The following is a 56115-nucleotide window of genomic DNA, read 5'->3' as shown; positions in this document are numbered from 1 at the left end:
TGCCGCCATTGATCACGGTCGGGTCCACCCCGCCGGCATCGAGCAGTGCCGCGACCATCGAGGTCGTGGTGGTCTTGCCATGCGTACCCGCCACCGCGACGGTGGACTTCAGCCGCATCAGCTCGGCGAGCATCTCGGCCCGGCGCACCACGGGGATACGGCGCTGATAGGCAGCTTCCACCTCGGGATTGGTCCGCACGATCGCAGTGGAGACCACCACCACCGCGGCGTCGCCCAGATTCTCGGCATTGTGCCCGATCGTCACCGGGATGCCGCGGCTGCGCAGCCCCTGCACGACATAGCCCTCGGCCACGTCCGAACCCTGCACCGAATAGCCGAGATTGTGCATCACCTCGGCAATGCCCGACATGCCGATGCCGCCGATACCGACGAAATGGATGGTACCGATGTCCTTTGCGACACCCTTCATGCGAACGCTGGCCTTCCCTGCATGGAGATGCGCTGGCCCTTGATCGGGGCCTCCGGCGCATCGATGGATTCTACGAGATCGGCGAGATCGCGCGTAGCGTTGGGACGGCCCACGCTGCGCGCCCGCGCCGCTGCATTCTCAAGCCCGACCGTGTCGAGCCCGAGCTTCTGGATCTGCTTGGCGAGTTCCGCCGCGGTGAAGCCCTTTTGCGAGATCGTCCTCGCGCCGCCAGCAGCGGTGATCTCGCGGGCATTGGCGGTCTGGTGATCGTCGGTCGCGCTGGGCAGCGGCACCAGGATCGCCGGACGCCCCGCAGCGGTCAGCTCGGCAATGGTCGAGGCACCCGCCCGCGCGATCACGATATGCGCCCAGGCCAGCGCTTCGGGCATGTCGGTGATATAGGTCGAGACATCCGCCGGGATGCCGTGGTTCTGGTACTTGGCGCGCACCGTCTCGATATCCTCGACGCGTGCCTGGTGCGTCACCTGCAGGCGGCGGCGGAAATGGACGGGCAGCAGCGCAAGCCCATCGGGCACCACCTGGCTCAGCACGGTCGCACCCTGGCTGCCGCCGGTCACGAGCACGCGGAAGATGCCGTCCTCCTCGAGCAGCGGGTACGGACGGTTGCGCAGGTTGAGTACCGCCTCGCGCACCGGGTTGCCGACGAGATGCGCCTTGGCCTGCCAGCCCGGCTTCATCCGATCGACCTGCTCGTACGACGTCGCAATCGCATCGACGCGTCCCGCAACGAAACGGTTCACCCGGCCGAGCACCGCATTCTGCTCATGGATGATCGTCGGCACGCCGGCCCGGAACGCCGCGAGCAGCGAGGGCAGCGCGGGATAGCCGCCGAACCCGATCACCGCCGAAGGCTGGATTTCCTTGTAGAGCCGCAGCGCCATCGAGCGCCCGGCCATGATCTTGCCCGCCGCGCGGATATAGCCGAGCGGCCCGCCGCCCAGCCGTCCGGCCGGCAGCACATGTGTCTCGACGCCGTCGAACAGGCCCGGGAAGCGCACGCCACGGTCGTCGCTCACCAGCGCCACATGATGGCCCCGCTCGGCCAGTTCCGCTGCCAGGGCGGCAGCGGGCACCATATGCCCACCGGTGCCGCCGGCTGCGAGGACATAGCTTCGGGACTGACTCATGCGTTGGTGCTCCAGCGGCCGGTATAGGGCGAGCGCTTCAGATACGGGTTTCGCCGCGTGAAGGCGAGAAGCAACCCATAGCCGATCGCCAGCGCGATCATCGACGATCCGCCATAGGAAATGAAGGGCAGCGTCATGCCCTTGGACGGGGCGATGCCGGTGTTCACCGCCATGTTGATCAGCGATTGCACGCCGAACTGGGCCGCCAGCCCCGCCGCGGCGAGCAGGCGGAAGGCGTCTTCCTCGTCGAGCAGCTTCATCAGCACGCGGATCACGATAGCGAGATACAGCAGCGCGATCACGATGCAGGCGATCAGCCCGAACTCCTCGCCGATCACCGAGAAGATATAGTCGGTATGCCCTTCCGGCAGCTTGAACTTCATGATGCCGTTGCCGGGCCCGCGCCCGAGCAGCCCGCCGGCGGTCAGCGTGTCATGCGCCATCTCCACCTGGTAGCGCTCGGCAAGGGCGGCGTCCTTGGTGGGAAACAGGAAGTTGTCGATGCGGGTGCGCGCCGTGCCGTAGAACAGATAGGCCGCGATCACGCCGGCGACGGCGGTGCCGAACAGCCCGGCAATCGCCGCCGGGGAAATGCCCGAGATCATCAGCAGGATGATCCACACGCTGGCGAACACGATCGTCTGGCCGAAGTCCGGTTGCAGCATCAGCAGCACGCCGATCAGCGCGGTCAGCCCGCCGGTGACGAACAGCACCGGCAGCTGCGGATCCTTGGCGCGGAAGCTCAGCATCCAGGCGGTCGCAACGATGAACAGCGGCTTGAGGAACTCGGAAGGCTGGAATTCGGAGATGCCGACGCCGATCCAGCGCTTGGCGCCGTTCACCTCGTGCCCGATGATCGGCACCAGCGCGAGGCAGGCGAGGAATATCGCCGCCCCGATCAGCGCAAGCCGCCTGGCAAGCGTGACCGGCAGCATCGACACGGTGACGAGCACCGGCACGCAGATGCACACCCACACCAGCTGTCGCCAGAAATAATACATCGGCGCCATCACATGGCTGGCGTCCGAATAGCGGCGCGCGGTCGCGGGCGAGGCCGCGGCAACCGCGACCAGACCGATCGCGATCAGCAGCAGCGCCAGCGTGAGCAGCACGCGGTCGACTTCCCAGAACCACATGCCGGCGCGCGTCTTGCTCGCGCGGCCGAGTTGTGGCGAGCCGCGGCGGCGGGCCTCGGGCTCCGCTTCCTGCGGCATCGTGTCGTTCATCCCAGTGCCTCCACCGCGTCGCGGAAGGCCTGGCCCCGGGCTTCATAGTCCTTGAACTGGTCGAACGACGCGCAGGCGGGCGACAGCAGCACCACTTCGCCCGGCTGGGCATTGGCGGCGGCGGCCTTCACCGCGACATCGAGCGTGCCCGATCGCTCGACCGGCATCTCGCCTTCGAGCAGCTTCGCGAACATCTCGCCCGCATCGCCGATCGTGTACGCCTTCACTACATGGCTGAAGCCCGGCCGGCAGGCATCGAGATCGTCGGTCTTCGCCTTGCCGCCCAGGATCCAGTGGATCTTCGGATAGGCCGAGAGCGCCGGCGCGGTGGAATCCGCGTTGGTCGCCTTGCTGTCGTTGACGAACAGCACGCCGTTCACGGTCTTCACCCGCTCCATGCGGTGCGGCAGGCCGGGGAAGCTCTCCAGCCCCTTGTCGATCGCGGCCTGCTCGATGCCGAGCGCCTGGCAGGCGGCGATGGCGGCGAGCGCGTTCTGGGCGTTGTGCGGGCCCTGCAGGGCCGGCCAGCGCGACTGGTCCATGCAGATGCCCGGCGCGATCCGGGTCAGGTCCTCGCTGCGGCCCGCGGCGGCAACCTGCTGCGCAATGGCCGCCGAGGGCTCGTCACCGATGCCGATGATCGCGGCATGCCCCTTGGCCTGCATCGCGAACAGCCGCGCCTTCGATGCCGCATAGGCCAGAAACCCGTCATAGCGGTCGAGATGGTCGGGGGTGATATTGAGCAGCACCGCGACGTCGCAGTCGAGGCTGTGGGTCAGGTCGATCTGGTAGCTCGAAAGCTCCAGCACATAGACGCCGCCTTCGGGAAGCGGGTCCTGCCCCAGGATCGGCAGCCCGATATTGCCGCCCATCCGCGTCGGGATGCCGGCGGTCTCGATGATATGGTGGATCAGCGCCGTGGTGGTCGACTTGCCGTTGGTCCCGGTGATCCCGACCACGCGGTGCGCGGGCATCTCGGCACGGGCTTCGGCGAACAGCTCGATGTCGCCGATGATGGGGACGCCGGCTTCCGCCGCCTTCGCCGCGATCGGATGCGTATTCAGCGGCACGCCCGGAGAAACGGCGACGCCGGCAAAGCCCGCGAGATCGATCTCCAGCGGATCAGCAATCTCAAGCCCCTCCCCTTCAGGGGAGGGGTTGGGGTGGGGCAGCGTCTCACCGAGACCGGAAGCCAATTTGGCCCGCGCCGCCTCATTGCTGTCCCAGGCCACAACTTCCGCCCCGCTCGCCAGCAGGGCATGCACCGTCGCCGCGCCCGAGCGCGCAAGCCCGAGCACCGCATAGCGTTTGCCGCGCCAGGACGTGCTGGTGATCACCGCAGCTTAAGCGTCGCGAGGCCCGCCAGCGCCAGCACGAAGGCGATGATCCAGAAGCGGATCACGACCGTCGGCTCCGACCAGCCGAGCTGCTCGAAATGGTGGTGGATCGGCGCCATCCGGAAGATGCGCTTGCCGGTGCGCTTGTAGAAGAACACCTGGATGATGACGCTGAGCGCCTCCATCACGAACAGGCCGCCGATGATGCCGAGCACCAGCTCGTGGTGCGTGGTCACGGCGATCGTGCCGAGCGCGCCGCCGAGCGCGAGGCTGCCGGTATCGCCCATGAACACCGCCGCCGGGGGCGCGTTGAACCACAGGAAGGCGAGCCCTGCGCCGACCATCGCGCCGCAGAAGATCGCCAGGTCGCCGGCGCCGGGCACGTGCGGGATGCCGAGATAGACGGCGTAGATCTTGTTGCCCGCCAGGTAGGCGATCAGCATGAACGCCATGCTGGCGATCACCACCGGCATCGTCGCCAGGCCGTCGAGCCCGTCGGTCAGGTTCACCGCATTGCCGAACGCGACGATCACGAAGGCGGCGAAGGCGATGTAGAAATAGCTGATGTCGGGGTGGAAGCTGCTGAAGAAGGGCACGTAGAGCTGGGTGCCGTTCTGCGAGCAGATGATCGCCGCGGCGATGCCCGCGATCGCGAACTCGCCGATCAGCCGCACCTTGCCCGATACGCCCGCGGTCTTCTGCTTCCGCACCTTGTCATAGTCGTCGAGGAAGCCGATCATGCCGAAGCCGAAGGTGACGAACATGCAGGCCCAGACATAGGGGTTCTTCAGGTCCATCCACAGCAGCAGCGACAGCATCAGGCTGGTCAGGATCATCAGGCCGCCCATGGTCGGCGTGCCGCGCTTGGCGAGGTGGCTCTGCGGGCCGTCGTCGCGGATCGGCTGCCCCTTGCCCTGGCGGACGCGCAGCCAGCCGATGAACTTCGGGCCGATGACAAGGCCGATCAGCAGCGCCGTCGCCACCGCGCCGCCGGTGCGGAACGACAAATAACGGAACAGGTTGAACACGCCGGGGAAGCCGAGCAGCTCTGCGATCCAGTACAACATCAGGCAGGTGCCCTTTCCGCCAACGCCGCAACGACCGACCCGAGCCGCACGCCGTTAGAGCCTTTTATGAGAACGGCGTCCCCGGCCTGGAGCATGTCATCGAGCCTGCCCAGCGCGGTCGCCGCGTCGGGCACATGGACGAAATCGACCGCGCCCTCAAGCGCCTGTGCGAGCGGCGCCATCGCTTCACCGACCAGAATGACGGTTTCGACGCCCGCCGCCTCGATCGGGCCCGACAATTCGGCGTGGAAGGCATCCGAATGCTCGCCCAGCTCGCGCATCTCGCCGAGCACCGCCAGCTTGCGGCCCGGCTCCTGCGCCAGCACCGCCAGCGTCGCGCGCATCGAGGCGGGATTGGCGTTGTAGCTCTCGTCGATCACCAGCGCGGTGCCGCCGCGCACCGGCACATTGAGCCGCGCCCCGCGCCCGGCCAGCCCGCCCAGCTCGGCAAGCGCGAGGCCCGCCAGCTCGAGGTCCGCGCCCACCGCATCGACCGCGGCGAGGATCGCCATCGCATTGGAGACCCAGTGCGCCCCCGGCTGCGACAAAGTGAAGCTCAGCTCGCGCTGCCCGAAGCGCGCGGTGACGAAGGTGCCCCCCGTCCGCGTCCGCATCGTCTCGACCGCGCGGTAATCCGCGCCCTCGCCCAGCCCGAAGGTGACGATCTTCGCCGCGTAGGGCCTGGCAGCCTCGATCAGCCGCTCGCGGTGCGGGCTGTCGAACGGCACGATCGCGGTGCCGCCCGGCTCCAGCCCCTGGAAGATCTCGCCCTTGGCGTCGGCGATCGCTTCCTCGCTGGCGAAGAAGCCCATATGCGCCGGCGCGATCGTGGTGACGATGGCGACATGCGGCCGCACCAGCCGGGTCAGCGCCGCCAGCTCGCCCGCGTGGTTCATCCCCATCTCGAACACGCCATAGCGCGTGTTCCGCGGCATCCGCGCCAGGCTCAGCGGCACGCCGGTATGGTTGTTGTAGCTCTTGACCGAGCGATGCGCCTCGCCCGGGGCATTGCGCTCGAGCGCCGCGAACAGCGCCTCCTTGGTCCCGGTCTTGCCGACCGAGCCGGTGACCCCGATCACCTTGCCCTGCATCCGCGCCCGCGACGCCACGCCCAGCGCGTCGAGCGCCGCGACCGTGTCCGCCACCAGCACGTGCGGGAACGCAGTCGCCTGCGACACCACCGCGCCCGCCGCCCCCTGGGCAAAGGTCTGGTCGAGGAATTTGTGCCCGTCGGTGGTCTCGCCCTTGAGCGCGAGGAACAGATCCCCCTGCCCCACTTCGCGCGAGTCAAAGGCAACGCCCGAGACTTCGAAGTCCGCCGAAGCCGTGCCGCCGGTCGCCCCGGCGATCTCGTCTGCGGTCCACAGCCTCACGCCGCGCTCTCCCGCGCCACGCTGACATCGTCGAACGGCAGCACCATGTCGCCGACGATCTGGCCCTGCTCATGTCCCTTGCCGGCGACCAGCACGATGTCCTCGCTGCCCGCCATGTCGATCGCCGCCTTGATCGCTTCGCGGCGCCCGCCGATCTCGATCGCCCCCGGCGCCCCTTCGAGCACCTGGGCGCGGATCGCCGCCGGATCCTCGGAGCGCGGATTGTCGTCGGTGACGATCACCACGTCCGCGCCGGCCGTCGCCGCCTGCCCCATCGGCGCGCGCTTGCCGGTATCGCGGTCGCCGCCCGCGCCGAACACGATGATCAGCCTGCCCCTGGTATGCGGCTTGAGCGCCGCGATCGCCGCCTCCAGCGCATCCGGGGTATGCGCGTAATCGACATAGACCGGCGCGCCGACCTTGGTGATCACCGCGCGCTCGAGCCGTCCGCGCACCGGCTGCAGCCGGCTGAGATCGCTCAGCGTCTGCGCCACGTCCCCGCCAGTCGCCACCACCAGCCCGGCCGCGACCAGCGCATTGGCCGCCTGGTACGCGCCGATCAGCGGCAAATTCACCTTGTAGGTCTGGCCCTCGGCCTCGATCGTCAGTCCCTGGCCGAGCAGGGTCGGCTCGCGGCCCACCAGCCGCAGCGTCGAGCCATGCTCGCCCACCGTGACCAGCCTGTTGCCCCGCTGCCGCGCCAGATCCTCGATCCGCGGCGCATTGGGATCGTCCGCCCACACCACCGCGGTGCCGCCGTCCAGGTCGAGCACATCGGCGAACAGCCGCATCTTGGCGTGGAAATAGGTTTCCATGTCGCCGTGATAGTCGAGGTGGTCGCGGCTGAGGTTGGTGAACGCCGCCGCCTTCACCGGCAGCCCCTCGGTCCGGTATTGCGAGAGCCCGTGCGACGAAGCCTCGAACGCGACATGGCTCACGCCCTCGCGCGCCAGCCCGGCGACGTTGGAGAGGAAGGTCACGATATCCGGCGTGGTCAGGCCCGTCGAAACCGTGTCATCCGCCGTGGTCACCCCCAGCGTGCCGATCGAGGCGGCATGGAAGCCGCGCATCCGCCACAGCTGCCGGGTCATCTCGACGGTCGAGGTCTTGCCGTTGGTCCCGGTCACCGCCACCGCGGTCCCCGGGAACGGCGCGAAGAACGCCGCCGCCAGCCGGGCGAACTTCTCGCGCGGATTGTCGTCGGCGATATGCAACACGCCTTCCACCTTCGCACCCGGCCGGGCGACGATGGCGACGGCACCGGCCTTCACGGCATCGGCGATGAAGTCCTCGCCGTTGAAGCGCGCCCCTTCGAACGCGCCGAATATGGTTCCGGGGGCGACCTTGCGATGGTCGATGGCAAATCCGGTGACGACGGCGTCTTCCCCGCCTCCCGTCAGCGCGCCCAGTTTCATTCGGGATCCTTCTTGTCGGCGTCCGGCCCCGCCCAGATCAGCGGCAACAGCTCGCGCTCGTCAATATCGCGGTTCGCATCCGGCACCACGCCCAGCAGCGAGCCGGTGCGCCCCACCACCCGCGCGACGACGGGCGCCACGGTCCAGGCGGCGGTCGTGCGGTACACGCCGATCGAGGGGTTGGACTTGGGCGAATCGAGCATTGCGATCATGACATAGCGCGGCGCGTCGATCGGGAAAGCCGCCGCAAACGTCGAAACGTTGCGACTCTTGTCATAACCACCGCCGGCGGCCGCCTCCGCCGTGCCGGTCTTGCCGCCGATGCGGAAGCCCGGGGCCTCGCCCTTGCGGCCGGTGCCCTTGAGCACGATCAGCCGCAGCAGCTGGCGCATCCGGTCGCTGGTCTCCTGCTTGAGCACGCGCTTGCCCTGGGGCGGATGCGCCGCATCCACCTTGCGCAGCGTCGCCGGATACAGGATCCCGCCATTCACCATCGCCGCATAGGCCGTGGCGAGATGCAGCGGCGTCACCGCGATGCCGTGGCCATAGGCGGTGGTCATCACCGTGATCCGCCCCCAGCTCGCCGGCCAGAGCGGCTTGGCGCTCGCGTCGAGCTCGATCTTCGGCCGCTGGTCGAATTCGAAGCGGCGGAAGATCTCCTGCATCTTCGCCGCGCCCAGCTCGTCGGCGATGCGCGCGGTGGCGATGTTCGACGAATAGATCAGCGTCTCGGGGATGTTGAGCCAGCGGAACTGCTCGTCGCCCGGATCGTCATGGATCTTGAAGCGGCCCACCTGCAGCGGCACCGTCGCATCGAAGCGGCGCGCCATCGAGGTGATCGTGCCGGTGTCGATCGCGGCCGCCACGGCGATCGGCTTGAAGGTCGATCCCAGCTCATAGACGCTCTGCGTCACATTGTTGCGCGGCGGCGGCCCGTCGATCGCATTGGGATTGAAGGCCGGCAGCGAAGTCATTGCAATCACTTCGCCGGTCTGCACGTCCAGGATCACGCCGGCGGCGCCGCGCGCCTGCAGCTGCGTCATCGCCGTGCCGAGTTCATTCTCCAGCGCCGCCTGCACGCGCAGGTCGAGCGAGAGCGCCACCGGCTGGCCGCGCCGCGCCGGATCGCTCAGCTGCGCATCGAGCACCCGCTCCATGCCGTAGCGGCCATGGCCGGTGCTATCGATATAGCCGAGCACGTGCGCCGCCAGGGTCGATTGCGGATAGAGCCGGTCGTTCTCGCGCTGGAACTCGATCGCCGGCTGGCCCAGCTCGTTCACCTGGGCAACCAGCTCGGGCATCGCCCGGCGCTTCAGGAACGCGAAGCTGCTGCCCGATTTGAGGATCGCGAAATACTTCTCGGCGCTCTGCTCGGGGATCAGCTCGGCCAGCTTCTTGGCAAGCTCGGCCTTGTCGCCGATCACCTGGTTCGGGTGGATCGCGATCGTCCAGCTGTCGATCGAGCGGGCCAGCGGCGCGCCCCTGCGGTCGGTGATGTCGCCGCGCGGCGGCACCAGGCTGGTCGCGATCTCGCGCGCCGTCGCCGGCTCGGCCCATACCGCCAGGAAGGCCAGCTTGCCGATCACCACCAGCATGCCGAAGCCGAACAGGATCGACAGGATCATCAACCGCACCTGGGCGGTGGCGACAAGCGCCTGACGGGCATCGCCCGTACGGCCCTTGCGGGCCGGCGGGGCGACGACGACGATCAACGGAGTGCCAGCTTCTCGCGCTGCGCAAGCTTCTTCAGGTCGTCGATGGTAGAGGTGCTGAGCACGCCCTTGTCCACCATCGCCACTGCGCGCTTGTCAGCCTTCTTCATGAGGTCGTGAAGTTCCCGGTCCTGCTGCGCCACGCTCTTGCCCGAAACGGCCTGGGCCGGCGCAGGCGTCGCCTGCACCGGAGCCGCCGCTGCCGTCGCCACTGCTGCGGCAGGCTGAGCCGAAGGCGCGCCGGTCGGAACGATCAGCGCGGCGTTCTGCATCTGGGCGGGCTGGTCGAGACTGGCCAGCGCCGTCTCGCTCGCCAGATACTGGCCGGACGTCGGCGCGGCAAGCGCCAGCACGTCGCCGTTCCAGCGCTCGATCTGGGCCAGGTTGGCCCGCGTCTGGAACTCGGTTTCCAGCCCGCGAATGTCCTTCTGCGCCTGCAGGATCGCGATCTTCATCGCGTTGAGCCGGGCCTGCTCGGCCGCACCGTGCGAATTGACCATGTAGCACGCCGGCGCCACCACAACGGCGCAGAGGAGCCACCCCAGTCCCTTGAAGCTCTGAACGGCCATCTTACGCTACTCCTTCACTGGACCACGGTGCCGCGGCGGTCCGCCGCGCCACGCGCAGCGTCGCCGAACGGGCACGCGGATTACGGGCAACCTCCTCGTCGCTCGGGCGCACGGCCTTGGCGGGAGGTTCGAAACTGGGCGCGGCCACCGGGGCCATTGCCGGGCGATGGCGCGAGCCGGCGGGCTCGCTGCCGCTGCGCTCGCGCAGGAACCGCTTCACCACCCGGTCTTCCAGGCTGTGGAAGGTCACCACCGCCAGCCGGCCGCCGGGCTTGAGCACGCGCTCGGCCGCGGCCAGGCCTTCCGCCAGCTCGTCGAGCTCGCGGTTGATGAAGATGCGCACCGCCTGGAAGGTCCGGGTCGACGGGTCCTTCTTGTCGTGCGGCTTGTGGCCCAGCGCCTTGCGGACGACATTGGCCAGCTCGGTCGTTGTGGTCAGCGGGCGCGCGCGGACGATCGCGCTGGCGACGCGGCGCGAGCGCGGCTCCTCGCCATATTGATAGATCACGTCGGCGATCTCGCCCTCGTCGGCCGAGTTCAGCCATTCCGCCGCGGTCATCCCCTCGCCGGCCATGCGCATGTCGAGCGGCCCTTCCTGCTGGAAGGAGAAGCCGCGCTCGGCCTGGTCGAGCTGCATCGACGATACGCCGATATCCATGGTCACGCCGTCGACGGGCACCAGCCCGCGCCGCTCCAGCTCGCCCTCGAGCTGGCTGAACGGCGCCTCGATCAGCACCAGCCGCCCGCCCGACGCCGCGACGAGGGTTTGGCCGCCTTCGATCGCACGGGGGTCGCGATCGAAGGCGGCCACCTCGGCACCCCGCTCGAGGATGGCGTTGGTGTAGCCGCCTGCGCCGAAGGTGCAGTCGACATGGCGCTCGCCGGGCACGGGGGCGAGGCCGTCGACCACTTCGGTCATCAGCACGGGAATGTGGGGCTCGGTCGGGGAGCTCACAGCGTCACTCCCTTGGCCTGGCACAGATATTCGCAGATCTCGCGCAGCGTGGGGTCCGCGTCGGGATCGTTCATCAGGCGCTCGGGCGCCCAGATGTCGAAGGTTTCGCCGCTGCCGTAGAACAGCGCCCATTTCTGGATGCCGGCCTTCATCTTGAAGAAGGGCGGGATCACGAAGCGGCCGGAATCGTCGAACGGGGCCTTTTCGACCTGGCCGAAGGCGCGGCGCTTGGCGCGCGGGTCGGCGTCCTCGCCACGATCGGCTGCCTGCTGCTCCTTGCGGTCGAGGCGATCATACTTCTCCTTGGACCAGGAGAGGTCATGCGCCGACAGGCACGGATCGTAAGGATGCAGGCCGACGACGATCTGGCGGATGTCGGAATTGCGCTCGGCGGCGGCGCGCAGGTCTGCGGGGATGGCGACGCGACCCTTCTGGTCGACCGCCTGGAGCGCAAATCCCTCGAAGAGCTCCCTGTCCGCCACGCCATTACCCCAATGGGCACGACTTTCCCGCCTCCGGAATCAACCCCCACGGCCGCTCCGGCGCTTTTGAACTGACGGAAAAAGGGCGTGCCCCCTCTTAAGCATTCTTTTTAGCAGAAATGCTCGGGGATTCAACGGGAGAATTGGGGATTGAGCGGGAATTTGCCCCACTCAGCGCCAATTTCAAGCCATGTTTTGCTTAGAATCGTCTTTTGTTCGCTTCTGTTCCGGTAGGTCGCTACGCATAATCCACATCCGCTAGGGGATATTACTGAAAGTGGGGCCCAATCCCGCCGGATCCCGGGAAAACCGCCCAAGTGGCGCGATTTCCCCGTTTTTCCCGCATCCGCCTGGCATGGGGCTCCCCAGGAGCGGCCGGGCGCACATCTTCCGGAAACCGCAGAAATCCTGCGAGTCGCCACGAAAACCTGCGCCGCTTAACCAGTTTCGGCAGGATTCAAGGCGTTTTGCGCGGACGAGGCAAGGAAATTGTGGATAGCGGACGCGCGCCCGTCTCCACTCCACCAGTTCCCCGGCGAAGGCCGGGGCCCAATCTCGGCGCATCAGGTCAGGCGCGAGAACCTCTCGAACCGCCAAGGGGCAAAGCCCTTGCAATGTAGGATTCCGCCTGCTTGCCTCACACCGCCGGGGCGACACCCCGCCGCACCTTTAAACCGTCGAGAGGGAAACACGCGCGGGAACCGCCAAAACCGGTTCCGCGAAAGCGGGATTGCGCACGCCGTCGCCGGGAAGTTCGAATCCCTCCCCCTGCGCGCGCCGTGTCGTGAAATGCAAAAACGCTAGCGCGACTCGCCATTCTGCTGCGGCGCAGCCTCGGCCGGGTCGGTCTTCTCGGTCGTGGTGGTGCTGGGAGCGGCACCCAGTTCGGCGAGCGGCTCGTCCTTGATCTTCTCGCCGAGCGAGTTGCCGACGGCGGTCATGTTGGCCACGACGCTCACATTGGCGCCGCCGATCGCGGAAACAGCCGTGTCCCGCGTGCGCCAGTTACCGATCGCGCTGGCGAGCGCAATCATCACCGCCACAATGGCGAGCCCCGTAAGACCAACGCGCACGCGCTGGATCGTATGGGCGGTATCAGGCGAACCCACGCTCATATCTGTTGCATAAATGTAACGCCGAACTGCCCCGTTGCCAAGACAGGTCGTTCACGCCTCGGCGAGCCACTCCGGCACCGGCAATCCCTTGGCGGTTAACCATTCGGCGTTGTACAGCGTTGAAAGGTAACGGAATCCGGTATCGCACAGGATCGTCGCGATCCGCTTGCCCGGGCCAAGCTCCCTGGCCAGCCGGACGGCGCCGGCCACGTTGATGCCCGAGGACAGGCCAAGGCACAGCCCCTCCTCCTTGAGCAACCGCTCGACCCATTCCAGGCCTTCCTCGTCGGAAATGCGGAACTGCGCATCGATCGGCGCGCCTTCCAGGTTGCCGGTGATCCGCCCCTGGCCGATGCCCTCGGCGACCGAACTGCCCTCGGCCCGAAGCTCGCCGCATTGGTAGTAGTTGTACAGCGCGGCGCCATGCGGGTCGCTCAACGCGATGCACACCTTCTCGTCCTTCGCCTTGAGGCCCAGGCCCACGCCGGCGATCGTGCCGCCGGTACCTGCCGAGCAGGTGAAACCGTCGATCCGGCCATCCATCTGAGCCCAGATCTCCTCGGCGGTGCCGTGGATATGGGCCTTGCGATTGGCGGTGTTGTCGAACTGGTTGGCCCAGATCGCGTTGGCCGTCTCCTCGGCGATGCGCCGCGAGGTGTGGACGAAATGGCCGGGGTTCGAATAGGGCGCCGCCGGCACCAGGACGAGCTCGGCACCGAGCGCGCGCAGCGTGTCCATCTTCTCGCGGCTCTGCGTCTCGGGCATCACGATGATCGTGCGATAGCCCTTGGCATTGGCGACCAGCGCCAGCCCGATGCCGGTGTTGCCGGCCGTACCCTCGACGATGCACCCGCCCGGCTGGATCAGCCCGCGCTCCTCGGCATCGTTGACGATGAACAGCGCAGCGCGATCCTTCACCGAGGCGCCGGGATTGGCGAATTCGCACTTGCCGTAGATGTCGCAGCCAGTGGCCTCGCTCGGCCCCTTCAGGCGCACCAGCGGCGTGTTGCCGATGAGCGCCAGCGTGTCGGATGTCGCATGCATGGCGGCTAGATGGAGGGGATTGGCCGATACCGCAAGCAAGCGCTGGCACATCGCCGCCAAGTCCCGCTTTTACGCCTTTACGAAACGCTTATGCGCCCACGCGAAATTCGTCTCGAAGCTTAACGCACCCCCACCCTATCTCGCGCTCCGTTCACTTGAGGAGTGCATATGGTTTCGCGTTCCGAACATGTCCTGCGCGTCGGCCAGGATACCGAAGGCCACTGGGTCGTGCAGGAGGAGGAAGGCCAGCTCGAAGGGCTGTTCCGCTCCCGCGACGCGGCGATCCGCTTCGCCCTGTCAGAGTGCCGCGCCTTTCCCGGCGCCCGCATGGTGCTCGCCACCACCCCGCTTCACTCGATCCTGTCGCACTGATGCATGACCGCCTTGCTCGCGCTCGCCTGCGCGCTGCTCGTCCGGCTTCCGGTGAACGACACGCCCCATCCCACCGCCGGATTCAGGGATCCCTGTCGCTGAGGACCCCCATGAATTCCCAGGAGAAGAAACAATGACTGCCACCCAATTCTCGCTCGGCGGGCTGCTGCGCCGCGCCGGCCTGTCGACCGAACCTGGAGGATCGCGACACGGCCCCTGCGACGCGCGGATCGCGAAAGCGCTGCTCGAATTCCGCAACCATGGCCACCGCTCGGTCCGCATGCTCGACCTCGACTGCGCCGATGGCGGCCGCCTCCTTCGCGCCGCTACCAAGGCGCGCGAACTGGGTTTCGTCTCGATCGAAGGCCGCGGCGTGTCGCTCTGGACCGCCGGCATTCGCCACGCCCGCTGGCAGGCCGAGACCGACGCCCACCCCTCCACCGAGCTGCATTTCGAGATCGCCGAGCCCATCGCCGCGCTCGCCTCCGAGCATGACGGCGCCGCCGACCTGATCTTCCTGTCCGAACCGATGCCCTATCCGTGCAGCCCGCTGGGCGGTGCGCTGGCGCGTCTTGGCGGCAGGGTGCTGGCGGAGGGCTAGGCCGTCGCCACGCCCGCCCGGGCGAGATGCGCGTCGAGCCGGCCGCCGAACCACAGGAAGAACATCCAATAGTCCGAGACCAGCGACCAGAGCGGATAGGTGAAGGTCGCCGGCCGGTTCTTCTCGACGCCGAAATGTGCCGCCCAGGCAAAGCCATAGCCCGCCAGCGGGATCGCCAGCCACCACCACCAGCCCGCGCCGCCCAGCGCGAGCAGCAGGAACCACAGGGTCAGGATCGTGCCGACATAGTGCATGCCCCGCGTCCACGGCTTCCCATGCTCGCGCAGATAGAAGGGCCAGAATTCGCGATAGGTGGTGATGGTGCCTGCCATGACGTCAGGCTAACGCGGCTTGATGGATCCGCGCAAGCACAGCTTCCCGCCCATGGTCGACGCCTGCACCCGCCTGCTCGTCCTCGGCTCGCTCCCCGGGGAGCGCTCGCTGGCCGAACAGCGTTATTATGCCCATCCGCAGAACCAGTTCTGGCGCCTGATCTCCCCCGCGGCGGGGCGCGACCTGGCTGCGCTGGACTATCCCGACCGCCTCACCGCGCTGCTCGACGCGCATATCGGCCTGTGGGACGTGGTTGCCAGCGCGCGGCGCACCGGCAGCACCGATGCCGCACTGCGCGATGTCGAAGGGCATGACATCGCCGCCCTCGCCGCCACCCTGCCCGATCTGCGCGCCATCGCGTTCAACGGCGGGACCGCATTCCGCACCGGATCGAAGCAGCTTGGCGCCGTGGCCGCACGCTACACGATCGTCGCCCTGCCCTCGTCGAGCCCGCTCCACACGATCGGCTTCGAAAAGAAGCTCCCGCATTGGGAGGCGCTGAAGCCGCTGCTCGCCTGATGGGTCGCTCAAAGGCTCAGTGCGCATTCCCCGCATCGTCCGCGGCCTTGTCCGCCGACGCGTTCCCGGCATCGGATGCCGAATTCAGCCCGTCCACCGGCCGCACGCCCGCGCAGCCGTGGAAGACCTTGTCGGCGATCTTCAGCTCCGCGGTCAGCGGGCGCTCGATCACCGGCTCCCCACCTTCGGTGCAGCGCGCATTGGTGAAGGTGATCGTTACCGGCTGGCCGAGCGTATCCTTGGTCTGCCATACGGCCTTGTCATCGCGCACCTGTGGCGAGACCGGATAGAATTGCGAGACATCGCCTTCGCTCCCGCGCCCGGCAAAGCGCGTGAGGGTGATCGATCCCGGGGCGACTTCCAGCGACCAGGTCAGGGCATTGTCGGTCGCGCGCAGCGGCTTGTTGAGGAACACATCGCCAAGATGCGCCCCCCTTGGGCTCGGCGCAGCCTTGGGCTCCTCCGCCTTTTCCGTCGATCCGCAGGCCGCCAGCATGAGCAGCGCGGCAATGGCGAGTGCGCGCATTGATCATTCTCCCTCGCCGCGACCCTGCGCAGGGCGCCTGCGGTGGTCAAGCCATGGAGCGCCGCCAGGTCTTGGTCTTGGTTGCCGCATCCGGGTCGACTCGACGGCCCCTATTAACCAGAAATCGGCTGCGATACTTGCCCGCCAATGCGCTGCATGGCGGCAGAATCGACCGTACAGGCACAAAGATCGCTTTTGGACGTATTCCGGAAATGAGTGAATTCCATGAATGACATCGGTGTCTGCCATGACTTCGCAACATTACGGATGTCATGTCGCAGCGCACAATCGATATGTAACTCTATATCACGAATCGCTTGACGATTCTTGCATGGTGAACGAAAGCTCCAGTCCGTTATGAAGAAAGCCCCCTTTTTTGCCGCCGCCGCAGTGCTCCTTTCGCTCGCTGCCTGTGAGAACAAGCCCGAGGAAGTCTCTGGCACCGCTCCAGATCCCCAGGCTGAAGCCCTGAAGAACGCCCCCAAGGTCGAGCTGCCGCCGTCGATCGAGGCCTCGGTCTCGATGCGCTGCAAGGACAACAGCGTCGTGTTCGCCGACTTCTATCAGGGCGCCAAGATGGTCCTGATCAAGGAAACCAAGGACGGCCCGGGCACCCTGCTCAAGGCGCCGGAAGCCGGCCAGCCCTTCGTCGCCGACGGCGGCTACAAGGTCATCGGTACCTCGAAGAACGCCACGATCGAAGTTCCCGGCAAGGGCTCGCGCGCCTGCCACGCCTGATCGCGGCATCCAGTGTTTCATCAAGGGCCGGCGGGCATTCCCGCCGGCCCTTTTTCATGCAAGGCTAGCCGCAAGAGGAGAGCGCATTGGCGACGGTGGCGATCTACAGCCTGAAGGGCGGCGTCGGGAAAACGACGCTTGCCGTGAACCTGGCCTGGGCATCGGCCACATTGTCGGCCCGGCGCACGCTGCTCTGGGATCTCGATCCGCAGGCCGCCTCGACCTATCTCGTCGAGCCCGAGGGCAAGACCCGCGACCAGGCGCAGGCGATCTTCACCAAGGATATCGCCCCCACCAAGCTGGTCCAGCATACCGGCATTGAGCGGCTCGACCTGATCGGCGCCGACACTTCGCTGCGCGGCCTCGACCTCACCTTCCACGAGCTCGACAAGAAGAAGCGGCTGGCCAAGCTGCTGGGCGAGCTGGACAAGGCCTATGACCGGGTGCTGCTCGATTGCCCGCCGGGACTGACCGAGACCAGCGAGCAGGTGATGCGCGCCGCCGACCTGATCGTCGTGCCGGTGATCCCCTCCCCGCTTTCCACCCGCGCCTTCGAGGAAGTCTCGGCGCACCTCGCGCGTAAGGGCGGCAAGGTGTCGCTGATGCCGGTGCATTCGATGGTCGATCGCCGGCGCAAGCTGCATGTCGAGGCCGTCGCGGCGCATCCCGACTGGCCGGTGATCCCGATGGCGAGCATCGTCGAATCGATGAGCGTGCACCGCGCCGCGGTGGGCAGCTTCGCGCCGCGCAGTCCGGGCGCCCAGGCCTTTGCCGCGCTGTGGCAAGCGATCGAGCGCCGGCTCACGGGCAAGAAGCGTTGAGCCGCGCCCAGCCGCCACAACAGGAACTCGACCCCGACCTGGTGCTGCGCGCCTATGCCATGGGCGTGTTCCCGATGGCCGATCACCGCACCGCCGCCACCGTCTATTGGGTCGAACCCAAGCTGCGCGGGGTGCTGCCGCTCGACGGCTTCCACTTCTCGCGCTCGCTCCGCAAGGTCATCCAGTCAGGCCGCTTCCGGCTGACCGTGGACACCGCGTTCGAGCGAATCATCCGGCTCTGCGCCGAAAGCGCCGCCGATCGGCCCGATACCTGGATCAACGGCCCGATCGAGCGCGTCTTCCTCGAGCTGCACCGTCGCGGCTTCGCCCATTCGGTGGAATGCTGGGACGGCGACACGCTCGCCGGAGGCCTCTACGGCCTGGCGCTCGGCCGGGCCTTCTTCGGCGAATCGATGGTCACGCGCGTACCCAACGCATCCAAGGTCGCCTTCGCGCACCTTGTCGCCCGGCTGGCGGCCGGCGGGTTCACCCTGTTGGATTGCCAGTTCATCACCGAGCATCTCTCGACGCTCGGCGCGATCGAGATCCCGCGTGACGATTATGTCGCGTTGCTGGGCGCAGCGCTCGGCGATTCGGCCGCGGGGCTCTCAACGGGTGCGCCTTCGGTCGATGGCGACTTCTTCGCGCTCGATGCGTTGCCCGATCCGCTGCCGCCCGCGGCCGGAGCCGGCACCGTGTCCGGCCCGCTATCGCGGAAAGTCATCGCGCAGCTCTTGGGCCAGACATCGTAGATCGGGTGCTGGACGACGTTGAGCGCCGGGCGCTCGGCGAACAGCCAGCCCGAATGGACGCGGTGCCATTTCTTGTCGACTTCGAGCACATCCACCTGGACGAACGCGCCGGTGAGCTGGTCCGCTTCCCAGGGCGCGGTCTTGTCGCAGGCCCTGAGGCGGACGATCACATCGCCGATGCGCACGGCCTGGCCGGGCTTGAGCTTGAACTCGCGCGCCTCGCCATTGCGCTTGTTGAGGATGCCGAGCACCGCGACGCGGTCCTTCATCGGCGTCGCCGAGGCATCCTCTATCGCCTTGCCGTCACGATCGACCGTGATCACGTCCGCAGGCTGGCCGCCCGAGTCGCGACCGCCAGTCGTGACGATCTCGTCGGAGGCGGTGTTCTTGGTGGCATCCTTGCCGCCCCCGCCCGAGCATGCGCCGAGGGCGAGCAGCAGCCCGGCCGCGACGGCTCCAGCGGGGCGACGCATCATGCGCCGGGGGTCCAGGCCTCGTAGTCGCCGGTGGCGCGGGCACGATGGCCGCCCTTTTCCAGCGCGCCGCTCGGGCGATAGGCGAGCTGCGAACCGGTCAGGTTCACTTCGCCGGGAATTTCCCATGCCTTGGGTGCCGGCAGTGCCTGGTCGGGCACCGAATCGATCTGGTGGTGGAGCCAGCTGAACCATTCCGGCGGCACGCGGCTCGCATCGTTCGAGCCGTTATAGATCACCCAGCGGCGCGTGATGCCGTTGGGGTCCTTGCCGCCCTCATAATAGAGGTTGCCCATATGGTCTTCGCCGACCTGCGTCTTGCTGCGCAGAGCGATCCAGGTGCCGAAGGTGGCGCCGTTCCACCAGGTGAAGGGATTGAGATTGAGGCCCATGGGCGCGGATTAGCGAGGAGCGCGGGGCGAGGCAATGCTTACTGCTTCGCCCAATGCACCTTGTCGCCCGCCTTGATGCCCAGTTTTGCCGAAACGCCGGCATTGATCTCGAGCACGGCGGCCACCGGCTCGCCCGATTTCACATTGTCCTCGGAGAAGGGCACCGCATTCTCGCCGATCCGGGCGATGCTGCCGTCGGCGCGGATGAAGATGATGTCGAGCGCGGTCGGCGTGTTCTTCATCCAGAAGCTCGCCTCGCGCGGCTCGCCCTCGGCCGGATAGGGCGTGAAGATCATCCCGCCGTCCTGCGGGATGTTGGTGCGGAACATCAGCCCCCGCTCCTGCTCGGCCGAAGTCCTCGCCACTTCGACATGGAAGACATGCGGGCCATTGGCGCTCTCGACGATGACATCGATCTTCTTCGCCGCCTGAACTGCCGCGGGGCCGGTCTCCGCCGCTCCCTGGCAGGCACCCGAGACAAGCAACACCGAAGCGGCGAGCGCCGCTCCCAACCCACGCATGCACTTCATCTGACTAGCTGGTCCTTTCGACCGCCACGGCAAGCGGCCCTTTTTCGCCATCGACGATGCGTGCGCTGAGCGGCTGGCCGGGTTCGACCTCCTCGATATCAGCACGGCGCAGCGTCTCCATATGGACGAATATATCGGCCGAGTCGGACCCGCGCACCAGGAATCCATAGCCCTTGAGGCGATTGAACCACTTCACCTCCACCGGCTCGAACGGCCCGGCGGTCTCGATCAGCTTCACCCGGTCGGTGCGCTCGGCCGGGCGCTTGGGCGCCTCGACCGCTTCGCTCAGGTCGATGGAGATGATCTCGCGCGCCTGCAGCCCCCGCTGGCGCTTCACGGCAGTGCACTCGACCCGAGCCCCCTCGGGCAGCGAGCGCCGGCCATGTTCCTGAAGCACGGTGAAATGGATAAGAATGTCGCCCACGGCGGCATCATCGGCCACTAGAAAGCCGAACCCCCGCGTAACGTCGAACCATTTCACGACACCGGCAAAGACCTGACCTTCGTCCATCCGGTCCCCGCCAATTCCCCCGTTTTCGTCCGGCGTGTCAGTATAGTCCTTCTGCGCAACCTGTTGGTCAGCACGCATTTTCCTGTCCCCCGAAGGACGTCATTAACATAGTATTTTCCATAAATGGAATTGCCTTTGTGCGATTCATTTCCGGAGTGTGTCTTCCGGGTCATCCCCCGGGGCCATGCGGACGATCGCGCGAGCCAGCCCGGGCGAATGGCCGGCCCGGATCATCGCCGCCATCTGCTTTTCCTGGAGCGGCCGATCGGCCAGTTCCCGGCCATAGGGGCCAATCCGCTTGCGCCGCGCGAACGTGATCGCGCTCGAGACGCCGTCCGCCTCTATCGCGGGCGCCAGCGCCTCGGCATCCTCGGCCTCCACCCCGGCAAAGCGCAGCGCCTCCCGCACCCTGCGCGCGCCCAGGCCGCGCCGCGCCATCGATCCCGCCTTCGATTCGGCATAGAGCCTGTCATTGACATAACCGAGTTCGGCCATCCGCTCTGCCAGCCCTTCCGGATCGGGCGATTTTTCTCCGTCCCAGCCCCGCTCACGCAGCTTTCGGGACAGGTACGCCGTCAGTTTAGCTCTTGTCGTAGCGTAACGTTCGACATAGCGGAGCGCGAAACGCTCCAGATCGGCGCTATTCAGCGGTGGCAGGGGGCGTCTCGGGTCAGGCATGCGCCATGATTGTGCCACAGTGGCAACCGATTTTGAACGATAGTGCGTAGCAGAGGCTAGCCTCAAAAAAAATGTCGTGGGGGCACGACGTTGGCTACCACGCAGGGGCACGGAATAAAGAATGGTATTGGACGTTACGGGATCGCTAGAGGCAGAAAAGGAAGCGGGAACGCTCGCGCCTACGCCTACCGATGACAGCCTGCCGCGTCGCCTTGCGGATTTCGATACGCTGGGCGATGCGCTCGATTACGCTGCTCAGGGCGTACGTGGGCTCAACTTCCACGATGCGCGCGGCAACCTCGTGCGCCCCTATCCCTTCGCGGAGCTTCGCGAGGATGCGCTGAAGCAGGCCCATCGCCTGATCGCCGCGGGCGTGAAGCCCGAGGATCGCATCGCGCTGATCGCGGAGACGGGCGCCGAATTCGCCTCGCTCTTCTTCGGCGTGGTCTATGCCGGCGCCTGGCCGGTGCCGCTGCCGCTGCCGACCAGCTTCGGCGGCGCCCAGTCTTACATCGACCAGCTGACCGTCCAGCTGCAGAGCTGCGATCCCTCGATGCTGCTCTACCCGCCCGAGATCGGCGCGATGTGCGCCGAGGCGGCGCGCGGCCGCAACGTGCCGGGCGTCGACTGGTCCGAGTTCGTCCAGCGCGACGCGGTGCCGGTGGAACTGCCCGAGGCGAAGACCAGCGACATCGCCTATCTCCAATATTCGAGCGGTTCGACCCGCTTCCCGCACGGTGTGGTCATCACCCACCATGCGCTGCTCAACAACCTGGCGGCGCACAGCCACGGCATGAACGTGACCGATGGCGACCGCTGCGTCTCGTGGCTGCCCTGGTACCATGACATGGGCCTGGTCGGCTGCCTGCTCTCGGTCGTCGCCAACCAGGTTTCGACCGACTATCTCAAGACCGAGGACTTCGCCCGGCGCCCGCTCGCCTGGCTCGACCTCATCAGCCGCAACCCGGGCAACACGCTCAGCTATTCGCCGACCTTCGGCTATGACATCTGCGCCCGCCGCATGTCGAGCCAGACCAAGGCGAGCGAGCGCTTCGACCTGAGCCGCTGGCGCGTCGCCGGGAACGGCGCCGACATGATCCGCCCCGACGTGATGCAGTCGTTCGTCGACGCGTTCGCCGATGCGGGCTTCAAGGCGACTGCCTTCCTGCCGAGCTACGGCCTGGCGGAAGCCACCCTCGCCGTGTCGATCATGCCGCCGGGCGAAGGCATCATGGTCGAGCTGGTCGAAGAGACCCAGCTTTCGGGTGGCGAAGTCGCTCGCGGCGACCGCCCGCAGCGTTTCCGCGCCATCGTCAATTGCGGCGTTCCGGCGCGCGACATGACGATCGAAATCCGCGAGGAGGACGGTACGCCGTTGCCCGAGAAGGCGATCGGCAAGGTCTGGTGCAAGGGCCCGTCGGTCATGGTCGGCTATTTCCGCGACCAGGAAGCGACCGATGCCTGCCTCAAGGACGGCTGGCTGGATACCGGCGACATGGGCTACATGTCGGACGGCTATATCTATATCGTTGGCCGCGCCAAGGACATGATCATCATCAACGGCAAGAACCACTGGCCCCAGGATATCGAATGGGCCGTGGAGCAGCTGCCGGCGTTCAAGCAGGGCGACGTGGCCGCCTTCGCGATCACCACCCCGGGCGGCGAAGAGACGCCTGCGGTGCTGGTCCAGTGCCGCACCTCGGACGAAGCCGAGCGCCTGCGCCTGCGCGACGAGATCCGCGAGCGCGTCCGCTCGGTGACGGGCATGAACTGCGTGATCGAGCTCGTGCCGCCGCGCACCCTGCCGCGCACCAGCTCGGGCAAGCTCAGCCGCGCCAAGGCCCGCAACCTCTACCTCAACGGCGAGATCAAGCCCTACGCGCTCGCCGCCTGATTTTGCAGATCACGACACGGGCCGCGCAGGGCGAGGGATTCGAACCCTCGACCGGCGGCTGGTGGAATCAGGGTTCGGGAAGCCGCTTCCGGGCGGTTTCCGCGGAATAGCCGGTTGACGGGGTCAAGGAGCGGCCGGTGGTTCGCCCGGCTGCGTGAGCCAAGCAGGCGAAATCCTACATTGCAAGGCAGCACGCGGCACACAGCGCGTCATCCCCGCGAAGGCGGGGATCCATTCTGGCTGGTTGAGATGAGTCTCACTGCGTTCAGCGGCAATGGATCCCCGCCTTCGCGGGGATGACGGGGGTTTGGGGATGACGGGGATAGAGCGGGATGACAGGGATAGAGTTGCCCCTTCCCCTACGCCGCGCGCCGCATCCGTTCGAACACGCCGCGCTCGTCCGGGCGCAGGGTTAGGACCTGGACGCCGGTCGCGGTCACCGCGACGGTGTGCTCGAACTGGGCGGAGAGCGAGCCGTCCTGGGTCACCACGGTCCAGCCATCGGCCTCCGTCCGCACCCCGCGACGGCCGCGGTTGAGCATCGGCTCGATCGTGAACACCATGCCCTCGCGCAGCATCATGCCGGTGCCCGGCTTGCCGAAATGGAGGATCTGCGGCTCCTCATGCATCTCGCGGCCGATGCCGTGGCCGCAATATTCGCGGACCACCGAATAGCCGTTCCGCTTGGCATGGCGCTCGATCGCCCAGCCGATATCGCCGAGCCGCGCGCCGGGGCGGACGGTGCGGATGCCGTGCCACATCGCCTCATAGGTCGCCTGGACCAGCCGCCGGGCGGCCGGCGCGACCTCGCCGATCAGATAGGTCTTGCTCGAATCGGCGATGAACCCGTTCTTCTCCAGCGTGATGTCGAGATTGACGATATCGCCGTCGCGCAGGACGTCGGCCTCCGACGGCACGCCGTGGCAGACCACCTGGTTGACCGAGCTGTTGAGCACATAGCCATAGCCGTACTGGCCCTTGCTCGCCGGCCGGGCCTGGAGGTCCTCGGTGATGAACCGCTCGACCAGCGCGTCGATCTCGAGCGTCGACATGCCGGCGAGCACGGTGCGATCGAGCATCTCGAACACCGAGGCCAGCAGACGGCCGGATTCGGCCATCAGCGCCAGTTCCTCAGGCTGCTTCGTCATGCCGCACCACTGCCAGCGGTTGGGGAGAGACGCCCGCGGCACGCAGCTCGCGCTCGACGATCTCGTTGAAGCTCAGCGTCGGGTTGGTCTCGCACAACATGCCGATCTTGATCCAGAAGGCCGCCTGCGCGTTGATCGACCGGCAGCCGACCTTGCTCGCGCGGCGGAGCTGGTCGTGCAGGTCTTCCTCGATGTTCACGATGCCCATTTGGAGAGGTCCGTATATGATTCGTATATGATTCGTATATGGATCATGTGGTGCTTGGCCAAGCCCCCTTCTCACTCCCCTCCCTGCAAGGGAGGGGTTGGGGGTGGGTGGCGAGCGGAGCGAGCTCGGCGCGACGGTGCGGAAAGAAGAAAAGGCCGGGCATCGAGCCCGCCCTCTTCTAACCCACCCCTAGCCCCTCCCTTGCAGGGAGGGGAATCCAGGCTCGTGACGGTTTGTGGCGACGGCGTTCGTGAGGTTTCCCGCGCCTTCGAGGGTTCGTTGCGACTGGGCCCCGGCCTTCGCCGGGGAACCGGCGGAAGAATTGGATTGGCCGCAGGAAATTCCCCTTCCCCCGCCCCACCCTAACCACTCGTCAACCAACGCCGGGTTACCGTGGCCGGGTGACTAGCCAGACGACCTCCCAATTCGCCCGGCCGCGCATCGATGCGCGTGCGCTTCTGGGCCTGTACGACCCGGCGGACACGACCGACTGGGGGCCGATCCGTGCCGCCCAGCTCCATGCGGGCAGCCAGCTGGCGCTGTTCATGCTCGCTGCGAATGTGATCGGCGCGTCGCTGGTCACCATGATCCTGGCGCCGCTGGTGCCGCTGTGGCAGCTCGCCGGGTGGAGCGCGCTGGTCGCCGCCGCCGGTGCCGCCGTCGCCTTCCGCCGGCTGGCCCGCCGCCACCGCGAGGCGGTGACCGCATCGCTGGGCGATGTGCGCGACACGCTGTTCGACGGGATCGCGCTGGGCGCGGTCTGGTCGATCCCGCCGCTCGCCTTCGGCCATCTGGTCGATGCCAGCGCCGCGCTGGGCCTGTGGATCGTGCTGTCGCTGCTGATGACCGCCAGCGCCGTGGCAATGGCCGCGCTGCCGATGGCCACGATCACCTTCGTCTCGATCACCGGCGCCGCGCTGGTGACGACGCTGTCGCTGATCGCCTCGCCGATGCTGGCCGCCGCTTCCGCGCTGTTCACCGTGCTGCTGGTGATGGCCACCTTCGCGCGCGGCAAGGCGCTGGTGGTGATCCGCGCCGGCGAGATCGCGATCGCCGACCGCGACGAGACGCTGAGCCTGCTGCTGCGCGAGACCGAGCGCGAGGGCGAGGCCGACTGGCTGTGGGAAATCGATGCGCAGCGCCGCGTGGCGCGCGCCAATCCGCGCTTCTCCAAGTCGCTGGGGGTCGATCCCAAGGCGATCAACGGCATGCCCTTCCTGCAGGTGCTGGCGGGCCCGAGCTGGGAAGACGGCAATTTCGCACCCGGCCTGCGCGAGCTCGCCGAGCGGCTGAAGACCCGCGAGCCGTTCCATGACCTGCTGCTGCCGGTGCTGGTGAGCGGCGAGGAGCGCTGGTGGGAAATGTCCGCCAGTCCGCGCTTCGACGAAAGCGGCAGCTTCATCGGCTTCCGCGGCGTCGGCTCGGACGTGACCGAGGCGCGCAAGTCGGCCGACCAGATCAGCAAGATGGCGCGCTTCGACACGCTGACCGGGCTGCCCAATCGCCTGCTGCTCAACGAGACGCTGGCGCGGGCGATGGCCGAGGCCGAGAAATGGGGATCGCGTTGCGCCTTCATGATGATCGACCTCGATCGCTTCAAGGCGGTGAACGACACGCTGGGCCACCCGGTGGGCGACCGGCTGCTGATGCGCGTTTCCGAACGGCTCAAGCAGCTGATGAGCGACAACGAGATGGTCGGGCGGCTGGGCGGCGACGAGTTCGCCGTGGTGGTGCGCGACGCGACCGATACGGCGGGCATCGAGCGGCTGGCCCAGGCGATCATCGACACGGTCTCGCGCCCCTATGAGATCGACCAGAACACGCTGTTCATCGGCGCCTCGGTCGGCCTCGCGGTCGGCCCGCGCGACGGGCGCACCGCCGAGATGCTGATCCGCTCGGCCGATCTGGCGCTCTATCGCTCCAAGGACAGCGGCGGCGGCGCCTATCACAGCTATGAGCCGCAGCTGCACATGGCCGCCGAGGAGCGCCGCGTGCTCGAGATCGCGCTGCGCAGCGCGGTCGAGAATGGCGAGATGCACCTCAACTACCAGCCGGTGGTGCTGGCCGACAACGGCACGCTGCGCGGCTTCGAGGCGCTGCTGCGCTGGACGCATCCCGAGTTCGGCGTGGTCTCTCCCGCCAAGTTCGTGCCGCTGGCCGAGGATGCCCGGCTGATCCCGGCGATCGGCGAATGGGTGCTGCGTACCGCCTGCCAGGAAGCGGCCAAGTGGGATTCGGATATCCGCGTGGCGGTGAACGTCAGCCCCGAGCAGCTCCACTCGCCGGCCTTCGCCACGATGGTGGCGCAGGCGCTGGCCCAATCGGGCCTGCCGGCCGAGCGGCTGGAGCTGGAAGTGACCGAAAGCGTGTTCATGCGCGAGGGCACCCAGGCGATCCATGTGCTCGAGAAGGTGCTGGAGCTGGGCGTGAAGCTGAGCCTGGACGATTTCGGCACCGGCTATTCCTCGCTCGGCTATCTGGCGCACACCCGGTTCAGCACGATCAAGATCGACCGCAGCTTCGTGCAGGGCGCGTCCAAGGGCACCAAGGAAGCGATCGCGATCATCCGCGCGGTGGTGGCGCTGGCCGACAGCCTGGGCATGGCGACCACGGCCGAGGGCGTGGAGACCGAGGAGGAGCACCACATGGTCCAGCGGCTCGGCTGCACCAAGGTGCAGGGCTATTATTTCGGCCGCCCGCTGCCCGTGCAGGAAGCACGCGCGCTGGCGACCCGGGCCAGCAGCGGCGAGACGGCGGCGGCCTGAGCCACTGGCGACCCGGGCGGCGACACCCGATTGCACCTCCCGGTTCGCGCCACAGCCCTTTAGTCAGGCTATTATGGCCACGCGCCCGCCACGGCTCGTGGCCGGATCTTCCCAAATCCTCACCATAGCGCTGCCCGAACCGGCCGCTTGACCTGATATTTTGTCTGACTAAAACCTGATCGTCGCCGAGAAGGACCACCTTCCGGAAGAAGAGATCACGAGAGGGAGGCACGATGTTCGATCTTGTCCGTCCGGGCGCGCTCGCCCTGCTGCTTGCATCCGCGTCGCCGGCGCTGGCGCAGAAGGATGCATCGGCCCCGATCGAAGTGACGGTGGACAGCGCCAGGCCGGGCAGCAAGATCGACCGCAACATCTTCGGCCAGTTCGCAGAGCATCTCGGCACCGGCATCTATGGCGGCGTATGGGTGGGCAAGGACTCGCCGATCCCCAATGTGCGCGGCATCCGCAAGGACGTGGTCGCCGCGCTGCGCGCGATCCGGGTACCGAACGTGCGCTGGCCGGGCGGCTGCTTCGCCGACGAATATCACTGGCGCCACGGCATCGGCCCGGCGAAGGACCGGCGCGTCACGATCAACTCGAACTGGGGCGGCGCCACCGAGCCCAACAGCTTCGGCACCGACGAGTTCATGGACTTTGCCGACCAGATCGGCAGCGACGCCTATATCTCGGTCAACCTCGGCTCCGGCACGGTGGCGGAAGCCGCCGAATGGATCGAGTACATGACCGCCGATCCCGCGACCACGGCGGGCAAGGAGCGCGCCGCGAACGGGCATGCCGCGCCCTACAAGGTGAAGTATCTGGGCATCGGCAACGAAAGCTGGTCGTGCGGCGGCGCGATGAGCCCCGACCATTATGTCGATGTGATGAAGCCGTTCGCCCGCTTCGTGCGCAACTACAACCCCGCCCAGGCGGCGGACGGCCCCGGGGCGATGCAGCGCATCGCGGTGGGGCCGGGCGACGACAATCTCGCCTATACCGAAAGCGTGATGAAGGCGTGGAAGGCGCATGACTGGGCATGGAGCATCGAGGGGCTCTCGCTGCATCGCTACACCACCGGCGGCGGCTGGCCGACCACCCAGCCGAGCACCGGCTTCGACGAGGGCCGCTACGCGCTGATGCTCAAGGAAACGCTGGGCATGGAGGAGACGATCGCGAAGAACGCCGCGATCATGGACAAGTACGACCCCGCGAAGAAGGTGGCGATCGCGGTCGACGAATGGGGCGCCTGGCTCGCGCCCGATCCGGGCACCAATCCCGGCTTCCTGCGCCAGCAGAACTCGATGCGCGACGCGATCCTGGCCGCGCTCAACCTCAACATCTTCGCGCGGCACGCGGACCGCGTCCGCCTGACCAACATCGCGCAGATGGTGAACGTGCTCCAGTCGATGATCCTCACCGACAAGGAGAAGATGGTCCTTACCCCGACCTACCATCTCTACAGGATGTACCTGCCCTTCCAGGACGCGACCTTCGTGCCGGTGGCGTTCGACGCGGGCGTCTACAGCCAGGGTGACATCAAGCTGCCGCGGATCGACGCGGTCGCGGTACGCGACACGGCGGGCCGGCTATGGCTGGCGGTGACCAATCTCGATCCGGCCAGGCCGGCGCGGATCGCGGCGCGCTTCCCGGGCCTGCAGGTGCGCGCCGCCCGCGGCGAAGTGCTGACCGCACCGCGGGTGGACTCGGTCAACAGCTTCGACGCGCCGGAAGTGGTGGTGCCCAGGCCCTTTGCCGGCAAGGCGGACAAGGGCGGCGTGCTGCTCGACCTGCCGGGCAAGTCGGTGGTGGTGGTGCGGATCGAGGGCTGAGGCGCCGCCGCGCTCAGAGCGCCCGCACCGCGACATGGCCGGCATCGGCGCTGCGGGACAGCGGGTTGCGCAGCGGCAGGGTGAAGGGCGCCGCCTCGATCTCGAACACGTCGCCCGGCGCGGTGCGGATGCCGTCGCTGAACGAGAGGGTGGCGGTGCCGAAGAAATGGACGTGGACGTCGCCGGGGGTGCGGAACAGCGGGTATTTGAAGTGGTGATGCTCGAGATTGGCGAGCGTGTGCGACATGTTCGCCTCGCCCGAGAGGAAGGGCTTCTCCCAGAGCGTCGCGCCGTCGCGCAGGATCCGGCTGGTGCCGCGCACATCCCCGGGCACCGCGCCGACGAGCAGCTCCGGGCCAAGCGCGGCCTGGCGCAGCTTCGAATGGGCGAGCCAGAGATAATTGTGCCGTTCGGTCACATGGTCGCTGAACTCGTTGGCGAGGCAGATGCCGAGCCGCCAGGGAGTGCCGTCCGGGCCGATCAGGTAGATGCCGGCGAGCTCGGGCTCCTCGCCGCCGTCCTGCGCGAAGCCGGGCATGTCGAGCGCCTCGCCGGGCCCGGCGAGATGCGTTCCATTGCCCTTGTAGAACCATTCCGGCTGCTGGCCGACCGCGCCGGCGGCGGGCTTGCCGCCCTCGACGCCCTCGAGGAACATCCGCATGCTGTCGGTCTTGTGGGTGGCCGCGGCGGCATCGCGGTGCATCTTGTCGCGCCCCTCGGCCGAGCCGAGATGGGTGAGGCCGGTGCCGGTCAGGACGAGGTGCGCGGGATCGGGATGGTCGATCGGCGCCACCAGCCGCCCCGCCGCCAGCTCGGCGGCGAGATCGACCTGGCCGGAAATGCCGAGCGCATCGACCGCCTCCGCCAGCGACCGGCCGCTCTCGATCGCCCGCAGCGCCAGCGCGCGGACATCGGACACGCCGGCGACGAACCCGGCCCCGTCCTGCCGCGCCGCGATCACCCGCCGGGTGCCGCCCTGGTCCCGATGCTGCAACAGTCGCAATGCCATGTCCTCTCCCTTTCAACCGCTGCGGGCGGCAATAATTAGTCCGACATATTATTGGCGCGCACCAAAGGCAACTTGCATGCGCCGGAATGTGCGCGGATAAGACCGGCCAGTCACAAGGGAGCATGCGCCGGATGGCATCGAAGGAGGAGGAGGCCCAAGCGCCCGCGGCGGCTTCCGCGGTGCAATTGACGCCGTCTCCCAAGGGTTCCGGCCGCCGCCTGCGGGGTGCAGTCGCCCACTATCTCGGCACCGCGATCGTCTCCGGACGGATCGCCCCCGGCGAACGGCTGACCGGCGAAGTCGCCAACGCCGAGGCGCTCGACGTGTCGCGCAGCGCCTATCGCGAAGCGGTGCAGGTGCTCACGGCCAAGGGGCTGGTCGAAAGCCGCCCCAAGGCCGGGACGCGCGTCCTGCCGCGCAGCCGCTGGAACATGCTCGACCCCGCCGTGCTGGCCTGGGCCTTTTCGGGCGAGCCCGATCTCGACTTCGTCCGCGACCTGTTCGAGCTTCGCGCGATCGTGGAGCCCAATGCCGCGCGCCTGGCGGCCGAGCGCCGCGACAAGGCCGACATCAAGGCGATGAAGGACGCGCTGACCAAGATGCGCCGCTACACGCTGGCGACCGAAGCCGGCCGCGCCGCCGACCGCGACTTCCACGACGCGCTGCTCCAGGCGACGCACAACAGCACCCTGATCGCGCTGAGCGCGAGCATCGGCGCGGCGGTGAACTGGACGACCCAGTTCAAGCAGCGCGCCCGCGCCCTGCCCCGCGACCCGCTGCCCGACCATGCCCGCGTGTTCGACGCGATCGTCGCGGGCGATGCGGATGCGGCCAGCCAGGCGATGCGCACGCTGGTCGACCTGGCGCTCGAGGATACACGCTCGGCGATGTAAGCCCGTGCCCGGCTCAGGCCCTCGGCGTGGGGCGCGAGCCCCATAGCGCGTAGAAGAGCACATAGAGGCTGCACGCGGCGGTGACGAGAAAGCCCCAGTGCAGGCCATAGCCGTCGGCGATCTTGCCCTGGATCGAGGCCAGTGCGCCGCCCGCGATCGACATGATGAGGAGCCCGGAACCCTCCTCCGTCAGCGGCCCGAGCCCGCGGATCGCCAGCGCGAAGATCGCCGGGAACATGATCGAAATGCCCAGCCCGACCGTGATCAGGCCATACATCGCCACCGGCCCCGGCACGAACACGGCGACCAGCGAGCCGCCCATCGCGATCAGCGCGAACAGCGCCAGCACGCGCTCCGGCGCGATCTTGCGCATCAGCCCGGCGCCGAGGAAGCGGCCGACCATCATCCCGCCCCAGAACAGGGTGAGATAGGTGGCGGCATGCTCCTGGGTGAGGTTTGCGACGCTGGGCTGCGACACGAAGTTGATGAAATAGCTGCCGACGCCGATCTCGGCGAGCACGCAGAGCGCGATGCCGACACAACCGAGAATGAGGTTGCGGTGGCGGAAGAGCGACAGGCTGCGGCGCTCCTCGGCCGAGACACGCCGGGTGGCGGCGCCGAGCGCCGGGAGCTTTGCCCGCGCGATCAGGAAGGCGAGGATCGCGAGCACGATCGCCACGATCAGATAGGGCAATTCCGTCGCCTGCGCGTCGGCCATGCGCTGGGCGTGGGTGAGCTCGGTGCCCTGCGCGGTGGTGCCGCCGGTGGTGCGCGCGAGGATCAAATACTTGCCGAACAGGATCGCCAGAACGTCACCGGTGGTGTTGAACGCCTGCACCAAGGTGAGGCGGGATTCAGCACTCTCGGGCGGGCCGATCACCGCGACATAGGGGTTCGCCGCGACCTGCAGCAGCGCGATCCCGCACGACACGATGAACAGCGAGGCAATGGTGATCCAGTAGGAGACCTGCCAGGCGGCGAGGATCATGCCCAGCGAGCCGATCGTCATCACCGCGAGACCCGTGGTGAGCGCGCGCTGATAGCCGATCCGCTCGATCAGCCTGGCCGCGGGGATCGAGGCCAGGAGATAGCCGATGAACCATACCGATTCGATCAGGCCGGTCTCGAAATAGCTGAGCGCGAACACACTGCGCAGGTGCGGCAGCAGCGTGCCGTTGATGACACTGATGAAGCCCCACATGAAGAAGAGCGAGGCGAGCAGCGTAAGCGCCGGACCGTAGCGCGGCGCACCCGCCACGTCGTTATGCGCAACGGTCGCGGTTGATCCCGGCGGCAATGCCATGGCTCTCATTCCTCTCATGCCGCCCTGTCCGGCGCGGGTTGCTCTTTGCTTTCTAGTCGGAGTATTGATTAGCCAATCGGGCGTCAACAACCGATGGCGCCGCATATCGCGAATATGCCCGACGGAGAGAGCAATGAAGCCGATCATCGCGCTCGCACTGGCGCTTCCCCTGGCCATGCCGGGCGTGGCGCATGCCGCCACCGCGGAGCGCAAGGCCTTGGGCACCCTGTCGGACGGGCGCGCGGTCGAGGCAATAACTCTGTCTAACGCCCATGGCATCGCGCTCGCGCCGCAGCTGTTTCCCGACACGCCGAACCCGCCGGCATTCGGCTCCGCCCGGCTCGATCCCGGCCAGACCTATCACAACCCGATCCTCTATCGTTTCTCGACCCCCGCGCCTTCGGGCCGGGATTGAGCACGCACACAAGGCTTACCGATGACCGATTCCGCGTTCCCCAAGCTGCGCAGCCGCGCCTGGTTCGACAATTCCGAGAATATCGACATGACCGCTCTCTACCTCGAGCGCTATCTCAACTTCGGACTGAGCCTGAAGGAACTGCGCTCGGGCAAGCCGGTGATCGGCATCGCCCAGACCGGATCGGACCTGAGCCCGTGCAACCGCCACCACCTGGTGCTGGCGGAGCGCATCCGCGAAGGCATCCGCGAGGCGGGCGGCATCGCGCTCGAATTCCCGGTGCACCCGATCCAGGAGACCGGCAAGCGACCGACCGCGGGGCTGGACCGCAATCTTGCCTATCTGGGCCTGGTCGAGCTGCTCTATGGCTATCCGATCGACGGCGTGGTGCTCACCACCGGATGCGACAAGACCACGCCTGCCTGCCTGATGGCGGCGGCGACGGTGAACATCCCGGCGATCGCGCTATCGGTCGGGCCGATGCTGAATGGCTGGCATCGCGGCGAGCGCACCGGATCGGGCACGATCGTGTGGAAGGCGCGCGAGATGCTGGCCGCCGGCGAGATCGACGATGAAGGCTTCATCAAGCTGGTGAGCTCGTCGGCGCCCTCGACCGGCTATTGCAACACGATGGGCACGGCGACGACGATGAACAGCCTGGCCGAGGCGCTGGGCATGATGCTGCCGGGCAGCGCCGCCATCCCCGCCCCCTATCGCGACCGGCAGGAAGCCGCCTACCACACCGGCAAGCGCATCGTGGAGATGGTCGCCGAGGACCTGAAGCCCTCCGACATCCTGACCCGCGAGGCGTTCCTCAACGCGATCGTGGTCAATTCGGCGATCGGCGGATCGACCAACGCGCCGATCCATCTCAACGCGATCGCCCGCCATATCGGCGTCTCGCTCGATATCGCCGACTGGCAGGAACATGGCCATGACGTGCCGCTGCTGGTGAACCTGCAGCCGGCCGGCGAATATCTGGGCGAGGACTATTATCGCGCGGGCGGCGTTCCCGCCGTGGTGGCGCAGCTCATCAGCCGCGGCCTGATCACGGAGAGCGCGCTTACCGTCAACGGCAAGACAATCGGCGAGAATTGCCGCGCCGCCGAGATCGAGGACGAGGCGGTGATCCGGCCGTTCGACCGTCCGCTTTCCGAAGCCTCGGGCTTCCTCGTGCTGCGCGGCAACCTGTTCGACGCCGCGATCATGAAGACCAGCGTGATCGGCGAGGAATTCCGCGGGCGCTATCTCTCGAATCCGCAGGACCCCAATGCGTTCGAGGGGCCGGTCGTCGTGTTCGACGGGCCGGAAGACTATCATGCCCGGATCGACGATCCGGCGCTGGGCATCACCGAACACAGCCTGCTGGTGATGCGCGGGGCCGGGCCGATCGGCTATCCGGGCGCGGCCGAGGTGGTGAACATGCGCCCGCCGGCCTATCTGATCCGCGCCGGCATCCATGCCCTGCCCTGCATCGGCGACGGCCGCCAGTCGGGCACGTCCGCCTCGCCCTCGATCCTCAATGCCGCGCCCGAAGCGGCGGCGATGGGTGGCCTCGCGCTGCTGCGGACCGGGGACCGGGTGCGCATCGACCTGGGCCGCTGCACCGCCGAGATGCTGGTCCCGCCGGAGGAACTGGCGGAGCGCCGCGCCGCGCTCGAGGCGGAGGGCGGCTATCCCTATCCCGCGGCGCAGACGCCCTGGCAGCAGATCCAGCGCACGCTGGTGGGCCAGCTGGATACCGGCGCGATCCTGGAAGGGTCGGAGCAGTTCCAGCGCATCGCCCAGACCATGGGGCTGCCGCGCGACAATCACTAGCCCCCTGCCCTGCAGCAAGGATGCGGCGACGGCCGGCGGATGCGCGCCGCCGTCGTCGCGCTTCCCATGGCTGCTCCGCGGTGCGCGATCCCGCGAAAGCCGGGCCTTCGGCACCGGGATCGCGCACCGGACGCTTCGGGAATTCCGGTTTTCCCCAAACTTTCCCGCCGCTTGCAACAAATCCAAGCTAGCCCTTGCTCCCTTCCCTTTCGCGCGCTAGATGCGCGGTCCGCACAGGGGCGTAGCTCAGCTGGTTAGAGCGTCGGTCTCCAAAACCGAAGGCCCTCGGTTCGAATCCGAGCGCCCCTGCCATTCTTCATCCCAGGCTTTGTTTCAGGTGCCGATCCGATCGGCGTCGTGAGCGCACGCGTTCGCGCGCCTGGCAAGGACGACGGCATGCCTCTTGCCGCGGCTCCTCTAGCCTCCGCTGCGCGCTGCGGCCCGTTCCAGAAGACGCTGGAACGCCTGCGCGGTCGTGGCGACATTCGCGGGCGAGATGCAGCGGCGATCGTCGCCGGCGACATGGTGGTAGCGATGGAGGCCGAACACGGCCGCGACATTGCGATACCCCGCGGCGAGGATCTCGATCTGCTCGCCCGCCGAGATCGTCTCGCTCGAATAGGGCGCTTCCAGACCGACATGCCCTGCGAATATCTCGCGCGCGAGCGGCAACAGCCCCGGGGTGACCGAGAGATAGCGCTGGGTGTCGATGCCCGGCAGCACCTGGCCGGTCAGGTCGTGCCAGTCCTGCGAGGCGACATTGGCGCCGAGATGCAGCCAGAAATGCGTGTCCTCGGGCCTGGGCGCAGTCGCCTTGAGCGCTTCGGCGGCGCCGAGATTCTCATATTCATGACCGCTGTTGCAGATGAAGGCGAGGTTGTGGTTGGCCACCGCCTTGCTCGCCCAGCGCGCCAGCCACAGCCACGCGGCGACGCCCCCGCCCCGCTCGCCGGCACAGCCATACCAGCCCGAACGCGGCGTGGAGACGACGATCCAGCGCTTCCTGCCCCGATCCAGCCTGCCGATGAAATTGCCGGCCTGGCGGCGCCCGCACCTGCCGGTGACGATCAGGGTCGCCCTGTCCCCCCGGATCGCCGCGGCGAGAAACGGCCCTGCGTCGGCGGGCGCGAGCAGCGCCACCGGTCCGGCGAACATCGGCTTGCGACCATCGGCATTGAGCGCGATCACCTTGCCGGTCGGCCCATTGGTGATCACCACCACCGCCACGGCTCCAGCCGCGAATGCAGCCTCGATGGGCACGCGGATCGGCTTGGCGACGGCGGTGGAATAGCGGGCGAAGGGCAGGTCGAGCAGTGCGATCGCACCGGCAAGCGAACCCGCCGGCCGCCCTGCCCCGTCGATCCGCACCAGCGGACCGCTCGCCCCCTCCGGCCCGGTCGGCACCACGATCGGCTGCGGCCAGACGCCCGCCCTGGCATCTCCGCACAGCAATTCGCTGCGCACGGGCTCGAACCAGGGCACCGATACCGGCTGCTGCTCGACCGCGAACCCGAGCTGCGCGATCTCGCCGCTCAGCCAGGCGCCGCAGGCGTTGTCGCCCGGGCCGCCGGCCTGCTTGCTCCCGAAACCGATATATTTGTCGAGGTCGGCCGCTACCCGGGCACTCGGGTCCTGGCTTCCCCTGGCGAGTGCGGCACCGGCCGGCAATGCGGCACCGGCGGCCAGGAATCCTCGACGACTAGGCATGGCGTTTCCTTCCCAGCATCAGCACGCAGACCAGCGAGATCGCGCAGGTCGCGGCCAGATAGATCGAGATCGGCATGCTCGTCCCGTAATGGGCGAGCAAGGCCGTGGCGATGATCGGAGCGAAGCCGCCGCCGGCCACCGTGCCGATCTGGTAGCCGAGCGAGGCGCCCGAATAGCGCACCTCCTTCGGGAAGAGCTCGGCGAACAGGGCGGCCTGGGGACCGTACATCATGCTGACGAAGATCAGCGCGACCGTGATCGCCGCCACGATGCCGAGCGGCGAGCCGCTCTCGATCAGCGGGAAGACGGCAAAGGCCCAGATGCCCGAGAGCAGCGCGCCGCACACGAAGATGCCCTTGCGCCCGAAGCGATCGGACAGCGCGCCGCAGGCGATCAGCGCGGGCATCATCACCAGGCTGCCGACCATCACCGCGAGCAGCATCGTCTCGCGGGAGACGCCGACAGTCGCGGTGCCATATGCCACCGCATAGGTGATCGCGATGTAGAAGCAGACATTGTTGGCGATGAACGCGCCGCCGGCGATCAGCACGGTGAGGCCGTGCTCGCGCAGCACCGTCCAGAGCGGCGATACCGGAGAATCTTCCCGCGACACCACCTCCTCCGGCTCGGCGACGGTGCGGTGCATGGCGATGCCGACGAAGATCAGCGAGATGCTGAGCAGGAAACCGATCCGCCAGCCCCAGGACGCGAAGCTGGCAGGGTCGATCAGCGTGCTGGCGATCAGGAACACGGTGTTGGCGAGGACCACCCCCAGCGGCACGCCGACCTGGACGAAGCTGGAGTAGAAGCCCTGCCGGTGCGCCGGCGCATTCTCGATCGCCATCAGCGCCGCCCCGCCCCACTGGCCGCCGACCGCGAGCCCCTGGACGAAGCGCAGCGCGACCAGCAGCAGCGGCGCGGCCACGCCCCAGCTCGCATAGCTGGGGAGCAGGCCGATCAGCGTGGTCGCCAGGCCCATGATGAACATCGCGGCGACCAGCGCGCGCTTGCGGCCGTAGAGATCGCCGAAATGGCCGAAGACCATGCCGCCGAGCGGCCGGGCGAGGAAACCCACCGCGAAGGTCGAGAAGGCCGCGATCTGGGCGATGAAGGGCGGCAGATCCGCCGGGAAGAACAGCTTGGGAAAGACCAGCGCGGCCGCGGTGCCGTAGATGAAGAAATCATACCATTCGATCGCGGCGCCGGCGGACGCCATCGCGGCGATGCGCAGGCTGGGCTTCGCGGCGGTATCTTGCTGTGTTGCCAAATCGGCTCTCCCGGCTGGCGCTTGAAACAGAGGGCCGCCGGCTTCGCGAAAGAGGAAGCGAAGCCGGCGGCAGGAAGAAGGCGGAGATGGAAAAAGGAGCCGCCCCCCGGATCCTTACCAGCGGGTGGACATGCTCACGCCGATGGTGCGCGGCTTGTTGTAGCGCACCGAGAGCGGATAGCCCGCCGACATGAACTTGAGCACCTGGATCTGGCGATCGGTGATGTTGCGGACGAACGCCGCGAACTGGACCTTGTTGAAGTTGAAGCCCGCGCGGGCGCCGAACAGGTCGAAATCGGTCATGTAGATGGCAGGCGTGGTCGCTGTCACCGTATCCTGGATGCCGCCGCGCTGGCCCTGATAGTTGAAATTGACGAACACGTTCGACTTGTCGCTGATCGGGTGGCGATAGTCGACGCTCGCCGACATCGTCCAATCGGGGATCTGCGCCACCGAGCTGTCCAGCGTCGGCAGGCCGGTGACCCCGGCCGGAACCTTGACGAAGGTGGCGTGCTGGGTCGCGGCGTTCAGCCCGAGCGAGAACATGCCGCCGGCCAGGCGCCAGCGCCCGTCGAGCGCCGCTTCCAGGCCCCTGGCCTCGATCGTGCCGCCATTGACGTTGAACTGCTGGCCACCCTGGAGGCAGGCATTGGTCAGCGTGCAGCCATCGTTGATGCTGGTGATCGCATCCTTGGTCCGCTGCAGATAGGCGGCGACGCGGACGAACACGCCGCGCGTGATCGTCGACTTGACCCCGGCTTCGTAGCCGATCGTCGTCTCGTTGCCATAGGTATACTGGAAGGGATTGGGCGCCGCGGCATTATAGGTGCCGTTGTTGACGCCGCCCGCGCGATAGCCCGAACCGACCTTGGCATAGATCAGGGTGCTGGTCGGCCCCGGAATCTTGTAGCTCGCCGTCGCCGTGAAGGCCGGCTGCTCCGCCTTGTAGACGAAGGTGGTCGGCAGGCGCGTATAGTTGGTGGTGTAGAGCGCGTAGATATATTGCGTCGCGGTCTTGTAGTCGTGCGAGATGCGCGCTTCGCCGTTCAGCGAGAAATTGCCGAACTGATAGCCAAGCGAGGCATAGGCCGCGAACGAGTAGATGCGCTGCTGCGTGTTGCTGTCGGTGCCGAACACCAGCGGATAATTGGCCGGGCAATTGGCCGAGTTCGGCAGCGGCTTCAGGCAGACTTTCGCGGTCGGCGTGCCGGTGCAGATACCCTGGGTGACGGTATTGAACGCGCAGGGCGAGCTGTTGATCGCCAGGCGGTAATCATCGTTCTGGTACAAGCCCTCGGCGCCAACGATCCAGGTCAGCTTGCCGCCCGCACCGGAGCCGGTGAGGTGGAGATCCTGATAGAGCGTGCGATCGACGACATTGGTGTGGACCTGGGTAAAGGGATAGATGCCCAGCTGGCCCTGCTGGCGCATTGCAACCAGCGTCGCATAGTCGATCGCGGCGCCATAATATTGGCTCGAGCGCCACCGCGTCGCCATCGTCGTCGATTCGAGCTTGGCCCAGCCGAAATCATAGCTGGCGTTGAGCATCACCCGGCCGACCTTCTGCATCAGCCCGTCCTTGCCGTCGTGCGGCAGAGTGTAGCGCGACTGATAATAGCCGAGCGGCACCGCGGTGTTGGTGCCGGGCGCGATGACCAGGCTGTTGACGAAGCTCGGCAGCTTCAGGTCCTGCCCGTCGACCATCAGGTTCACGTCGAGATTGCCCGAGCGATAGCGCAGCTGGGCGCGGCCGTTCCAGCCGCGGGTGCTGTCATAATATTTCTTGTGGTTGGGATCGTAGTAGAAGCCCCCGGTCTGGCCGTAGATCTCCCCGCCGACGCGGACCGCGACCGTGTCGCTCAGCGCTTCGTTCATCACCGCGGCGACGCGCTTCTGGTCGAGCCCGAAGGTGTACATGCCACGCGCCCAGCCCGAGCTTTCGAACTTGGGCTTGGCCAGGACGATATTGACCACGCCGAATTCGGAATTGCGGCCATAGAGCGCGCCTTGCGGGCCCTGCAGCGATTCCACCCGTTCGATGTCGAAATAGTCGAGCGCCTTGAAATTGCGGCCGCCCAGCGTCGAGCTGCCGACATAGGCGCCGTTGACGAACAGGCCGACGCCCGAATCCGCGCCGGTGGCGCGCGCAGTGCCCGAACCGCGGATCGAGACTTCGGCAAGGTTCTCGCTGGCGACATCGTTGAAGCGGACACCCGGCGTGGTGCTGAGCAGATCGCCGCTGCCCGCGATCGGGCCCTTGGCATCAAGCTGGTCGCCGGTCACCGCGTTGATCGTGCCCGGCACGTCGCGGATGCTTTCCTCGCGGCGGCGCGCCGTGACGATGATGTCGTCATTGCGCTTCTCTTCGCTCGCGGCAGGCGCGTCCTGCGGCGCGGAAGCTTCCTGGCTGGCGTCAGTGGTGGTGGCGGTGGCGGTCGTGGTCTGCGCCAGGGCCGGCGTGGCCACGACGAGCGCAAGGGTTGCCGTGGTGGCAAGGAAATCTCGCATGCATCCTCCCATGGCGCGCATTTTTGCTGCGCCTAGCTTTTCATCCGTCGATCGTGAGACCGAGTCAACAGGATTGTACGACAATCTTTGATTTATGGTTCGACAAATCTCTTGCTACAGTCCGGCAGCCGCAATAGAAATGACCGTGCGGGATTGGTAAGCACTGCGATGGCGCAACCAACCCGCGAGAGGGCAAGTCTTTGACCGACAATCACGAATCAGCAGCATTGCCGGAGTCGACGGACGCAGCGGAAGCGCGTTCCATTTCGACCGCCGACGATCTGGCACAAGCGCTGCGGCTTCGGATCCAGCGGAGCGAGCTTGCCCCGGGCGAATGGCTGCGCGAAGCGCCGCTGTGCAGCGAGTTCGGCGTCGGCCGCTCGATCGTTCGCCGTGCGCTACGCACCCTTGCCGACGACGGGCTGCTCGAGATCGAGGAGAATCGCGGAGCCCGTGTTTCCGCCACCACGGTGGAGGAAGTGTTTGATCTCTATGAGATCCGCGCCGCGCTCTACGGCCTTGCCGCGCGCTTCGCCTGCCTGCGTGCCTCCGATACCGCGATCCGACACATGCTGGTCAATATCGACCGGTTGCTGAGCGACGCCGCCGCCGGGACGCCGGGCGAGCAGATCATCGAGATCTCGGAAGCAATCTTCAGCGAGATGGCGGAATCGGCGAGCGCCGATGCGCAGAAGATGATCGACATGGTACGGCGCAAGACGCGCTTCCACTTTTCCTATGTCGCGCTGGCGATCAACGCCAATGGCCCCGGCCCGTATGAGTATTGGCGCCAGGTGCGCGCCGCGCTGATCGCGCGCGACGCCGACAAGGCGAGCCAGGCAGCCCGCGACATCCTCTATTTCATGCAGGGCGAAGTCGCCCGGATCATGCTCGCGCGCGGGCCCCGGGTCCGCGAGGTCACGCCGCTGACCGCCCCTGCTCCCCCGATAAAGAAGAAGCGCGCAGCCGCGAACAGGAGATGACGATGAAGGCACGATCGCACGCCAAGCTGATGTTGCTCGCGGCGGCCATGGCCGGTGTGACGATCGCGCCCGCCGCCGCCCCCGCCCGCCCCGGCCCTATCGTTCCGGCAAGTGCGGGCAACGCGGCGATGACCAGCCTGCTCGACTATCTCCGCAATCAGAACACCACCGGCTTCCTGGTAATCCAGGATGGCAAGGTGCTGGTGGAGAAGAACTTCCCGGCGCCCGAAGGCGATCGCCAGTTCCCGCTCTTCGTCTATGGCAAGGCCGGCGACGGCGCGCTGCTCGAGGATGTCGCCTCGCAGCAGAAGAGCTTCGTCTCGGTGCTGATCGCGGTGGCGATCGACAAGGGGTTGATCGACGTCGAGAAGCCCGTCTCCGACTATATCGGTGCCGGCTGGTCCAGGGCGACGCCCGAGCAGGAAGCGAAGATCCGCGTGATCGACGTGCTGCACATGGCCTCGGGCCTGGACGAGAAGTTCGGCTACGAGGCTCCGGCCGGCACGAAGTTCTTCTACAACACCCCGGTCTACGCGGTCTCCAAGCGCATCGTCGCGGCGGCGGCCCGGCAACCGCTTGAGACGATCACGCGGGACTGGCTGACAGGGCCCGCCGGCATGGCAAACACCGCCTGGCGCAAGCGCCCCGCGGCGCTGGCCAGCATCGGCAACGATACCGGCCTGGTCACCACCCCGCGCGATACCGCATTGTTCGGGCTGATGATCCTGCACAACGGCGTGTCGAACGACGGCAAGCGTGTCGTCTCCGAGGCGAGCCTGAAACGGATGTTCGAGCGCTCACCGACCAACCCCGCCTATGGTCGTCTCTGGTGGCTGAACGGCGGCGACTACATGATGGGCGCGATGGGCAACCGGAAGGACGGCCCGCTGATCGCCGCCGCCCCTGCCGACACGGTCGCCGCCCTCGGCGCCTTCAACCGCCGCTTGTTCGTCGTGCCCAGCAGGAAGCTCGTGGTGGTGCGCACCGGCGCCGCCGCGGGCGACAAGGATTTCGACCAGCAGCTCTGGCTGCGGCTGAACAAGGTGATCGGCTGAACGCCGACCCTGCACACACGCATTTCAGGAGAGTGAGATGGGGATAGCGCACCGCTTTGCGGCGCTCGGCCTGGCGCTTGTCGGCGCCGGTCAGGCTGACGCCCAGTCGATCGTCAAGGCACCCGCGGGCAGCGTCCGCGGCATCGAGGTCGACGGGCAGAAGGTCTTCAAGGGCATACCCTATGCGCTGGCGCCGGTGGGCGAGCGGCGCTGGAAGCCGCCGGTGGCAGTGCCCGCCTGGACCGGGGTGCGCAACGCCACGGCGTTCGGCGCGGCCTGTCAGCAGCCGCCCGCGCCGCCCAGCAGCATCTATGCCGAGGTCTATCCGGCGATGAGCGAGGATTGCCTCTCGCTCAACATCTGGGCACCGGCACGCGCGAAGAAGGCGCCGGTATTCGTGTGGATCCATGGCGGCAACCTGGTGCGCGGTTCGTCGCAACAGGCGATGTTCGATGGCGCCCGGCTGGCGAAACGCGGGGTGATCGTCGTCTCGATCAACTACCGGCTCGGCATCTTCGGCTATTTCGCGCACCCGGGGCTGAGCGCGGAATCGCCCGACGGCAGCTCGGGCAATTACGGCGTGATGGACCAGATCGCCGCGCTGAAATGGGTGAGGGCCAATATCGGCGCGTTCGGCGGCGATCCCGGCAATGTCACCATCGCCGGGGAATCGGCGGGCGGCCTCGCCATCCTGCACCTGCTGGTATCGCCCCAGGCGCAAGGGCTGTTCGGCAAGGCGATCGTCCAGAGCGCGTCGCTGATGAACATCCCCGAGCTGAAGACGATGGCGCACGGCGTTCCCTCCGCCGAGACGCTTGGCGAGCATTATGCCGGCGCGATCGGCGCAAGGACGGTGGCGGAGCTGCGGGCGATCCCCGCCCCCGATCTCGCCGCCCGCGCCGTGAAGGCCGGCTTCGCCTCGACAGCGATCGTCGACGGCACGGTCATCACCCGGCAGCTCCTCGACAGCTTCGAGCGCGGCGAACAGGCGAAGGTGCCGCTGATGACCGGCTTCACCGCCGGCGAGATCAGCACGATGAAATCGATCCTGCCGGGCCTGCCCGAGGCATCGACCTTCACGCCCGCGACCTACGAAGCGAAGATCCGCGCCGGCTATGGCCCACTCGCCGACGCGTTCCTCCGCCTCTACCCCTCGGACGCGATCGGCGCGAACATGCTCGCCGCCGCGCGCGACGGCTTCTTCGCCTGGAACTCGCAGAAGCTGGTCCGCGAGCAGGCGCGGGCCGGCCAGCCGGCCTATCTCTACTATTTCGACCACCACATGCCGTCCTCGGACGCTGCCGGCATCCACGCCTTCCACGCCAGCGAAGTGCCTTTCATGTTCGGCACGATCGACCGGGTGACTGCGCTCTGGCCCAAGATCCCCGATATGCCGGCCGAGCGCGCGCTTTCCGACGCGATGGTCGATTACTGGGCGAGCTTCGCCCGTACCGGCGCTCCCACCGCTTCGGGCCATCCTGCCTGGCCATCCCACAATGCACGAGCCGCCTATATGCACTTCACCGACAAGCCGGAGGTCGCCGCCGACCTAAAGCCGGCCGAATATGCGCTGCACGATCAGGTCTTCTGCCGCCGCCGGGCCGCGGGGACCCAGCCCTGGAACTGGAATGTCGGGGTGATCGCCCCGCCGCTTGCCCCGGCCGCGGAGGCCTGCAAGTGATCGACGGCAGCATGCAGGACTTCCCGCTGACCCTCGACCGGATCGTCGAGCACGCAGCGAAATGGCACCCCGATGTGCAGGTCGCCACCGCCGGCGAGGGCGGTGCGATCGCCCATGCCAGCTATGCCGAACTCGACCGGCGCGCCCGCAAGGTCTCGTCGTTGCTCGCCGGCCTCGGCGTGCGAAAGGGGGACCGCGTCGCCACGTTGGCCTGGAACAGCCAGTCGCATGTCGAGAGCTGGTTCGCGATCATGGGCATGGGCGCGGTGTGCCACACGCTCAACCCGCGCCTCACCGCCCCGCAGCTCGCCTGGATGCTCGGCCAGTCGGGCGCGCGCATCCTGATCGTCAGCGCCGACCTGATGCCCCTGGCGCTCAGGATCCTCGACGAAGCGCCCGGTGTCGGGCAGGTCTTCGTGATCGATGGCGAGTTCACGCCCCAGATCCATGGCAGCGCGGCGATCGCCCAGCTCGAGCCGCTGCTCGACACCGCCGGCGAGGGCTTTGCCTGGGGCGATTTCGAGGAGAAGGCGCCGAGCGGCCTCTGCTTCACCTCCGGCTCGACCGGCGCCCCCAAGGGCGTGACCTACACCCACCGCTCCAGCTTCATGCACACGCTGCGCCTGCTCCAGGCCGATGTCTCTGGCATCACCAGCCAGGACGTGGTGATGCCGGTGGTGCCGATGTTCCACGCCAATGCCTGGGGCCTGCCCTTTGCGGTGCCGGCAGCGGGCGCCAGGCTGGTGCTGCCCGGCCGTCATCTCGACGGCGCCAGCCTCGCCCGGCTGATCGCCGCCGAGGAAGTCACCATCGCGGTGGGCGTGCCCACCGTCTGGCTCGGCCTGTGCGATCATCTCGACGCGACCGGCACCAGCCTGCCCTCGCTCAAGCGCATCCTTGTCGGCGGCGCGCCGATGCCGCCCGCGCTGATGGAGCGGATCGAGGGTCAGCTCGGCATCCCCGTTCAGACCAGCTGGGGCATGACCGAGCTGTCACCGGTCGGCACGTTCGGCGTGCTCAGCGCCCCCACGCGAGATGCGCTGATCTCTGGTCGCCCGGCGCTGGGCATGGACCTGCTGCTGATGGACGAGGCCGGCAGCCCGCTCCCCGAACAGCGCGATGTCGAGGGACGCCTGCACGTGCGCGGTGCCGCAGTGATCGAACGCTATTTCGGCCAGGACAGGCCGGCCACCACCGCCGAGGGCTGGTTCGATACCGGCGACCTGGCGAAGATCGATCGCGCCGGCAACCTGATCATCACCGGCCGCGCCAAGGACCTGATCAAGTCGGGCGGCGAATGGATCAACCCGGCCGAGATCGAAGCCGTGGTCTGCGCCCTGCCCCAGGTCAGCCTGGCGGCGGTGATCGGCCGCAGCGACGTCAAATGGGGCGAGCGGCCGCTGCTGCTCGTCGAACTGCGCGAGGACCAGGAGATCAGCGACCAGGACCTGCTCGGCGCCCTGCGCGGCCAAGTCGCTTCCTGGTGGATTCCCGACGCAGTGGTGCGGGTACCGAGCATGCCGCGCGGCTCGACCGGGAAGATCGACAAGCTGCAGCTGCGGGCTGCGTATAGCGGCTGCTAGAACCGATACGTCATCCCGGCTTTCGCCGGGATGACGGCTACCTCAGACCCGCTCCACCACCAGCGCGATGCCCTGACCGCCGCCGATGCACATCGTCGCGAGGCCATAGCGCCCGCCCACACGCGCCAGTTCATGGACCAGCTTGGTCACGATGATCGCACCCGTTGCTCCCACGGGATGGCCGAGCGAAATGCCGCTGCCATTGGGGTTCACCTTGGCGGGGTCGAAACCGAGCGCATCGGAAACCGCACAGGCCTGTGCCGCGAACGCCTCGTTCGATTCGATCACGTCCATGTCCGCGACCGACAGCCCTGCCCGGGCCAGCGCCGCCCGGGTCGCCGGCACCGGGCCCATGCCCATGTAATCCGGATCGACCCCGGCATGGCCATAGGCGACGATCCGCGCCATCGGCGTCAGTCCGTGCTCGGCCACGGCCTTCTCGCTCGCCAGCACGACGGCAGCGGCACCGTCGTTGATCCCCGAGGCGTTGCCGGCGGTCACGCTGCCGTCCGCCTTGAAGATCGTGCGCAGCTTCGCGAGATCGGCCGCATTGGCGTCCGCCCGGACATGCTCGTCGACATCAAAGACCCTGGTTGCGCGCCCCGCCTTCACCTCGATCGGCACGATCTGTCCGTCGAACCGCCCTTCCGCGATCGCTCGTACTGCACGGGCATGGCTCTCCGCAGCATAGGCGTCCTGGCGGGCCCGATCGATGCCGTGGCGCTCGGCGACATTCTCGGCGGTCACGCCCATCAGGCCGCCGCCGAACGGATCGGTCAGCGCGCCGTTGAGGCCATCGACCAGAGTAGCATCGCCCATCTTCTGCCCCCAGCGGGTGGCCGGTGCATAATAAGGCGCGCGGCTCATCACCTCGGCACCGCCGGCCACCGCGATCTCGGCATCCCCGAGCATCAGCATCTGCGCCGCCGACACGATCGCCTGCACGCCCGAACCGCATAGCCGGTTGACGGTAAGCGCCGGCACTTCCTTGGGGATACCCGCCTCGATACCGGCCACGCGGGCCAGATAGGCGTCACGCGGCGCGGTCGGGATCACCTGGCCGAACACGACATGGCCCACCGCCTCCGGTGCCACGCCCGCGGCATCGAGCGCCGCCCGCGTGACCGTGGCAGCGAGATTGCCAGGCGTCTCGGCCCCGAGCGCCCCGCCAAAGGTGCCGATCGCGGTGCGCCGCGCAGCGACGATGAAGACCTCGGCAGTCATGCGCGCTCCATGCTGGCGGCGCGCGCCGACATCTCATACTGATATTGTTCCTCGCCGCGGGCCGGGATCACTTCCCCTGCCCGGTCGCCGACGGCTTCCAGCCGATCGAGCAGCGTGTCGGCCACCCCCGCGCCATCGCCGAGGAACAGCCCCCGCGTCATGCTGACATGCGCCTGCTCGAAGCTGCCGGCGCCGGCCAGCAGGATCGCGCGGTTGGGGGCGTCCTCGGCCGCCAGCGCCACTACCGCCGGGCTCACCAGCGATGCGTCGAGCCCCGCCAGCATCTCTTCCGAATAGAGCCCGTTGGTCATCCCCGTCGCCGCGCTCGGCGCCAGGCTGTTGACCCGGATACCGTAACGCTCGCCCTCGATTGCCAGGGTCTGCATCAGCCCGACCAGTGCCATCTTGGCAGCGCCGTAATTCGCCTGGCCGAAATTGCCGTAGAGGCCCGAGGACGAGGTGGTGAAGATGATCCGCCCGTAATTCTGGGCGCGCATCGTGTCCCACACCGCCTTGGTGCAGTGGACCGAGCCCATCAGGTGGACGTCGAGCACCAGCCGGAAATCGTCCAGATCCATCTTGGCGAAGCTCTTGTCGCGCAGGATGCCCGCATTGTTGACGAGGATATCGATCCGGCCCCAGCGCGCCAGCGTATCCTCGCACATAGCCTGGACGCCGGCGAAATCGGTGACGCTCACCGCCACCGCCATCGCCTCGCCGCCCTCGGCCTCGATCCGCGCGCAGACGGCGCGGGCCGCATCGCCGTTCATGTCGGCAACGACCACCTTCGCGCCGCGCTTCGCCAATGCGATCGCATGCGCCGCGCCCAGCCCGCCGCCGGCACCGGTGACGATCGCCACGCGGGTCGAGAGATCGATCCCCATCCTATTTTCCTTTCAGAGAGTGGCCGCATCGAGCGACGCGAAGGTGCGCCCCGAAGCCGCGAGTTCGACAAGCAGAGGCGCCGGCGCCCAGGCCCAGCCCTGCGGACCGGCGGCGAATTGTTCGATGCGTTCCAGCACTCGGGGCAAGCCGATCCGGTCGGCGAGATACATCGGCCCGCCGCGCTCGCCGGGGAAGCCATAGCCGTCGAGATAGACGACATCGATATCGACCGCGCGCCAGGCTATCCTCTCGCCGAGGATTTTCGCGCCTTCATTGACCAGGGCATAGATGCAGCGCTCGACGATCTCTTCGTCGCCGATCTCGCGCCGCTCGATGCCCAGCCGCGCGGATTCAGCAAGGATCAGCGCGTCGATCTCCGGGTCTGGCTCGGCGGTGCGTCCATCCGGATAGCGATAGAAGCCCGCCCCGGTCTTCTGCCCGAACCGCCCGAGTTCACAGACCAGATCGGGGATCTTCGAATAGGGCCGGTCGGGCTGGTCCACCGCGCGGCGCTTGCGGATGCTCCAGCCGATATCCTGCCCGGCTAGGTCCATCACCGCGACCGGCCCCATCGCCATGCCCCAGCGCTTGAGCGCACCGTCCAGCTGGCCCGGCAGCGCACCTTCCTCGAGCAGGTACCAGGCCTGGCGGAGATATTCCTCGAACATCCGGTTGCCGACGAACCCGTCGCAAACGCCGACCGCCACCGGGCTCTTGCCGATAGCCTTGCCGAACGCCATTGCCGTCGCCAGCGTCTCGGGCGCGGTTTTCGCGCCGCGCACCACTTCCAGCAGCTTCATCACATTGGCGGGCGAGAAGAAGTGCAGCCCCACCACCCGCTCCGGCGTGGCCGTGAAGCCGGCGATTGCATCGAGGTCGAGCGTCGAGGTGTTGCTCGCAAGGATCGCGTCCGTCCGGGCAACCCGCTCCATGCCCTCGAACACCTGGCGCTTCACCTCCATGTCCTCGAACACCGCCTCGATCAGCAGGTCGGCACCGGCAGCCGCGTCGATCTCCGATGCGGCGGTGAGGGCAGCCAGACGGGCATCGGCGACATCCGCCCCGATCCGCCCCTTCTCGACCTCGCGCAGGATGGCTTTGGCGATCGTTGCGCGCGCCCTGTCGAGCGCCTCGGCACGCGGCTCGACCAGCACTATCTTCAGCCCCGCATTGAGCAGTGCCAACGCGATGCCGGTGCCCATCAACCCGCCGCCGATCACCGCGACCTGCCCGATCTTCCCCGGTTTCGCCTCACCCAGCCCGGGCACGCGCGCGGCAATCCGGCGGCCAAAGAAGGCGTGCCGCAATCCGCGTGACTCCTCCGAGCCCAGCAACTCGCTGAACAGATCCGCCTCGACCCGCAGTCCGGCGACGAAATCATGCGTCCCGATCGCCGCTACGCATTCGACGATCCGCCGCTGGGCCAGCGAGCGCGGCCTGGCAGCGGCCAGTGCCTCGGCAAGGTCACCCGGTGCCGGCATCTCGCCGGTGCGGCGCACCGCCGGCACCGGCTCCGCCAGGGCGAGCGCCGCCGCCTCGGCATCTCCCGTCACCACATCATCGACCACGCCTGCCGCCTTGGCCTGGGCACCGTCGAGCACACGCCCGCTCAGCATCAGCTCGAGCCCTGCCTTCGCCCCGATCAGGCGCGGCAGCCGCTGGGTACCGCCGCCACCGGGCAGCACACCGAGCGTCACTTCGGTCAGCCCGATCCGGGCGTTTCCGGCGCTGACCCGATAGTGGCAGGCCAGCGCCAGTTCGAGCCCGCCGCCCATGCAGACGCCGTTGATCGCCGCGACCACAGGCTTGGGCGAGGCCTCGATCGCCTCGATCATCGCGCGATTGGCATCGATCTTCGACGGATCGCCATCGAACTCGGTGATCTGCGCGCCCGCACTGAAGATCTTCGGCCCGCCGCTGACGACGATCGCGGCCACTGCCGGGTCCGTCACCAGCGCGGCAAACGCCGCGGCGATCACCCCCACCCCGGCAACCGACTGGGTGTTCACCGGCGGATTGGAGAAGCGCAGCAGCGCAACCTTGTCCCGCCGTTCGACCTCGACTTGCAAAGCACCCCTCCCATTGGCAGCGTTGGGCTGCGACCTATCAAATGTTGGATTGTTGGACAAAGGGATTCTGATGGCACTTGGCAAGCTCACGATCGCGCGTGCCTATCAGGCGGTGCAGCAGGCGCTGGAGGAGGCGATCCTCAGCGGCGAACTGGCACCGGGCCAGCCGCTGCCGACCGAAACCGAACTGGCGGAGAAGTTCGGCGTGACGCGCCACACGGTGCGCGAGGGCATGCGTGCGCTCGAGCAAAGCGGCCTGGTGAAGCGCGATGCCGGGCGGCGGCTGCACGTCACGCGGCCGAAGCATGACGCGCTCGCCTCGCAAAGCTCGCGCGCGCTGATGATGCAGCAGGTCTCGTTCCGCGAGATCTGGGAAGTCGCGATGCAGCTCGAACTGCTGGCGATGGACCTGCTCGAGGGGCGGATCGACGATACACTGGTCGAGGCGCTGGAAGCCAATGCCGCGGCCATGGGCGAGGCGCTGGAGCGCGGCGAATCTATCTCGGCGCTCGACGTCGAGTTCCATGCGCTGATCGCCCAGGCCACCGGCAACCGCGTGCTGCTGATGTCCCGCGAACCGGTGTCGCTGCTTTTCTACCCCTCGCTCGACCGGCTGTTCACGCATCCGAGGACGCGCGATCGCTCGCCCTGGCGCATCCTCGAGGCGCATCGCGAGATCGTCGCCGCGCTCAGGGCGCGCGACCTGGCTACCGCCCGGCTATGGATGGAGCGGCATATGGCCGATTTCCGCCGCGGCTACGAACATGCCGGCTTGCCGCTGGATGCGCCGGTGGCGCCCTGAGCTCGCCAATCGGGTCATCTTCGTTTCGCCTGCCCCGGCACGAAGAATACGGAGCGTGCGGCCCTCGGGCAGGCGGATCGTCACCTGCCGGGCGGCTTGCCCTGGTCGGGTGCGGTGCGGTCTGACCGTCTTCGCCCTGCCCGCTCGCGCTCCTACCCGGCATCGCCCGATCAGCGGACGGTGAACTCCACGGGAACCGAGAGCTGCAGCTCGTCCGCCCGGTCCTCGGGGATCGCCGGCAGCGGCTGGGCGCGGCGGATCGTCTCCATCGCGGCGCGATCGAGCGCGGCATTGCCCGACGAACGGAGCAGCGCCGCGTCGAGCACCCGCCCTGCCCGGTTCATCCGGAAGCGCACATAGGCGACGCCCTGCTCGCGCCGCGCCCGGGCCGATGCCGGATAGCGGCGATATTTCTCGAGATGCGCGAGCAGCCGCGCCTCCCAGCTCGCCGGCGCATCGCTGGACATGCGCGGGGCCGACGGCGCGGGCGTCGATTTGGGCGCGGTCGTCTCGGGCACCGGATCGGCATTGGGCGCGGGCTCGACCGGCGGCGCCGGCGCGGTCGGCTGGGTGAGCAGGTGGGGCACGATCACCCTGGGCGGCTCGGGGCGCACGGGCTCGACCATCCTGCGCGCCTTGCGTTCCTCCTGCACCCGCCCTTCCGGCACTTCGCGAACCGGTTCGGGCGGCGCGGCGAGCGGCAGCAGCTCCACCATCATCGGTGCCGGCCGCGCCGGGATCGTCGCAGGTGTCGCCCAGCGCAGCACGGCAAGCGCGAGCATCGCCGCCGGCACGGCAAGCGCACCACCGAGCCCGATCGACCGCGTCCGCCAATCCTGCGCACGATAGCCATGCCGCTGCACCGGCAGGAGCAAAGGCGACGCGACAACATCCTCCGGGAACATCAGCTTCACGGCAGCCCCGCCGCGCTCGGCAGCGGCCGAGTGACGATCCACAGCGCACAGCCGCCCATCATCACGGCAACGGTGAGCGCCAGGGGCCAATGCGGCCGCGCGCCGAGCCAGAACAGGCCATAGCCGAGCGCGATCCCCATGCAGGCCGCCCGCTTCGCCCGCGCCGGGATCGCCCGCTCGGCCTGCCAGGCGCGGATCGGGGGGCCGAAGCGCGGGTGGGTGCGCAACCAGGCATCGAGCCGCGGCGAGGATCGGGCGAAACACCCGGCGGCGAGGATGACGAAGATCGTCGTCGGCATCAGCGGCACGACGATGCCGACACCGCCCAGGCCCAGGCAGGCGAGCCCGGCGACCAGCCAGGCCGCCCGCGTCGCGCGTCCGCCGCGCGGCGTTGCCGGTTCGGCGTCAGGCAAGGACGCTGTCGGCATGGCGCTGCACCCGGGCAAAGGCCGCCTTCGCCCCTTCGACGGCACGCGCCTCCGCTGCCTCGTCGAGCGGTATCGCGTCGAGCGCGGCGGTGAAGCTGCGCCACTGCGCGGCCGGCCCTTCCGGCGCCGGCGCCAGGTGCCGCGCGCCATGCGTATCGGACAGGCCAAGCTTCGCCGCCGCCTTGCGCAGCAGCGCCGCCCCCATGTTCGATCCTTCCGCGACATAGAGCCAGCCGAGCGCCGTGGCGGGGTCCACCTGGCCGGCCGCGAACGCCGGCGCATCGGCCTCCGCCTCGCCCAGTCCGAGATCGGCCAGGTCGGCTTCGATCAGCGGCAACCGGCGCCGGTCGGCCAGCCCGGGCAGCAGCGCGCGCATCGCGGGATCGGCGTAGAGCGCGTCGATGTCGCGGTGGAAACGCCGCTGCATCGCGACGAAGCGGACATAGCCGGGCAGGCTCTCGAACAGGCCGGCGTCCATGATCGAGCGATCGAGCCCGTCATGCACTTCCCGCGTCGCCTGCTTGAGCCGCTGCGATCGCGGCAGGTTCGTCACATCGGTCATCCACATGCTCCTTCAGAACCGGAAGTTCACGCCGAGACGGATGCTGTGCGCATCGGCATTGCTGCGCGTGCGCCGCCCGTTCACCGTGCTCGACGTGCCGGTGTAGCTGGTCATCTCGCGCAGGATCGCGCCGGTCACCGGATCGCGCAGGATGGCGTTGGTCACCGGATCGCGGAGAACCGCGCCGGCTACGGTGAAGTTCCGCCCCACGCCCGCGCGGGCATCGTCGAACCGGAAGGCGCCGCTGCCATAGCGCGCATAGCCATAGTCGCCGCGCACGGACCAGTTGTTGCCGAGCGCCCACTCGACACCGCCTCCCACGCTCCAGCCGGTCGCCAGCCGCCGGTCCTTCTCCGAGAACATCGGCGCCGAATTCTGGCTGAAACGGCGATTGGCGTTGAAATAGGACGCTGCCGCATTGTCCAGATACTGGGTGCGCGTCTGCACTTCCTGCATCAGCGCAAGACCCGCGCTGCCGAACACCAGCACCGGCCCCGTCGCATAGCCCAGCCGCGCGCGCAGCCCGCCGGTCCAGTCCGAAGCGAAATCGGTATCGGCCTGGTTTCGCATGTCCTGCGGCGTGATGATCGACGTGTTGACCAGCAGCTCGGTCGAGTTGGTGTAGAGCCGCGACCGCGCCCGGCTCAGGCCGAAATCGCCTTCGATGCCGACCACCCAGTGCCGCGCCAGCTGCCAGGTGTAGCCGCCGAGCAGCCCGATCCGGCTGCCATTGCCCTCGGCCTCGCCGACTTCGGTGGCGGGAATCCCGCCGGTCGCTCCGTTGCCGGCGGTCGAGCGGGTGCGGCGGCTTTTGACGAAGTCGTGCCCCGCCGCGAGCCCGATATAGGGGCCGGACCAGTCGCCGTCGAAAGCGGCCAGCGCCGGGCGCCCGTTCAGCGCCTCGATCGCCCGCTGGCGGGCATCGCGCGACCGGCTGCGCGCGGGGCCGCCAAAGCCGGCGGTCATCCCGATCCGGACCGTCCGCCCCGGCGAAGGCATCAGCCCCAGCGTCAGCGCGTCCATGTAATAGCGATCGGTCAGGTTATCGATCGCCACGTCGAGCCGCAGATCGTCGCTGATGTCGAAGGTGCCATAGGCGTCGAACAGGTCGTACGGCGACCAGTCGATGCTGGTCATCGAGCCGCCAAAGGTGATGATCGGCGTGTCGCGCCCGCCGACATGGCGATAGCGCCCGCCCAGGGTGAGCCGCTCGTCGAGCAGGCGGACGCCCGCGTTGACGTTCAGGCTCAGCTTGGGCGGCAAATGCGCCGGGACATAGCTGTCCGCCGTGCCCCCCTCGCGGCAGGTGTGGTTGGTCCCGCAGAACTGCTTGAAGGTGTAATAGGTGCCGCCGAAATCGGCGAAGACCACGCCGGCATCATATTGGAACGATGCCTCCACACCCTGCAGCCGCGCCTTCTCGATATTGATGATCGAGGTCATGCCCTCGCTGATGCCGCGGGTCAGGTAGTCGTCGATATCGTTGCTGAAATAGGCAAGCTTGGCCTGGAGCAGGTCGCCGGCCTTCGCCAGGTTCGCCAGTTGCAGGTTCGCGCCGACTTCGCTGTTGCGGGCATGCTCCGGCCGGATCGGGTTGCGCGGATCGGGGTAGAAGGAAAAACCCGTGGTGGATTCGAACAGGCTGGGGTTGCGGATCGCCTCGGCATAGCGGGCGTAGAATTGCAGGCCCTTCACGGGCTCGATCAGGAAGGACGCGATCGGCGCGAAGCCGGCATTGCTTTCGCGGTTATAGCCGGTGACCTCGACCTGCGGCGTGCCGGCCCAGGTATGCGTCTCGGTCAGATCCTGCGAGACGGTGTTGGTGTAGCGCAGCGCGGCGTTGAAGATCACCCAGTCGTTCGGCTTCAGCTCGCCGGCGATGAAGCCGCTGAACTCGTCGCGCCAGCCATGCCGCGGCTCGACGAACGAAGTGTAGCCCGAATTGCCCTTGTAGGTGTCCCAGCCGCGCGGAGGAGTCATGTCCTCGCGCGCATAGCTGCCGCCATAGTCTAGATCGAGCCGGCCGAGCGGCGTGTGCAGCGTCGAGCGGTTCGAGAGGTTGACGCCCCAGCGGGTCGACTGGCTCTGATAGGCCGCGTCGGTCACGCTGACATTGCCGTTGGGGAAGACGTATCGGTACAGCGTCTCGATGCTGGTGAAGCTGTCGGTCTTCCAGGCGTCGATCTTCAGGTTGATCAGGTCGGTGCTGTCCGGATCCCAGCGATAGCGCGCGGTATAGGTGTTGACCTCGGCGCGGCTGAGCGGCGCCTGCAGCGCCCCGCCGAAGCGGATGATCTGCGAGGGCATCATCTCGCCGAAATCGCTTTCGTAGCGGACATAGGACAGGTCGATCCCATGCCCGTCGCCGAAGCGCCAGGTGCCGCGCAGCAGGTAGGAGCTGTTGTCCTGCGAGGTGCTGAGCACTTCCTCGCCCAGATTGTAGCGCTGGAGGACATTGCCGAGCGTGCCGGTGCCGCCCGGCGGCACGGTGCCGTGCTCGCCGCCGAAATAGTTGCCGAGCTTGCGCCGCGCGACCGCGCCGACCAGCTCGATATCGCCGACACGCCCGGCGGCAGCGACGCTGAAGTTCCAGCCACCCAGGTCGAGCGCCCCCGGCCGGTCGAACCGCTCGGCGCTGCCCGTGCCGGTGCCCGGCGTCGCCGTCGGCGGCGGCGCGACATTGTTGCCGGACAGTCCGCCGCGGAAGCGGATGCCGAAGTCGTTACCCTCGGCGATCAGGTCCTTCGCGCCGATCGTATCGACACGCACCAGGCCGCCGGTCGCGCCGACGCCGTCGGCAGCGGCGCTCGGCCCCTTCTCGATCGTCACGCTGCCGACCAGGTCGGGATCGAGATAGGTGCGCCCCGCCACGCCGGAATAGCCGCGATAGACGGTCGATTGCTGGAGCGATCCGTCGATAACCACCGGCACGCGGTCCATCCCCTGCATGCCGCGGATGTTGACGTCGAGCGCGCCCGAATTGCGGTTGTCGCCGTTGAGCACGCCCGGCGTGCCGCTCAGGAAGTCGCCCGGCGAGGTGCCGCGGAAGCGCTCGATCCGCTCCCGGCTGAAATAGGCGGTGGACTGGGCGCCGGTGAAGGTCCGTCCCTCGCCCGCATTGCCGGCGACCGTGCCGCCCGCACCCCGGGCACCGCCACCCGCACCGTCATTCGCACCCTCGACGCGCAGCGTGCCGAGCTGGACCGTACCGGCATCGGCACGCGGCGCGGCTTCCAGGATCGCCGAGGTCGCGGCGGTGAAGCGATAGGTCAGCCCCGTCCCCTCGAGCAGCCGGCTCAGCGCGGCTGCGGCGGAGAGATTGCCCTTAACTGCGTTCACCCGGATCGCGGTGCCGTCGATCCCGCTCCAGGATACCTGCACGCCCGATTGCCGCATATAGATACGCAGCGCTTCCTCGAGCGTCGCCGCCGGAATATCGAATCCCTGCACCGCACCATTGCCGCTCTGGGCGTGCGCGACGGTCGCGCCCATGGCGAGCGCGATCACGCTCGCGCTGCGCAGGCAGCGAATGGCAACGGACATGGCGAAGTTGGAACGAAGCATGGAGCCCCCGGTTCGATGAGCGCCGCCCCGCGCGGCCCCTTCAAATGCATATGCTAATCATTATCAGTTATGCATCTGAGAGACTGGCGCCGGAGAGAAACACCCAACCCCCTTTCGGTGATTTTTATCGGATCAGCAGAATCCCGCCCGGCAGGCGGGTCATCCGCAGCCCCGCGGCGGCGGCAATCGCGGCCAGCGCATCGTCGGGACGATCGATCCGGAACACGCCGCTGACCGGCTTTGCCCGACCAAGATCGGCCATCAGTATCACCGGCGCGGCACGATAGCGGCGGATCTCGGCGATTGCGGCAGCGGCGGGCTGCCGATCGATCAGCAGCTCGCCCGCACGCCAGGCCGCAATCCGATCGGGCCGCACGTCCGCCAGCCGCGCAACAGCCCCATCGACATAATGTGCGCGCTGCCCGGCAGTCAGCGGCGTCGCCCCGCGCGCCGCGATCACCCGTACCGCGCCCTGGCTAACC

At 67.8% G+C, this 56115-nt stretch carries 51 protein-coding genes, 1 tRNA gene and 1 pseudogene (2 of these 53 running past the window's edge); 18 read left to right on the top strand and 35 right to left on the bottom strand.

Translation table 11 applies throughout. The features are described from left to right. From murC to AC1RJ5_RS21830, 13 genes are all read right to left on the bottom strand, one after another. A protein-coding gene (gene murC, locus AC1RJ5_RS21890) for a UDP-N-acetylmuramate--L-alanine ligase (RefSeq protein ID WP_493115703.1) crosses the window boundary here: on the bottom strand, window positions 1-430 show its 5' portion. The gene continues 977 nt to the left of window position 1, outside the view; the window shows 430 of its 1407 coding nt (coding positions 1-430); the start codon lies at window positions 428-430; its stop codon lies off the left edge, out of view. Further along, window positions 427-1578, bottom strand: a complete 1152-nt coding sequence (gene murG, locus AC1RJ5_RS21885; RefSeq protein ID WP_493115701.1) for an undecaprenyldiphospho-muramoylpentapeptide beta-N-acetylglucosaminyltransferase — start codon at window positions 1576-1578, stop codon at window positions 427-429. Before murG ends, murC begins: the two co-directional genes overlap by 4 nt. Continuing rightward, entirely contained in the window at window positions 1575-2804 is a 1230-nt protein-coding gene (locus AC1RJ5_RS21880) for an FtsW/RodA/SpoVE family cell cycle protein (RefSeq protein WP_260396327.1), read from the bottom strand. The genes murG and AC1RJ5_RS21880 overlap by 4 nt, the downstream gene beginning before the upstream one ends. Next, window positions 2801-4141 carry a UDP-N-acetylmuramoyl-L-alanine--D-glutamate ligase gene (murD, locus tag AC1RJ5_RS21875; RefSeq protein WP_493115699.1) on the bottom strand — a complete coding sequence of 447 codons (1341 nt, stop codon included), beginning with the start codon at window positions 4139-4141 and terminating at the stop codon, window positions 2801-2803. The genes AC1RJ5_RS21880 and murD overlap by 4 nt, the downstream gene beginning before the upstream one ends. After that, entirely contained in the window at window positions 4138-5208 is a 1071-nt protein-coding gene (gene mraY, locus AC1RJ5_RS21870) for a phospho-N-acetylmuramoyl-pentapeptide-transferase (protein ID WP_184171033.1), read from the bottom strand. Before mraY ends, murD begins: the two co-directional genes overlap by 4 nt. Next, window positions 5208-6581, bottom strand: coding sequence for a UDP-N-acetylmuramoyl-tripeptide--D-alanyl-D-alanine ligase (locus tag AC1RJ5_RS21865; RefSeq protein ID WP_493115697.1), 1374 nt, complete (start codon window positions 6579-6581; stop codon window positions 5208-5210). The genes mraY and AC1RJ5_RS21865 overlap by 1 nt, the downstream gene beginning before the upstream one ends. Further along, window positions 6578-7996, bottom strand: coding sequence for a UDP-N-acetylmuramoyl-L-alanyl-D-glutamate--2,6-diaminopimelate ligase (locus tag AC1RJ5_RS21860; protein ID WP_493115695.1), 1419 nt, complete (start codon window positions 7994-7996; stop codon window positions 6578-6580). Before AC1RJ5_RS21860 ends, AC1RJ5_RS21865 begins: the two co-directional genes overlap by 4 nt. After that, window positions 7993-9708 carry a peptidoglycan D,D-transpeptidase FtsI family protein gene (locus AC1RJ5_RS21855; protein WP_269575888.1) on the bottom strand — a complete coding sequence of 572 codons (1716 nt, stop codon included), beginning with the start codon at window positions 9706-9708 and terminating at the stop codon, window positions 7993-7995. The genes AC1RJ5_RS21860 and AC1RJ5_RS21855 overlap by 4 nt, the downstream gene beginning before the upstream one ends. Continuing rightward, on the bottom strand, window positions 9705-10277 hold the full coding sequence (locus AC1RJ5_RS21850) for a hypothetical protein (RefSeq protein ID WP_184171021.1): 573 nt from the start codon (window positions 10275-10277) through the stop codon (window positions 9705-9707). The genes AC1RJ5_RS21855 and AC1RJ5_RS21850 overlap by 4 nt, the downstream gene beginning before the upstream one ends. Before the next feature lies 1 nt (window position 10278). Next, window positions 10279-11196 carry a 16S rRNA (cytosine(1402)-N(4))-methyltransferase RsmH gene (gene rsmH / locus AC1RJ5_RS21845; RefSeq protein ID WP_221416629.1) on the bottom strand — a complete coding sequence of 306 codons (918 nt, stop codon included), beginning with the start codon at window positions 11194-11196 and terminating at the stop codon, window positions 10279-10281. Between the two features lie 32 nt (window positions 11197-11228). After that, entirely contained in the window at window positions 11229-11714 is a 486-nt protein-coding gene (locus AC1RJ5_RS21840) for a division/cell wall cluster transcriptional repressor MraZ (protein ID WP_269575889.1), read from the bottom strand. 800 nt (window positions 11715-12514) lie between these two features. Next, window positions 12515-12823, bottom strand: coding sequence for a hypothetical protein (locus tag AC1RJ5_RS21835; protein WP_269575890.1), 309 nt, complete (start codon window positions 12821-12823; stop codon window positions 12515-12517). A gap of 57 nt (window positions 12824-12880) precedes the next feature. Next, window positions 12881-13873: a cysteine synthase A gene (locus AC1RJ5_RS21830; RefSeq protein WP_269575891.1), complete on the bottom strand. Its 993-nt coding sequence runs from the start codon at window positions 13871-13873 to the stop codon at window positions 12881-12883. Window positions 13874-14041: 168 nt separating this feature from the next. On the opposite strand from AC1RJ5_RS21830, the gene AC1RJ5_RS21825 reads away from it, so the two are divergent. Both AC1RJ5_RS21825 and AC1RJ5_RS21820 read left to right on the top strand, forming a co-directional pair. Then, complete coding sequence (locus AC1RJ5_RS21825) at window positions 14042-14245, top strand: hypothetical protein (RefSeq protein WP_269575892.1); 204 nt, start codon at window positions 14042-14044, stop codon at window positions 14243-14245. Between the two features lie 133 nt (window positions 14246-14378). Continuing rightward, a complete protein-coding gene (locus AC1RJ5_RS21820; RefSeq protein ID WP_269575893.1) occupies window positions 14379-14846 on the top strand; it encodes a hypothetical protein in 468 nt (155 codons plus the stop codon). Here AC1RJ5_RS21820 and AC1RJ5_RS21815 read toward each other — a convergent pair. Then, window positions 14843-15178 (bottom strand): Mpo1-like protein, encoded by a 336-nt coding sequence (locus tag AC1RJ5_RS21815; RefSeq protein ID WP_493115692.1) that lies wholly within the window; start codon window positions 15176-15178, stop codon window positions 14843-14845. The two genes, AC1RJ5_RS21820 and AC1RJ5_RS21815, sit on opposite strands and share 4 nt — an antisense overlap. A gap of 22 nt (window positions 15179-15200) precedes the next feature. On the opposite strand from AC1RJ5_RS21815, the gene AC1RJ5_RS21810 reads away from it, so the two are divergent. Then, window positions 15201-15698: a DNA-deoxyinosine glycosylase gene (locus tag AC1RJ5_RS21810; protein WP_493115691.1), complete on the top strand. Its 498-nt coding sequence runs from the start codon at window positions 15201-15203 to the stop codon at window positions 15696-15698. A 16-nt stretch (window positions 15699-15714) separates the two neighbouring features. On the opposite strand, the gene AC1RJ5_RS21805 is transcribed toward AC1RJ5_RS21810, so the two are convergent. After that, window positions 15715-16224 (bottom strand): hypothetical protein, encoded by a 510-nt coding sequence (locus tag AC1RJ5_RS21805; protein WP_493115690.1) that lies wholly within the window; start codon window positions 16222-16224, stop codon window positions 15715-15717. A 357-nt stretch (window positions 16225-16581) separates the two neighbouring features. Here AC1RJ5_RS21805 and AC1RJ5_RS21800 point away from each other — a divergent pair, with 357 nt between their 5' ends. The 3 genes from AC1RJ5_RS21800 to aat all read left to right on the top strand — a co-directional run bounded on the left by AC1RJ5_RS21800 (window position 16582) and on the right by aat (window position 18535). After that, window positions 16582-16962: a hypothetical protein gene (locus AC1RJ5_RS21800; protein ID WP_493115688.1), complete on the top strand. Its 381-nt coding sequence runs from the start codon at window positions 16582-16584 to the stop codon at window positions 16960-16962. Window positions 16963-17048: 86 nt separating this feature from the next. Then, the gene (locus AC1RJ5_RS21795) at window positions 17049-17783 is read left to right on the top strand and encodes a ParA family protein (protein WP_493115687.1); all 735 of its coding nucleotides are present in this window, start codon (window positions 17049-17051) and stop codon (window positions 17781-17783) included. Continuing rightward, the gene (gene aat / locus AC1RJ5_RS21790; protein WP_342250599.1) at window positions 17780-18535 is read left to right on the top strand and encodes a leucyl/phenylalanyl-tRNA--protein transferase; all 756 of its coding nucleotides are present in this window, start codon (window positions 17780-17782) and stop codon (window positions 18533-18535) included. The genes AC1RJ5_RS21795 and aat overlap by 4 nt, the downstream gene beginning before the upstream one ends. 35 nt (window positions 18536-18570) lie before the next feature. On the opposite strand, the pseudogene AC1RJ5_RS21785 reads toward aat, so the two are convergent. The 5 genes and pseudogenes from AC1RJ5_RS21785 to AC1RJ5_RS21765 all read right to left on the bottom strand — a co-directional run. Next, a pseudogene (locus tag AC1RJ5_RS21785) lies at window positions 18571-18804 on the bottom strand (DUF2155 domain-containing protein); the annotation flags it as partial. A gap of 203 nt (window positions 18805-19007) precedes the next feature. Continuing rightward, window positions 19008-19400, bottom strand: a complete 393-nt coding sequence (locus tag AC1RJ5_RS21780; RefSeq protein WP_184170984.1) for an NADH:ubiquinone oxidoreductase subunit NDUFA12 — start codon at window positions 19398-19400, stop codon at window positions 19008-19010. Between the two features lie 38 nt (window positions 19401-19438). After that, window positions 19439-19921: a DUF192 domain-containing protein gene (locus tag AC1RJ5_RS21775; RefSeq protein WP_269575899.1), complete on the bottom strand. Its 483-nt coding sequence runs from the start codon at window positions 19919-19921 to the stop codon at window positions 19439-19441. Between the two features lie 13 nt (window positions 19922-19934). Then, window positions 19935-20519, bottom strand: a complete 585-nt coding sequence (locus tag AC1RJ5_RS21770) for a cold-shock protein (RefSeq protein WP_184170978.1) — start codon at window positions 20517-20519, stop codon at window positions 19935-19937. A 66-nt stretch (window positions 20520-20585) separates the two neighbouring features. Continuing rightward, window positions 20586-21119 (bottom strand): regulatory protein RecX, encoded by a 534-nt coding sequence (locus AC1RJ5_RS21765; protein WP_269575900.1) that lies wholly within the window; start codon window positions 21117-21119, stop codon window positions 20586-20588. 121 nt (window positions 21120-21240) lie between these two features. On the opposite strand from AC1RJ5_RS21765, the gene AC1RJ5_RS21760 reads away from it, so the two are divergent. After that, a complete protein-coding gene (locus AC1RJ5_RS21760) occupies window positions 21241-23013 on the top strand; it encodes a fatty acyl-AMP ligase (protein ID WP_269575901.1) in 1773 nt (590 codons plus the stop codon). A 359-nt stretch (window positions 23014-23372) separates the two neighbouring features. On the opposite strand, the gene map is transcribed toward AC1RJ5_RS21760, so the two are convergent. Next, window positions 23373-24161, bottom strand: a complete 789-nt coding sequence (gene map, locus AC1RJ5_RS21755; protein WP_269575902.1) for a type I methionyl aminopeptidase — start codon at window positions 24159-24161, stop codon at window positions 23373-23375. Then, window positions 24145-24369: a ParD-like family protein gene (locus tag AC1RJ5_RS21750; protein WP_342250600.1), complete on the bottom strand. Its 225-nt coding sequence runs from the start codon at window positions 24367-24369 to the stop codon at window positions 24145-24147. The genes map and AC1RJ5_RS21750 overlap by 17 nt, the downstream gene beginning before the upstream one ends. 401 nt (window positions 24370-24770) lie before the next feature. Between AC1RJ5_RS21750 and AC1RJ5_RS21745 the strand changes: the two genes are divergently transcribed. Further along, window positions 24771-27134, top strand: coding sequence for a putative bifunctional diguanylate cyclase/phosphodiesterase (locus AC1RJ5_RS21745; RefSeq protein ID WP_269575903.1), 2364 nt, complete (start codon window positions 24771-24773; stop codon window positions 27132-27134). A 233-nt stretch (window positions 27135-27367) separates the two neighbouring features. Then, entirely contained in the window at window positions 27368-28963 is a 1596-nt protein-coding gene (locus AC1RJ5_RS21740; protein ID WP_269575904.1) for an alpha-N-arabinofuranosidase, read from the top strand. Between the two features lie 13 nt (window positions 28964-28976). On the opposite strand, the gene araD1 is transcribed toward AC1RJ5_RS21740, so the two are convergent. Continuing rightward, entirely contained in the window at window positions 28977-29972 is a 996-nt protein-coding gene (gene araD1 / locus AC1RJ5_RS21735; RefSeq protein WP_493115681.1) for an AraD1 family protein, read from the bottom strand. Window positions 29973-30103: 131 nt separating this feature from the next. Between araD1 and AC1RJ5_RS21730 the strand changes: the two genes are divergently transcribed. Further along, a complete protein-coding gene (locus AC1RJ5_RS21730; protein ID WP_342250603.1) occupies window positions 30104-30865 on the top strand; it encodes a FadR/GntR family transcriptional regulator in 762 nt (253 codons plus the stop codon). 13 nt (window positions 30866-30878) lie between these two features. On the opposite strand, the gene AC1RJ5_RS21725 is transcribed toward AC1RJ5_RS21730, so the two are convergent. Then, the gene (locus AC1RJ5_RS21725) at window positions 30879-32168 is read right to left on the bottom strand and encodes a sugar MFS transporter (RefSeq protein WP_342250604.1); all 1290 of its coding nucleotides are present in this window, start codon (window positions 32166-32168) and stop codon (window positions 30879-30881) included. A 133-nt stretch (window positions 32169-32301) separates the two neighbouring features. Between AC1RJ5_RS21725 and AC1RJ5_RS21720 the strand changes: the two genes are divergently transcribed. The 3 genes from AC1RJ5_RS21720 (at window position 32302) to AC1RJ5_RS21710 (ending at window position 34713) form a co-directional block, all read left to right on the top strand. Beyond that, the gene (locus tag AC1RJ5_RS21720) at window positions 32302-32583 is read left to right on the top strand and encodes a hypothetical protein (protein WP_493115678.1); all 282 of its coding nucleotides are present in this window, start codon (window positions 32302-32304) and stop codon (window positions 32581-32583) included. A 21-nt stretch (window positions 32584-32604) separates the two neighbouring features. Then, window positions 32605-34401, top strand: a complete 1797-nt coding sequence (locus tag AC1RJ5_RS21715; protein WP_493115676.1) for an IlvD/Edd family dehydratase — start codon at window positions 32605-32607, stop codon at window positions 34399-34401. A 235-nt stretch (window positions 34402-34636) separates the two neighbouring features. Continuing rightward, window positions 34637-34713, top strand: a tRNA-Trp gene (locus AC1RJ5_RS21710). A 105-nt stretch (window positions 34714-34818) separates the two neighbouring features. On the opposite strand, the gene AC1RJ5_RS21705 is transcribed toward AC1RJ5_RS21710, so the two are convergent. From AC1RJ5_RS21705 to AC1RJ5_RS21695, 3 genes are all read right to left on the bottom strand, one after another. After that, the gene (locus AC1RJ5_RS21705; protein ID WP_493115674.1) at window positions 34819-36108 is read right to left on the bottom strand and encodes a hypothetical protein; all 1290 of its coding nucleotides are present in this window, start codon (window positions 36106-36108) and stop codon (window positions 34819-34821) included. Then, window positions 36101-37375: an MFS transporter gene (locus AC1RJ5_RS21700; RefSeq protein ID WP_493115672.1), complete on the bottom strand. Its 1275-nt coding sequence runs from the start codon at window positions 37373-37375 to the stop codon at window positions 36101-36103. Before AC1RJ5_RS21700 ends, AC1RJ5_RS21705 begins: the two co-directional genes overlap by 8 nt. 114 nt (window positions 37376-37489) lie before the next feature. Beyond that, window positions 37490-39883: a TonB-dependent receptor gene (locus tag AC1RJ5_RS21695; protein ID WP_269575911.1), complete on the bottom strand. Its 2394-nt coding sequence runs from the start codon at window positions 39881-39883 to the stop codon at window positions 37490-37492. Between the two features lie 227 nt (window positions 39884-40110). Between AC1RJ5_RS21695 and AC1RJ5_RS21690 the strand changes: the two genes are divergently transcribed. The 4 genes from AC1RJ5_RS21690 to AC1RJ5_RS21675 are packed head-to-tail and all read left to right on the top strand — an operon-like array spanning window position 40111 to window position 45185. Further along, window positions 40111-40866: a GntR family transcriptional regulator gene (locus AC1RJ5_RS21690; RefSeq protein ID WP_269575912.1), complete on the top strand. Its 756-nt coding sequence runs from the start codon at window positions 40111-40113 to the stop codon at window positions 40864-40866. A 2-nt stretch (window positions 40867-40868) separates the two neighbouring features. Next, window positions 40869-41921 (top strand): serine hydrolase domain-containing protein, encoded by a 1053-nt coding sequence (locus tag AC1RJ5_RS21685; RefSeq protein ID WP_493115669.1) that lies wholly within the window; start codon window positions 40869-40871, stop codon window positions 41919-41921. Window positions 41922-41958: 37 nt separating this feature from the next. After that, window positions 41959-43602 (top strand): carboxylesterase/lipase family protein, encoded by a 1644-nt coding sequence (locus tag AC1RJ5_RS21680; protein WP_269575914.1) that lies wholly within the window; start codon window positions 41959-41961, stop codon window positions 43600-43602. Then, the gene (locus AC1RJ5_RS21675; protein WP_493115667.1) at window positions 43599-45185 is read left to right on the top strand and encodes a long-chain-fatty-acid--CoA ligase; all 1587 of its coding nucleotides are present in this window, start codon (window positions 43599-43601) and stop codon (window positions 45183-45185) included. Before AC1RJ5_RS21680 ends, AC1RJ5_RS21675 begins: the two co-directional genes overlap by 4 nt. Before the next feature lie 42 nt (window positions 45186-45227). Here the strand turns inward: AC1RJ5_RS21675 and bktB are convergent, their stop codons facing one another. From bktB to AC1RJ5_RS21660, 3 genes are read right to left on the bottom strand one after another with little or no spacing between them, the layout of a single operon-like run. Continuing rightward, window positions 45228-46409, bottom strand: coding sequence for a beta-ketothiolase BktB (gene bktB / locus AC1RJ5_RS21670; protein ID WP_493115665.1), 1182 nt, complete (start codon window positions 46407-46409; stop codon window positions 45228-45230). Then, window positions 46406-47293, bottom strand: a complete 888-nt coding sequence (locus tag AC1RJ5_RS21665; RefSeq protein ID WP_493115663.1) for an SDR family NAD(P)-dependent oxidoreductase — start codon at window positions 47291-47293, stop codon at window positions 46406-46408. The genes bktB and AC1RJ5_RS21665 overlap by 4 nt, the downstream gene beginning before the upstream one ends. 12 nt (window positions 47294-47305) lie before the next feature. Further along, complete coding sequence (locus AC1RJ5_RS21660; protein WP_493115661.1) at window positions 47306-49363, bottom strand: 3-hydroxyacyl-CoA dehydrogenase NAD-binding domain-containing protein; 2058 nt, start codon at window positions 49361-49363, stop codon at window positions 47306-47308. Window positions 49364-49433: 70 nt separating this feature from the next. Between AC1RJ5_RS21660 and AC1RJ5_RS21655 the strand changes: the two genes are divergently transcribed. Then, on the top strand, window positions 49434-50165 hold the full coding sequence (locus AC1RJ5_RS21655) for a FadR/GntR family transcriptional regulator (RefSeq protein ID WP_342249893.1): 732 nt from the start codon (window positions 49434-49436) through the stop codon (window positions 50163-50165). A gap of 170 nt (window positions 50166-50335) precedes the next feature. Here AC1RJ5_RS21655 and AC1RJ5_RS21650 read toward each other — a convergent pair whose 3' ends face one another. The 5 genes from AC1RJ5_RS21650 to AC1RJ5_RS21630 all read right to left on the bottom strand — a co-directional run. Next, window positions 50336-51070: an energy transducer TonB family protein gene (locus AC1RJ5_RS21650; RefSeq protein ID WP_493115836.1), complete on the bottom strand. Its 735-nt coding sequence runs from the start codon at window positions 51068-51070 to the stop codon at window positions 50336-50338. Window positions 51071-51075: 5 nt separating this feature from the next. After that, entirely contained in the window at window positions 51076-51492 is a 417-nt protein-coding gene (locus AC1RJ5_RS21645) for a YbaN family protein (protein ID WP_493115659.1), read from the bottom strand. Then, window positions 51485-52069 (bottom strand): biliverdin-producing heme oxygenase, encoded by a 585-nt coding sequence (locus AC1RJ5_RS21640; RefSeq protein WP_342249891.1) that lies wholly within the window; start codon window positions 52067-52069, stop codon window positions 51485-51487. The genes AC1RJ5_RS21645 and AC1RJ5_RS21640 overlap by 8 nt, the downstream gene beginning before the upstream one ends. 12 nt (window positions 52070-52081) lie before the next feature. After that, window positions 52082-55633, bottom strand: coding sequence for a TonB-dependent receptor domain-containing protein (locus tag AC1RJ5_RS21635; RefSeq protein WP_493115656.1), 3552 nt, complete (start codon window positions 55631-55633; stop codon window positions 52082-52084). Window positions 55634-55757: 124 nt separating this feature from the next. Further along, window positions 55758-56115: the final stretch of a FecR family protein gene (locus AC1RJ5_RS21630; RefSeq protein WP_493115654.1), read on the bottom strand. Its footprint extends 623 nt past the window's final position; the window shows 358 of its 981 coding nt (coding positions 624-981); the start codon falls outside the window, past its right edge — the gene reads right to left on this strand; its stop codon occupies window positions 55758-55760.

The sequence above is a fragment of the Sphingomonas sp. GW822-FHT03G08 genome, from assembly GCF_058801135.1.
This window is presented reverse-complemented; position numbering and strand designations above follow the sequence as displayed.

What these genes read in the sequence shown, in the direction of transcription:
- AC1RJ5_RS21730 (WP_342250603.1), top strand. Translation starts at nt 30,104, where the DNA reads ATGGCATCGAAGGAGGAGGAGGCCCAAGCGCCCGCGGCGGCTTCCGCG.
- AC1RJ5_RS21810 (WP_493115691.1), top strand. Translation starts at nt 15,201, where the DNA reads ATGGATCCGCGCAAGCACAGCTTCCCGCCCATGGTCGACGCCTGCACC.
- AC1RJ5_RS21750 (WP_342250600.1), bottom strand. Translation starts at nt 24,369, where the DNA reads ATGGGCATCGTGAACATCGAGGAAGACCTGCACGACCAGCTCCGCCGC.
- AC1RJ5_RS21680 (WP_269575914.1), top strand. Translation starts at nt 41,959, where the DNA reads ATGGGGATAGCGCACCGCTTTGCGGCGCTCGGCCTGGCGCTTGTCGGC.
- AC1RJ5_RS21850 (WP_184171021.1), bottom strand. Translation starts at nt 10,277, where the DNA reads ATGGCCGTTCAGAGCTTCAAGGGACTGGGGTGGCTCCTCTGCGCCGTT.
- AC1RJ5_RS21665 (WP_493115663.1), bottom strand. Translation starts at nt 47,293, where the DNA reads ATGGGGATCGATCTCTCGACCCGCGTGGCGATCGTCACCGGTGCCGGC.
- mraY (WP_184171033.1), bottom strand. Translation starts at nt 5,208, where the DNA reads ATGTTGTACTGGATCGCAGAGCTGCTCGGCTTCCCCGGCGTGTTCAAC.
- AC1RJ5_RS21705 (WP_493115674.1), bottom strand. Translation starts at nt 36,108, where the DNA reads ATGCCTAGTCGTCGAGGATTCCTGGCCGCCGGTGCCGCATTGCCGGCC.
- AC1RJ5_RS21695 (WP_269575911.1), bottom strand. Translation starts at nt 39,883, where the DNA reads ATGCGAGATTTCCTTGCCACCACGGCAACCCTTGCGCTCGTCGTGGCC.
- AC1RJ5_RS21725 (WP_342250604.1), bottom strand. Translation starts at nt 32,168, where the DNA reads ATGGCATTGCCGCCGGGATCAACCGCGACCGTTGCGCATAACGACGTG.
- AC1RJ5_RS21765 (WP_269575900.1), bottom strand. Translation starts at nt 21,119, where the DNA reads ATGCCTGACCCGAGACGCCCCCTGCCACCGCTGAATAGCGCCGATCTG.
- AC1RJ5_RS21860 (WP_493115695.1), bottom strand. Translation starts at nt 7,996, where the DNA reads ATGAAACTGGGCGCGCTGACGGGAGGCGGGGAAGACGCCGTCGTCACC.
- araD1 (WP_493115681.1), bottom strand. Translation starts at nt 29,972, where the DNA reads ATGGCATTGCGACTGTTGCAGCATCGGGACCAGGGCGGCACCCGGCGG.
- AC1RJ5_RS21830 (WP_269575891.1), bottom strand. Translation starts at nt 13,873, where the DNA reads ATGCATGCGACATCCGACACGCTGGCGCTCATCGGCAACACGCCGCTG.
- AC1RJ5_RS21760 (WP_269575901.1), top strand. Translation starts at nt 21,241, where the DNA reads ATGGTATTGGACGTTACGGGATCGCTAGAGGCAGAAAAGGAAGCGGGA.
- AC1RJ5_RS21775 (WP_269575899.1), bottom strand. Translation starts at nt 19,921, where the DNA reads ATGCGTGGGTTGGGAGCGGCGCTCGCCGCTTCGGTGTTGCTTGTCTCG.
- AC1RJ5_RS21650 (WP_493115836.1), bottom strand. Translation starts at nt 51,070, where the DNA reads ATGTTCCCGGAGGATGTTGTCGCGTCGCCTTTGCTCCTGCCGGTGCAG.
- murG (WP_493115701.1), bottom strand. Translation starts at nt 1,578, where the DNA reads ATGAGTCAGTCCCGAAGCTATGTCCTCGCAGCCGGCGGCACCGGTGGG.
- AC1RJ5_RS21770 (WP_184170978.1), bottom strand. Translation starts at nt 20,519, where the DNA reads ATGCGTGCTGACCAACAGGTTGCGCAGAAGGACTATACTGACACGCCG.
- bktB (WP_493115665.1), bottom strand. Translation starts at nt 46,409, where the DNA reads ATGACTGCCGAGGTCTTCATCGTCGCTGCGCGGCGCACCGCGATCGGC.
- AC1RJ5_RS21825 (WP_269575892.1), top strand. Translation starts at nt 14,042, where the DNA reads ATGGTTTCGCGTTCCGAACATGTCCTGCGCGTCGGCCAGGATACCGAA.
- AC1RJ5_RS21715 (WP_493115676.1), top strand. Translation starts at nt 32,605, where the DNA reads ATGACCGATTCCGCGTTCCCCAAGCTGCGCAGCCGCGCCTGGTTCGAC.
- AC1RJ5_RS21880 (WP_260396327.1), bottom strand. Translation starts at nt 2,804, where the DNA reads ATGAACGACACGATGCCGCAGGAAGCGGAGCCCGAGGCCCGCCGCCGC.
- AC1RJ5_RS21640 (WP_342249891.1), bottom strand. Translation starts at nt 52,069, where the DNA reads ATGACCGATGTGACGAACCTGCCGCGATCGCAGCGGCTCAAGCAGGCG.
- AC1RJ5_RS21720 (WP_493115678.1), top strand. Translation starts at nt 32,302, where the DNA reads ATGAAGCCGATCATCGCGCTCGCACTGGCGCTTCCCCTGGCCATGCCG.
- rsmH (WP_221416629.1), bottom strand. Translation starts at nt 11,196, where the DNA reads ATGACCGAAGTGGTCGACGGCCTCGCCCCCGTGCCCGGCGAGCGCCAT.
- AC1RJ5_RS21635 (WP_493115656.1), bottom strand. Translation starts at nt 55,633, where the DNA reads ATGCTTCGTTCCAACTTCGCCATGTCCGTTGCCATTCGCTGCCTGCGC.
- AC1RJ5_RS21815 (WP_493115692.1), bottom strand. Translation starts at nt 15,178, where the DNA reads ATGGCAGGCACCATCACCACCTATCGCGAATTCTGGCCCTTCTATCTG.
- map (WP_269575902.1), bottom strand. Translation starts at nt 24,161, where the DNA reads ATGACGAAGCAGCCTGAGGAACTGGCGCTGATGGCCGAATCCGGCCGT.
- AC1RJ5_RS21780 (WP_184170984.1), bottom strand. Translation starts at nt 19,400, where the DNA reads ATGGGCCTCAATCTCAATCCCTTCACCTGGTGGAACGGCGCCACCTTC.
- AC1RJ5_RS21800 (WP_493115688.1), top strand. Translation starts at nt 16,582, where the DNA reads ATGAAGAAAGCCCCCTTTTTTGCCGCCGCCGCAGTGCTCCTTTCGCTC.
- AC1RJ5_RS21655 (WP_342249893.1), top strand. Translation starts at nt 49,434, where the DNA reads ATGGCACTTGGCAAGCTCACGATCGCGCGTGCCTATCAGGCGGTGCAG.
- AC1RJ5_RS21685 (WP_493115669.1), top strand. Translation starts at nt 40,869, where the DNA reads ATGAAGGCACGATCGCACGCCAAGCTGATGTTGCTCGCGGCGGCCATG.
- AC1RJ5_RS21740 (WP_269575904.1), top strand. Translation starts at nt 27,368, where the DNA reads ATGTTCGATCTTGTCCGTCCGGGCGCGCTCGCCCTGCTGCTTGCATCC.
- AC1RJ5_RS21805 (WP_493115690.1), bottom strand. Translation starts at nt 16,224, where the DNA reads ATGCGCGCACTCGCCATTGCCGCGCTGCTCATGCTGGCGGCCTGCGGA.
- AC1RJ5_RS21820 (WP_269575893.1), top strand. Translation starts at nt 14,379, where the DNA reads ATGACTGCCACCCAATTCTCGCTCGGCGGGCTGCTGCGCCGCGCCGGC.